A 55395-nucleotide genomic window follows, 5' to 3' on the forward strand; every position below is an offset into this window, starting at 1 on the left:
CGATATGACCCCGTTCCAGCTTGCCGCGTTCCACGACCTTGTGGCCATTTCCGGCTCGCTGGTTCTGGCGCTGGCGGTCATCCGTGGGCGGTTGCCCTGCGAAGCGGCGTGGGAGCTTTCGCGCATCGACGAAAACTGGCAGATCGAACAATGGGGCGACGACGAAGAGGCGGCTCTTCTGACCGCCGTGCGCCACACCGATTTCCTGCAAGCGGGCCGATTCTACGCATTGTGCGGGTGACAATCCTGCTTATTTTCTGCGCAGCCCTTGCGCCTCTTGCCTTGCGACATAGCTAAATGCCTGTCTGGCAAGCAGTTTCACCTGTTTGCAGGCTTGGGCTTGACCTTTCAAACCGCTTTCGGGGAAACTGTGCGGTACCGATGAGGGTCTTTCCCAACGGGAACCTCCCCCCTGCCACGGCGGGGGATAGAAAAAACGCCGTCCTATAGAAGGGGCGGTTCAACTCAGGAAGAGGTAAGAATGAAAAAATCCGTATTCCTCGGTGTCGTCGCTGCGACCGCGATGACCGCAGGCTTCGCTTCGGCTTCGACCCTTGATGACGTCAAGGCGCGTGGCGAGCTGCTCTGCGGGTCGAACACCGGGCTGACCGGCTTCGGCGCACCCGATGCAAACGGCAACTGGGTCGGTTTCGACGTGTCGCTGTGCCGCGCTGTCGCCGCCGCCGTTCTGGGCGATCCGGCCAAGGTCAAATTCGTTCCGACCACGGGCGAGACGCGTTTCACCGCGCTTGCCTCGGGCGAAGTCGACCTGCTGGTCCGCAACTCGACCTGGACCTTCAGCCGCGACAATGACCTCAAGCTCGATTTCGTCGCCGTCAACTACTACGACGGTCAGGGCTTCATGGTCAAAAAGGACCTCGGCGTTTCGTCGGCCAAGGAACTCGACGGTGCCACCGTCTGCATCCAGACCGGTACCACGACCGAACTGAACCTTGCCGACTTCTTCAAGTTCAACAACATCAGCTACACCCCCGTCACCGTGCAGGACGACTCGGAAGCGCAGCGCCAGTATCTGGCCGGTGCTTGCGACGCCTACACCACCGACGCTTCGGGTCTGGCTGCCTCGCGCGCGACGATGGCCGATCCGGAAAACCACATCATCCTTCCGGAAATCATCTCGAAAGAGCCGCTTGGTCCGGTTGTGCGCCACGGTGACAACCAGTGGGGCGATATCGTCCGCTGGACCTATTTCGCGCTGCTGATCGCCGAAGAAAAAGGCATCACCAAAGCGAACATCGAAGAAGTCGCGGCTTCCTCGACCGACCCCGAAGTGCGCCGCCTGCTGGGCGTCGAGGGTGACTCGGGCGTGATGATGGGCCTCGACAACAACTGGGCCAAGAACGCCATCGCCGCCAACGGCAACTATGGCGAAATCTTCGAAGCCAACATCGGCGCTTCGACCCCGATCGGTCTGGCCCGCGGCCTGAACGCGCTGTGGACCCAAGGCGGCCTGCAGTACGCGCCGCCGCTGCGCTGATCTGAAACGGGGGCGCGTGGGAAACCGCGCGCCCTTTTTCCACCCACCTAAATGACATTCGGCCCCGCAGTCAGCCTGCGGCATAACCGGCGGAAAGCCGGAGCATGGGCCGGAAACAGGGGAATATGACGATGGCGATGGCCTCCGAGGCGCCGAAAGATGGCTTTCGGCTTTCCATGCTCATTTACGATACGCGCTTCCGGTCTTTCACCATTCAGGTGATCGTGCTGCTTCTGGTGCTGCTGGGCATTGGCTGGCTGGTTGACAATACGATTGCGAACCTTGCCGCCAAGGACAAGGACATCAACTTCGGCTTCCTGTGGAACCGCGCCGGATACGACATCGAGCAGCAGCTCATCCCCTATACCAACGACAGCACCCACGGCCGCGCCGCGATCATCGGGTTGTTGAACACGCTTGTCGTGGCCTTCTGGGGCTGCATCTTTGCCACCGTCATCGGGGTTTTCGTCGGTGTCCTGCGCCTGTCCAAGAACTGGCTCGTCGGTCGCCTGATGACCGTCTATGTCGAAGCCTTCCGCAACGTGCCGCTGCTGTTGTGGATCATCGTCGTCTTTGTCGTGACCTCGGAAACCGCGCCGCAGCCCAAGGATTTCAAGGTGACCGCCGAAATGGTGCAAACCGGCGCTGAACCGGCCGCGCAAAAGATCCTGTTCAACACCATCGCCATAACCAACCGCGGCTGGAACATTCCCGGCCCGTTGTTCGAGCGCCCGCTGCCGACCGTGCATCTGGGATCGGTGCCGTTGAACCTGACCTTCCTTGCCATCATCGCGGCGGTGGTGGGCTCTTTCGTGGCGAACCGGCGCGTCCTGCGCCATGCCCGACTGGTGCAAGAGGACACCGGCATCCGGCCCGTGACGTGGTGGAAAAGCCTGCTGATCCTGATCGCCCCGATTGTGATCCTGCTGGTTGCTCTGGGCTTCCATCTGGATATTCCCGCCTTTCCCGCCGACGAGAACGGCGTGTCAAAGGGCTTCAACTTCCAGGGTGGCATTCTTGTCCAGCATTCGTTCAGCGCGCTGCTGATTGCCCTGTCCCTTTATACCGGTGCCTTCATCGCCGAGGCCGTTCGCGCGGGTGTCATGGCCATCAGCCGTGGCCAGACCGAGGCGGCCTATGCCCTCGGGCTGCGCCCCGGTCGCACGATGAACCTGATCATCCTGCCGCAGGCGCTGCGGGTCATCATCCCGCCGCTGATCTCGCAATATCTGAACCTGACAAAGAACACCTCGCTTGGCATCGCGGTCAGCTACCTTGATCTGCGCGGTACGCTGGGGGGCATCACGCTGAACCAGACGGGGCGCGAGCTTGAGTGTATGCTCTTGATGATGCTGACTTATCTCATCATCAGCCTTATCATCTCGTCGCTGATGAACGCTTTCAACTCTGCCGTAAAACTGAAGGAGCGTTGAGCATGTCCGACACCCGTGCCGAAACGGCCTTCATCCGGACCGAGATGCTGGCCCCCGAACTTCCGCCCGTTACCGAACGCGGAATCATCAAATGGCTGCGCGAAAACCTCTTCGCGGGGTGGCTGAACAGCGCCTTGACCATCGTCAGCCTTCTGGTCGTGTTCCTTTTGCTGAAATCCGCGCTGCCCTGGTGGCTGAACGGGGTGTGGAACGCAACGTCGCTGGGCGAATGCCGCACCATCGCCGGCCCCGAGGGAGGGGCCTGCTGGGCGGTCATCAAAGCGCGCTGGCACCAGTATATCTTTGGTTTCTACCCGCAGGACGCCTATTGGCGGCCCATCCTTGCCTTTGCGCTGATGTTCGTCGCGCTGGCGCCGGTGCTTTACTACGGGCTGCGCAACGGTGCCAAACTGATCGGGACGGTCGCTGTTCTGACGGTGCTGTCGCTTGCGCTGCTCGACCATGATGTGACGCATGTCGTGTTGATCGCGGTTTTGATGGCAGTGCTTTTCGCCGTTTCATGGATCGCGCCGAAGCGGCTTGTCTATGTCACGCTGCTTTACCCCTTTGTCGCCTTCTGGCTTCTTTGGGGCGGATCGGTCTGGAAGCCGGTCGCCACGCTGCTTGGCTTTGGCGTGATGGTTCTGGTCTACCGGCTGATCCAGCCGCGGCTCGGGGTCATCATGGGAACGGCCATCGGTTTTCTGGCGGCCTGCTTTTACTGGCTGTTCGTGCAAGGCATCATCACCGGAGCCTTGGGCAGCCTGCCACCCGGCCTTGCAGGCGTGAACTCCGACCAGTTCGGCGGGTTCCTTCTTGCCTTTGTCATCGGCGTCACGGCCATCACCTGTTCGTTGCCCATCGGCATCCTGCTGGCCTTGGGGCGGCGGTCGGACATGGTGTTGATCAAGACGCTGTCGGTCGGCTTCATCGAATTCATCCGTGGTGTGCCGCTGATCACGATGCTTTTCACCGCATCGCTGCTCTTGCAGTATTTCCTGCCGCCGCAGACCAATTTCGACCTTATCCTGCGGGTCGTCATTCTGGTGACGCTGTTCGCCGCGGCCTATATCGCCGAGGTGATCCGAGGGGGCCTCGCCGCCCTGCCGCGCGGGCAGTATGAAGCGGCCGATGCGCTGGGGCTGGATTACTGGCAGGCGCAGCGGCTGATCATCATGCCGCAGGCTTTGAAGATTTCCATTCCGGGAATCGTCTCGACCTTCATCGGGCTGTTCAAGGACACCACTCTGGTCAGCTTTGTCGGCCTGCTCGACCCGCTGCGCGGGGTGACCCAGATCGTCCGCGCCGACATCAACTGGAAGGGCATCTACTGGGAGCCCTACATCTTTGTCGGCGTCATCTTCTTTCTCATCTGCTTCGGCATGTCCCGATACTCGATGTATCTGGAACAGAAGCTGAAGACCGACCATCGCTGAGGGATCAAGCACATGGCTGAAGCACAGAAAATGCAGGTTACCGACGAAGTCGCGATCAGCATCAGCAACATGAACAAGTGGTATGGCACCTTTCACGTGCTGCGCGACATCAACATGACGGTGAACCGTGGCGAGCGGATCGTGATCTGCGGCCCGTCAGGTTCCGGCAAATCGACGTTGATCCGCTGCATCAACCGGCTCGAGGAACACCAGCAGGGCCAGATCGTCGTCGATGGCACCGAGCTGACGAGCGATTTGAAGAATATCGACAAGGTACGCTCGGAAGTCGGCATGGTGTTCCAGCACTTCAACCTGTTTCCGCATCTGACGATTCTGGAAAACTGCACCCTCGCGCCGATCTGGGTTCGCAAGATCCCCAAGCGCGAAGCGGAAGAGACGGCGATGCATTTCCTGACCAAGGTTAAGATCCCCGAGCAGGCGAACAAGTATCCCGGCCAGCTTTCGGGCGGGCAGCAACAGCGCGTGGCGATTGCGCGGTCCTTGTGCATGAAGCCCCGGATCATGCTGTTCGACGAGCCGACCTCGGCCCTTGACCCCGAGATGATCAAAGAGGTGCTCGACACCATGATCGCGCTTGCCGAAGAAGGGATGACCATGCTTTGCGTGACGCACGAGATGGGCTTTGCCCAAGCTGTGGCGAACCGCGTGATCTTTATGGATCAGGGCCAGATCGTCGAACAGAACGAGCCGAAAGAGTTCTTCAACAACCCCAAGAGCGACCGGACCAAGTTGTTCCTGTCACAGATCCTCGGGCATTGAGGCCGGTGCGCAAAAGCTGCGCACCCCGTTTCCTGTCAGCCGTTATGCCTGCATAGGGTGCGCAGTTCCTGAGCACCCGCCTATGCTACGATTTCACTCGGAATGATAAAGTCTACCGTGGTCGCCTGACCGAAGGCGGCGTCGTCCCAGATGTCGATCGAGAAGTCGCAGACAAGGGTCGCGCCGGTGGGGTAGCGGGCGAATTCGGGGTTGTTGGGTTCGCGGGCGACAAGGCGGCGGGCGAAGTCGGCGATGCCGGGGTTATGGCCGATCATCATCACCGTGTCAGCGGTGGCATGGCGCAGCACGGCAAGCATCACTTCGGCCCCGGCGTGATAAAGGGCTGGTTTCAAATGCAAAATCGGCGTGCCGGGCAGGGCGGGGGCGATGCCGCTCCATGTTTTGCGGGTGCGAAGGGCGTCCGAGCAAAGCACCTCGTCGGGCACATAGCCGCGCGACGAGAGCCATATGCCAAGGTCGGCGGCGGCGGCCTTGCCGCGTTCGTTGAGCGGGCGGTCATGGTCGGGGGTGAGCGGGTCGTCCCAGCTTGATTTGGCGTGCCGAGTCAGGATCAGACGCTTCATATCGTGGTGCCCCCCTTTTTTGGCGGGATGGTTCAATCCACCCCGTGGAATCGGCGCATGTGGTAGGCCGACTGTTCTGCAAGTCTTGCATAGCCTTGCGAGAGCGGGCAAGCGCGACGGGGGTGGCAACCTTCGTTAAGGCAATCTGAACCCGTGTCGAGATAGGCGTGGCAGGCTGGCACGTCGTAACCAAGGTTAGTTAACGCCCCCACCGGACAGGCCGAAAGGCAGGGTTTTGCCACGCAGCCATCGCAGGGCCTTGCGGCGGGGGGAGCAAGGTCGATGCGGTCGCGCAAGGCAAGCGCGCCGCGAAAGCTGACCATAAGCCCTTGATGTTCATGGACCAGCAGCCGAACGGGGCTTTCCCAGATGCGCCCCGTCCGCAAGGCCCAGCGGTAGAAGGGGTGATAGGGCGGGCCGCCAAAGGGAAAGATCGCGGTCGCGGAATGGGCCGAAGCGATATTAACCAAGACCCGTTCCGACCAGCGGTCGACCGGATCGCGCTGGCCGTCGCGCCATTCGGGCTGGGCCGTCAGATGCGCCCAAAAGCCCGGTTCGGCCGGACCGACCAAGAGCAGGGTTCCCGTGCCGGGAGGGGCTGAATCCTCGGGCTCGGGGTAGAATCCGCCCAATATTTCAAGATGATGGGCGGCGAGGGCCTGCGCCAGTGTCACCGCTTGACGCGGGGTTTGACCCGCGGTTCGGTGCTGCGGATCTGGCTGCCTGCGCCGTGGTCGGTGAACAACTCCATCAGGCAGGCATTGGCGACGCGCCCGTCAAGAATAGTTACCGCGCGCACGCCTTCCTCGAGGGCCAGAAGGGCGGTTTCGGTCTTGGGAATCATGCCACCGCCGATGGTGCCATCTTTTATCATTTCGCGAACTTCTTCGGGGGTGATCGCGGTCATGATCTCGCCCGCGGCGTTCTTCACGCCGGAGACATCGGTGAGCAAAAGCAGGCGGTCGGCCTTGAGCGCGCCCGCGATGGCGCCAGCGGCGGTGTCGCCGTTGACATTGAACGTCTCGTTATCGGCCATGCCGGTTGCCACGGGGGCGACGACGGGGATGATGCCGGCGTTGTAGAGGTCGCGCAGAACCTGCACGTTCATTTCGATGGGGCGGCCCACGAAGCCAAGCTCGGGGTCGTCGGCTTCGCAGACCATCAGGTCGTCGTCCTTGCCCGAAATGCCCACGGCGCGGCCACCGGCATCCATGATCGCCTGCACGATGCGCTTGTTGACAAGGCCCGACAGGATCATTTCGACAACCTGCACAGTGGCCTTGTCGGTCACCCGTTTCCCGCGCACGAAGTTCGACTTTATGCCAAGCTTTTCAAGCATTTCGTTGATCATCGGCCCGCCGCCGTGAACCACGACGGGGTTGACCCCGACCTGCCGCATCAGCACGATGTCGCGGGCGAATTCGGCCATTGCGGCGTCGTCGCCCATGGCGTTGCCGCCGAATTTCACCACCACCACCGCGCCGGAATAGCGTTGCAGGTAGGGCAGGGCTTCGGAGAGCATCTTGGCGGTGAAGGCGGCGTCGGACATGGTGCTCGTCTGCGGTTTCATGGGGGGCCTTTGGTCAGGGCGACTGCGGGTTCTGATTAGACCGATGCGACGGGTCTGCCAAGCGGGTTTGCGGGCTTCGGCGCTTTCCTTTCCCGAGGGTGCGCCCTAGGATTGCATCCAAAGGGGAGTGACGCATGACAGGGCAGAAAACCATAGTCCTTACAGGGGCTTCGCGCGGGATCGGCCATGCCACGGTGAAGCGGTTCTCGGCCGAAGGGTGGCGCGTGCTGACCTGTTCGCGCCAGCCCTTCGATCCGCGCTGCCCCTGGCCGGGGGGCGAGGAGAACCATATCCAGATCGACCTTGCCAGCCCCGACAAGACCATCGCCGCCATCGAGACGATCAAGGCCAAGGTCAATGGCCGGGTCGATGCCTTGGTGAACAATGCCGGCATCTCGCCCAAGGGCGAGGGGGGCAAGCGGTTGAATACATTGGAAACCGACCTGCGGACCTGGGGGCAGGTGTTCCATGTGAACTTCTTTGCCTCGGTCATCCTTGCGCGGGGGCTGAAGGACGAGTTGGCGGCGGCCAAGGGGGCCATCGTCAACGTCACGTCGATTGCGGGGGTGCGGGTGCATCCCTTTGCCGGTGCGGCCTATGCCACGTCAAAGGCGGCGCTGGCGGCTTTGACGCGGGAAATGGCGCATGATTTCGGGCCTTTGGGCGTGCGGGTCAATGCCATTGCCCCCGGCGAGGTGGAAACCGCCATCCTGTCGCCGGGGACAGACAAGATCGTCGAGAAACTTCCCATGCAGAGACTCGGCCAGCCGCGCGAAGTGGCGGATGTGATCTGGTTTTTGTGCTCGGACCAGTCGTCCTATATCTCGGGTGCCGAGATCGAGGTTAACGGCGCGCAGCACGTCTAGGGCGGCGAAAAACATGCAGAGACGATATGCACAGTCTATGCAGACGCGGCCTTTGGCGGATTAGGGATTTCTTCGGAATTTGCGGGCGGCTTCCGGGGCCGCCCGATCCGGGTGCCAAGCCCCGGCGCTGCGGTCAGAGACCGGCTTGCGCCTGATTGCTTTCCTGCTGGATCGTCTCGCCCGTGGTTTCGACGTCACGCCCCAGACCTTGTATCGTCTCGCAGGCGGTCAGGGTCATCAGGGCGGCAAGGGTCAGGGCGAAGCGTAGGGTCATGGCAGTCTCCGGTTGAAAGATATTGACAGCAAACGCGGCGCGGCCCGAGAGGTTCCCGCGGCGGAACAGCGCCGGTGCGGGCAAAGGCCGACATTGCCGCAGGTGCAAAGGGTGCTTTCGGTGTTACGCTGCGTCGCAGCATCGGGGGATTCGCATGGGCGTCGTCGTCACCATCGCGCAGCAGAAGGGCGGGTCGGGCAAGACCACGCTGGCCGCGAACCTTGCGGTTGCCTTTCAGCGGCAGGGTTTGCGGGTGGCGGTGCTTGACACCGATCCGCAGGGATCGCTGGGGCGCTGGTTCATGCTGCGGCGCGAGAGGGGCGCGGCGGGGATCGAGTTTTCGACCGCTTCGGCCTGGGGGGTCAGCTATGAATGCGAAAAGCTGCGGCGGCTGTCGGATGTGGTGATCATCGACACGCCCCCCAAGGTGGATGCCGATTTGCGGCCCGCGCTGCGCGAGGCCGATCTTGTGCTGGTGCCTGTCGCGTCGAGCCATGTGGATCTGTGGGCGCTGGAGGGCGTGCTGGATCTGGTATCGCGCGAGGGGCGGCGGGCGGTGATCGTGCTGAATCAGGCGCGCGCCGGAACGCGGTTGACGGCGGATGTGGCGGCGGCGGCGGGAAGCCATGCGGCCGTGGCCGCTTCGCGTCTGGGGCAGCGGGTGGTCTTTGCCGAAAGCCTTGGGGCAGGGCAGGGCGTGGCCGAGCTGGGCCGCAGCGCCGCGCGCGACGAGGTCGAGGCGCTGGCGGCGGAAGTGCTGGCCCTGCTGGGGTGATTCAGCCGCGCTTTTGCAGGATGAGGACGTAGCCCGCATAGGCGCCCGCGCCGCCGAAGATGATCGCCCAGAACGGGTTGCCCCATGACAGTTCCAGCGCGCCCCATGCCATCGGCAGCAAGGCCGTGGCCCAGCGGACCCAGGCGCGGCGGAACATCGGGTGATCTGGGTCGAGCATCGGTTTCATGGGCGGCCTTTTGTCTGGTTCAGACCGAGATAGGTGTTCGGGGCCGGAACGCAACGGTCATTTGTAGCGCCGCTTGTTGCCGCCGCGCTGGCCCGCGCGGCCTGCGGTCGACCGGCCCGAGGATTTGACCGCGGCTTCGGCGGCCTCTTCCACCACCGATTGGCGGGCGAGCGGGTCATCGGCCACGACGAGTTCCACGGCCTCGAGGCGCTTCACCTCGTCTCGCAGGCGCGCGGCTTCCTCGAATTCGAGGTTTTCGGCGGCCTTGCGCATGGCAAGGCGCAGCGCATCGAGGTGGGCTGCGAGGTTCTGGCCGACCATCGGCTTGTCGAGCTTGGCCGTGACGCGGGACATGTCGGTGTCGCCCTGCCACAGGCCCGAGAGGACGTCTTCGATGTTCTTGCGGATGGTGGTCGGGGTGATGCCGTGCTTGGTGTTGTAGGCGATCTGCTTGTCGCGGCGGCGGTTGGTTTCGGCAATCGCGCGCTCCATCGAGCCTGTGATGCGGTCGGCATACATGATGACGCGGCCTTCGGCGTTGCGGGCGGCGCGGCCGATGGTCTGGATGAGCGAGGTTTCCGAGCGCAGGAAGCCTTCCTTGTCGGCGTCGAGAATGGCGACGAGGCCGCATTCGGGAATGTCGAGACCTTCGCGCAGCAGGTTGATGCCGACGAGGACGTCAAAGGCGCCAAGCCGCAGGTCGCGCAGGATCTCGATGCGTTCGATCGTGTCGATGTCGCTGTGCATGTAGCGGATGCGGATGCCCTGTTCGTGGAAATATTCGGTCAGATCCTCGGCCATGCGTTTGGTGAGCGTGGTCACGAGGACGCGCAGGCCGCGGGCGGCGACGCGGCGGATTTCCTCGAGCAGGTCGTCGACCTGCATGTCGACGGGGCGGATTTCGACCTCGGGGTCGATAAGGCCGGTGGGGCGGATGACCTGTTCGGTAAAGACGCCGCCCGCCTGTTCCAGCTCCCATTTCGCGGGGGTGGCGGAGACGAACACCGATTGCGGGCGCATGGCGTCCCATTCCTCGAATTTGAGGGGGCGGTTGTCCATGCAGGAGGGCAGGCGGAAGCCGTGTTCGGCCAGCGTGAACTTGCGCCGGAAGTCACCCTTGTACATGCCGCCGATCTGCGGGACCGAGACGTGGGATTCGTCGGCAAAGACGATGGCGTTGTCGGGGATGAATTCGAAGAGCGTGGGCGGCGGCTCTCCGGGGGCGCGGCCGGTGAGGTAGCGCGAGTAGTTTTCGATTCCGTTGCAGACGCCGGTGGCTTCCAGCATTTCGAGATCGAATTGCGTGCGCTGTTCAAGGCGCTGGGCTTCGAGCAGCTTGCCTTCGCCGGTGAGCTGTTTCAGGCGGTGGAACAGCTCGTCCTTGATGCCCTTGATCGCCTGCGCCATCGTCGGGCGCGGGGTGACGTAGTGGCTGTTGGCGTAGATGCGGATCTGCTTGAAGCTGTCGGACTTTGCCCCTGTCAGCGGGTCGAATTCGACGATGGATTCGAGTTCGTCCCCGAAGAAGGAAAAGCGCCAGGCGCGGTCTTCGAGGTGGGCGGGCCAGACTTCGAGACTGTCGCCGCGCACGCGGAAGGAGCCGCGCGCGAAGGCGGCGTCGTTGCGGCGGTATTGCTGGGCGACGAGTTCGGCCATCATCTGGCGTTGCTCGTAATGTTGGCCGACGACGAGATCCTGCGTCATGGCCGAATAGGTTTCGACCGAGCCGATGCCGTAGATGCAGGAGACCGAGGCGACGATGATGACATCGTCGCGTTCCAGAAGCGCGCGGGTGGCCGAGTGGCGCATCCGGTCGATCTGTTCGTTGATCTGCGATTCCTTCTCGATATAGGTGTCCGAGCGGGGAACATAGGCTTCGGGCTGGTAGTAGTCGTAGTAGGAAACGAAGTATTCGACCGCGTTGTCGGGGAAGAAGCCCTTGAATTCGCCATATAATTGCGCGGCCAAGGTTTTGTTGGGCGCAAGGATGATGGCCGGGCGCTGGGTTTGTTCGATGATCTTGGCCATCGTGAAGGTCTTGCCCGTTCCGGTCGCGCCCAGAAGCACCTGATCGCGTTCGCCCGCAAGGACGCCTGCCGACAGCTCGGCAATGGCCGTGGGCTGGTCGCCCGCCGGTTCGAAGGGCGAGGCCAGAACGAAGCGGCGGCCGCCTTCCAGTTTCGGGCGGGTCAGCACGTCGGGGCGTTCGGTCAGGGCGTTGGAATTGTTGTGGGGCATCTGATTCCCTCCGGGCCCCTTAATTTGGACCGTTCCTGCCGACCCGCAAGGAGGAACACGGAAACGGCAGTGATGTATTCGTGCAGCGTTTTTGCGGGTCACTCAATTTAAGTAAAATTTTCTGCGAAAACATGCAGCTTGGGGTTGTGCGGCGCTTCGGCGCGTTGCAGAGTGCAAGGGCAAGCAGCAAGCTGCCGGTTGGTCGCACCACACACCCCACCCACACTCCCCGTGGCCAGCCGGCAGTCCTTTCCCCGAGGGACAACCTGCCGCTTGCACTTTTCAACGGTTTTAGACCATAAGACCCTGACATTCAGGAGGCCCGATCCATGCGCGCACGCATCTACCAACCTGCCAAGACCGCCATGCAGTCTGGAACGGCCAAGGCCAAGGGATGGGTGCTGGAATTCGCGCCCGCATCGGAGCGCGAGGTCGATCCGCTGATGGGCTGGACCTCGAGCGATGATACGCAGGCGCAGGTCCGGTTGCGGTTCGACACGCGCGAGGCGGCCGAGGCCTATGCCACGGCGCGCGGGATCGAGGTCGAGGTGACCGAGCCCAAGGCCCGCAAGCCGGTGATCCGTCCGCGCGGATATGGCGAGAATTTCGCCACCGACCGCAAGGGCGCCTGGACGCACTGATGCTGACGATCACGCAGGAAAGCCCGCTCGGGGCCGACCTTGGCCTGCTGTTCCGGCGTCATACGGCCGATATGCATGCCGACACGCCGCCCGAAAGCATCCATATGATGGATGCGGGGCAGCTTCAGTCGCCGCTGATCCGGTTTTTCGTGTTGCGCGACGGCGGGGTGCCGGTGGGCATGGGCGCGTTCAAGCGGATCGATGCGGGCCATGCCGAGATCAAGTCGATGCATGTGCTGGCCGAGAATCGCGGGCGCGGGCTGTCGAAGATGATGCTCGACCATCTGGTTGCCGAGGCGCGGGCCGAGGGGCTGAGACGGCTGAGCCTCGAGACCGGGGTGCAGCCGACATTCGTGGCGGCGCGGGCGCTGTATACTCGGGCGGGATTCGTGGATTGCGAGCCGTTCGAGGGATATTGGGCCGACCCGAACAGCGTTTTCATGACGCTGCATCTGTGAGTGACCGCTTGCGCCGCTTCGGTGCTTGTCGCAAAACAGCAAAACGGTCCCGTAGCTCAGCTGGATAGAGCAGCCGCCTTCTAAGCGGCGGGTCGGGGGTTCGAGTCCTCCCGGGATCGCCAATCCTTCACAAAAGGCCCGAGGCGCGGAAGCGGCTTGCGGAACGGTTGGCCCCGTGGCCCGGCGCATAGGGCAGGGATCTTCCGGATCAGCGGTCAGGAGGGGGACGTTCCCTTCGGGGCCTTAAGGTATGCGGCGGTGGTATAGGGGTTGTGCCCGAGGTTTCCACCCTCGAGAGGACGGTTCGAATCCGTTCCGCCGCTCCAAATCCGTCCGGACGGATTTGCAAATTTCTTTGAAGAAATTTGCGGGGGGCGCGAAAGCGCCCCCCTTTATTTCTGGTCCATCGTCGCGGGTGCGCCGCCTTCGAAGCGGTTGCCGTTGGAATAGTCGCAAGGCGCTTCCTGCATTTGCAGGTGCAGGCCGGTTCCGGTGAAGGGATGGGCGCGGGCGACATCTTCGTCGAATTCGATGCCGAGGCCCGGGGCATCGGGGGGAAGGATGTAGCCGCCCTCCCATTTGATCGAATTCTTGATGAGTTTGAGGTGGAAGGCCCCGCCCGTCTCGATGGTTTCGGCGATGAGCAGGTTGGGGATGGAGGCCGCGAAATGGATGTTCGCCGCCCATTCCACGGGGCCTGCATAAAGGTGGGGGGCCATTTCGGCGTTGAAAATTTCGGCCATGGCGGCGATCTTCTTCGCCTCCCATATGCCGCCCACGCGCCCGAGGGCGGGTTGCAGGATTTTAACCCCGCCGTGGCGCAAAAGCGCGCCGAATTCGTATTTGGTCGTCAGCCGTTCGCCCGTGGCGAGGGGGACGCGGACGGATTTTGCGACCTCGGCGAATTCCAGAAGGTTGTCGGGCGGGATCGGTTCTTCGTACCAGAGCGGGTTGTAGGGTTCGAGTTCGCGCCCCATGCGGATGGCGCCGGGTGTGGTGAATTGCCCGTGCGTGCCGAAGAGGAGGTCGACGCGGTCGCCCACGGCCTCGCGGATCGCCTTGCAGAAGGCGACCGAGCGGGTGATGTCGGACATGGCCGGTTCGTGGCCGCCGCGGATGGTGTAGGGGCCTGCGGGGTCGAATTTGACCGCCGTAAAGCCGAGGTCGGCAAAGCGCAGGGCGGCGCTTGCGGCGGCATCGGGATCGACCCAGAAGTCGGGCGATTCGTTGCCCGGTTCGGGGTAGAGGTAGGTGTAGCTGCGGATGCGGTCATTCATCTTGCCGCCCAGAAGCGCCCAGACGGGGCGGTTGCGGGCTTTGCCAAGGATGTCCCAGCAGGCGATTTCAAGGCCGGAGAAGGCGCCCATCACGGTGGGGTCGGGGCGCTGGGTGAAGCCCGAGGAATAGGCGCGGCGGAACATCCATTCGATGTTCTCGGGCGACTGGCCCAGCATGTGGCGTTCGAACACATCCTCGATCACCGCGATCATCGCCTTTGGCCCGACGGTGGAGGCGTAGCATTCGCCGTAGCCGGTGATGCCGTTGTCGGTGGTGAGTTTGGTGAAGATCCAGTAGCGCCCGCCCCATCCCGGGAAGGGGGGGGCCACGACGAAGATTTCGAGGTCCTTGAGTTTCATGGCGGCACCCTTGGCTGGCGGAGGACGGGGGGCATTGCGCCCCCCGCGCCCCCCGCAGAGTATTTGGCCAAAGGTGAAGCGGGGGAGAGGGAAGGGCGCTGCGGTTTGCGACCCTTGGGTGACGCTTTCAGGCTTTCGGCCGGTTGCCGAGGTGGATGACGAGGGCCAGAACCATCAGCGCCGAGGCCAGCAGGAAGGGCGCGCCGGGGGCGTAGACCGGCGCGGAGGGGGCGGTGAAGGCCGAGAAGATCGAGGTCATCACGAGGGGGGCGGTGATCATGGCGATGGCGTTGAGCGAGGCGAGGACGCCCTGAAGCTCTCCCTGCGCGTCGGCGGGGGCGGAGCGGGAGGCGAGGGCTTGCAAGGCAGGCGTGACCGCCCCGCCCAATGCGGTGACGGGGGTGATGACAAGCGCGGCCGTGCCCGAGGTGACGAGGCCGAGGGCGGCGAGGGTCGTGATGTCGACCCACATGCCGTAATGCGCGGCGCGGTGTTCGCCGAAGCGGCGGATCATCGGGCCGACGAGCAGGGCTTGGCCGATGGCGAAGGAGATGCCGTAGATGGCGAGAGAGATGCCGACCATGCGGCTGTCCCAGCCGAAGCGTGCCTGACCGAAATAGGCCCAGATCGCGGGGTAGACGTTCATCGCGATGCCGAGGATCAGGAAGGTGACCAGCACGCGGCGCAGGCCCGGCAGGCGCGCCACGGCGCGCAGTGCGCCTGCCGGATTGGCGCGGGAGAGGGCGAAGGGGCGGCGCGTGTCGTCGGTCACGGTTTCTGGCAGGACGAAATAGCCAAGCGCGAGGTTGGCGAAGGCGAGGATGGCGGCGGCGAAGAAGGGCGCGTGGAGGGAAAGGGTCGAGAGCAGGCCGCCCATCAGCGGGCCGAGGACGAAGCCCACGCCGAAGCAGGCCCCGATCAGGCCGAAGCGCGCGCCGCGCTGTTCGGGGGGCGTGATGTCGGCGATGAAGGCGGTGGCGGTGGAGTAGGTCGCCGCCGCTATCCCTGCGACGATGCGGCCCAGAAGCAGGAGCCAGATCGTGGGGGCAAGGGCCAGCACGATGTAGTCGAGCCCCATGATCAGCAGCGAGACAAGCAGGATCGGGCGGCGGCCGTAGCGGTCTGACAGCGAGCCGATCACGGGGCCAAACAGAAATTGCATCACCGCGAAAGAGGTGGAGAGGATGCCGCCCCAGATGGCGGCCTGACTTAGATCGCCGTGGGTCACGCTGCGGATCAGGTCGGGCATGACCGGAAAGATCAGGCCGATGCCGATGGCGTCGAGCGTGACGGTGAGCAGGATGAAGATCAGCGGCAGGCGGTTTTGCATTGCGGTGTCCGGCCCGTGGGTCGGGCAGGCCGGAGGCTAGCGCGGAGAGGCGGCGCGCGACAGGGTCGATGCGTGGATTTCCGCGAGCCGTTGCGCCAGTGCTTCGGGGGCGGAAAGAAAGGGGGAATGGCCTGTGGGCAGGTCGGTGAGGGTGCAGCCCCGTGCCATTTCGGTTTGCAGGGCGGGGGGGATGGCGCGGTCGGCTGTCGTGCGGATGTAGTGGCGGGGCGGGGCCTCGGTGGCGCGGGTGGTCGGGGGGAGGGCGGTCGGGGCGAAGGCGTTAGAGGGGAGGGCGTTCGGGGGGAGGGCGGTTTCCTGTGTCGCCAGCGGTTGCGGGGTCAGGCGCGACAGGGCGGCGGCGGCGATGTCGGGCGGGCAGTCGTGGAAGAAGAGGTCGGCTGCGCGGTCGGGGTCGAACGTGAAGGTGAGGCGGTCAGGTGACAGGCGGAAGGCGTGGCGCAGTGGCGGGTCGGGCCATGCGCGGCGCATGTCGGCCAAGCTGCGGTCGGGGGCGGGGACCCATGCGGCGAGGTAGACGAGGGCGGTAATCCTTGACGGGTCGAGCCCGGCGGCGAGGGTGGCGGGAAAGCCTGCGGCGGAATGGGCGACAAGGATGGTGGGGGTGGTGGCCGCCTTCAGGATGGCGCGGGCGGTGGTGAGAAGGGTGACTTGGGCGGCGGGCGTGGGGTCGGCCCCGCAGGCGGGCAGGTCGATGGCGCGGGCGGCGAGACCCCGGGCCGCGAGGGCGGGGATCACGGCGTCCCATGCCCAAGCGCCGTGGCAGGCGCCATGCAGGAGGAGAAGGTCAGGCATGGCCGATGTCCGTCAGGAACTGGCCGATCAGGGCGGCGTATTCGGCGGGCTTCTCGACGGGCGGGATATGGCCCGTGCCGCGCATCAGGGCGAAGCGGTGGCCGGGGATGAGGTCGGCGGTTTCACGAACCAGATCGGGCGGGGTGGAGGCGTCGTTGGCCCCTGCGATGGCAAGGGTGGGCAGGCGCAGGGTGGCGGTGGTCTGGTAGAAGTCGGTGCCTGAGATGGCGGCGGCGCAGCCTGTCCAGCCCTTCGGGTCGGCGTGCAGGAGCAGGGCGCGGAGGCGGGGTTCGGCGGGGTGGGTGGCCCAGGTGCGGCCCAGCCAGCGTTCCAGCGTGGGGGCGGTGATCGCCGCCATCCCGCCCTGTGCCACGGCGTCGATGCGGGGTTGCCATGTCTCGGGGCGGCCGATCTTGGCGGCGGTGTTCGACAGGATCAGCGCGCGGACAAGGTCGAGCCGTTTGACGGCAAGCCCCTGTGCGACAAGGCCGCCGATCGAGAGGCCGAGGAGGGCTGCGTCCCTTAGCCTGAAATGGTCCATCGCGCGTTCGGTGTCACGGATCAGCGCGCCCATCGCATAGGGCGGGGCGGGCGTGTCGGAGCGGCCGTGTCCGCGCAGGTCGAGGCGGAGGATGCGCAAGCTTGGCGGCAGGAGGGGGAGGAGGTCGTCCCAGATGCTGCTGTCGAGGCCGAGGGCATGGAGAAGGACGAGCGGCGCGCCGTTTCCGGGGCCGGAGAGTTCGGCGTGAAGGCGCAGGTCGGGAAGGAAGATCTGGGGCATTGTGCGGCTGTTCTGGCGGTTCGGGGCGGCGGAAGGTGCGGAACGCTCAGGCAGGGAAGCGGTCGAGCGCCGTGCGGAAGATGGCGGGGTCGACGTTGCCGCCGGAGGCGGTGACGATCACGGTATCGGGCAGGTCGGGGGCAAAGAGGGCGGCGGCGAGTGCCACGGCACCGCCCGGTTCCAGCACGATACGCAGATGGGCGAAGGCAAGCGACATGGCCTGAAGGGCCTGATCGTCGGTGACGACGCAGCCGCGCCCCGCGAGGCGGCGCAGGATGGGAAAGGTCAGCGCGCCGGGGGTGGGGGTGAGGATCGCATCGCACAGGCTGCCCGTGGCGGCGGGGTTGGTTTCGCGCGCCCCGCTGGCAAGCGAACGGGCCATGTCGTCGAAGCCTGCGGGTTCGGCGGTATGGAGGCGGAAGCCTGCGTGGGGTTCGAGGGCGAGGGCGATGCCCGACGACAGCCCGCCCCCGCCGCAGCAGGCGATGACGGCGGCTTCGGTGATGCCGAGGGCGCGGGTCTGGGCGGCGATTTCAAGGCCGATGGTGCCCTGGCCCGCGATGACCTGCGGGTCGTCATAGGGTTTTACCAGCGTCAGGCCGCGCCGGGCCGTGAGGGTGGCGCCGAGGGCGTCGCGGTCCTCGGTCGCGCGGTCGTAAAGGATGACTTCGGCCCCGTAGGCGCGGGTGTTGTCGATTTTGACATCGGGCGCGTCGGCGGGCATCAGGATCACGGCGGCGATGCCGTGGCGCTGTGCGGCGAGGGCCACGCCTTGGGCATGGTTGCCGGAGGAGAAGGCCAGCACGCCCCTGCTGCGGGCTTCGGGTGGCAGGGCCGAGATGGCGGACCAGCCGCCCCGGAACTTGAACGAGCCTGTCAGTTGCAGACACTCGGCTTTGACGAAGACGCGGCGGCGGGCGATGGCGTCGAGAAGCGGCGCGTTCAGCAGCGGCGTTTCGCGGGCGTGGCCGTGCAGGCGTCTGGCGGCGGCTTCGATCAGGGCGAGCGAGGTCATGCGGTGCAGGCTTTCAGGAAGGCGTGGATCGCGGCGAGGGATTCGGGTTCGTCGAGGAAGGGGATATGGGCGCGGTCGGGGACCGTGGCGAAGATCATGTCGGGGCGGCGGCGGCGCATTTCGGCGGCGGTTCCGGCAGAGAGAAGGTCGGAGTTCGCGCCGCGGATCAGCGCCAGCGGCAGGCCCGCGCAGGCATCGAAGAGCGGCCAAGCATCGGCGGCGGGGGCGGCAAGGCTGGCGGCGAAGCTGTCGCGCAGGGCGGGGTCATAGGTGATGCGCAGGCCGTCGGGGGTTTGGGTGTAGTGGGTTTCGGCCTCCTGTCTCCAGCGTGACAGGGGGACGCCGGTGAAACCGGGCATCGAGCGGGGATAGGCTTCGGCCAAGGCGGCGTGGGTTTTGGGGGTGGGGTTGCGGCCGATGTAATCCGCGATGCGGGCGAGGCCGTCGCGGTCGATCACGGGGCCGATGTCGTTGAGGCACAGGCCCGTCAGGCGGGGTTTGGCGATGGCCGCGAGGACCATGCCGATCAATCCTCCGCGCGAGGTGCCGAGGATGGCGGCCCGTTCGACGCCGAGATGGTCGAGCAGGGCCATGGCATCCGCAGCCTCGGTCGGGATGGTGTAGGTGGCGGCGCCGGTCCATTCGCTTTGGCCGCGCCCGCGATAGTCCATGCGGATCAGGCGCAGGGGTGGAAGGTGCGGGGCGAGGTAGTCGAAATCGGCCATCGTGCGGGTGAGACCGGGCAAGCACAGAAGCGGCAGGCCGGTGCCCGTGTCGGAATAGGCGAGGCGGGCGCCGTCGGGGGCTGTGAAGAACAGGGTCATTGCAGCAGCCGTGCGAGGTGGGTGAGGTCGGGGACGATATGGGCGGGGCGTTGCGGCAGGCGGTCGACGGGGGCGGCGTCGCGGTTGACCCATGCGGTCCAGAGGCCGAAATGCGCCGCCCCCGCGATGTCCCAGCCGTTGGCCGAGACGAAGAGGGTTTGCGCGGGCTTGGCGCCGAGGCGGGCTTCGACCAGCGCGTAGATGTGGTGGACGGGTTTGTACTGGCGCACCGACTCGACCGAGAGCACCGCGTCGAACCGGTCGGCGATGCCCGCTGCGGTGCAGGCCTGCGCCAGCATGGCGGGTGTGCCGTTCGACAGGATCGCGAGCTTGTAGCCCGAGGCTTTCAGGTTCGACAGCACCTCGGGGGCTTCGGGAAAGGCAAGGAGCGTGTCGAAAAGGCCCAGAAGGCGGGTGCGCAGGGCAGGGTCGGTCAGGTCATGGGCGTCAAGCACCCAGTCGAGCGCATCGGCGGTGACGGTGGCGAAATCGGCATAGTCGCCGATCAGGGTACGCAGCCATGTGTATTCGAGCTGCTTCCTGCGCCAGTCGGCGGCAAGGCGGGGCCATGCGTCGCCCAAGGCCTCTCCCCCCGGTTCGGCAGCGGCGCGGCGGGCCGCCGAAGTGACATCGAACAGCGTGCCATAGGCATCGAAAACGACCGTGGTGATCATCGGATCCCCCCTTGCTGCACGGGCTGACACGGCATCGTGACACAGCAACCCGTCTGCGGGTAGGGGGCGCGACAAAGCCGGTGCTTGCCCGCACGTCTGTGGGTGATAAACCGACGCAGCGCAACGACAGGAAGCGACATGGCCCGTAACGACACGTTGATCGACCGCCCCGCCTCGAAACGGGTGGGGGCCTTGCGCGGGCTGATGCCCTTTCTGCGGCCGTACCGGACGATGTCGGCGCTGGCGGGGCTGGCGCTGGTGGTGACGGCGGGAATGAGCCTTGTGCTGCCGCTGGCGGTGCGGCGGGTGGTGGACGGCTTCAACAAGGATGTCGCCCTGCTTGACCAGTATTTCGGCGCGGCGCTGGTGATTGCCGCGCTGCTCGCGCTGGGCACGGGGGTGCGCTACTACTTTGTCACGCGTTTGGGCGAGCGGGTCGTAGCCGATATCCGCCGCGCGCTGTTCGACCGCGTGATGGGGATGTCGCCCGCCTTTTACGAAAGGCTTCTGACGGGCGAGGTTCTGAGCCGGATCACCACGGATACGACGCTGATCCTGTCGTTGATCGGGTCATCGGTTTCGGTCGCGCTGCGCAATGTGCTGATGCTGGTGGGGGGCTTGGCGCTTCTGATGCTGACCTCGGCCAAGCTGACGGGGCTGGTCTTGCTGATCGTGCCGGCCATCGTGCTGCCGATCGTGTTCCTTGGCCGCCGCCTGCGGGTGCTGAGCCGCGAGAATCAGGACTGGATCGCGGCCTCGTCCGGGTCGGCGTCGGAGGCGCTGTCGGCGGTGCAGACGGTGCAGGCCTTTACGCATGAAGGGCAGACGCGGGCGGCTTTCGCCGAGGTGACCGAGAAGGCCTATGCCTCGGCCCAGACGCGGGTGAAGGTGCGGTCGCTGATGACGGTGATCGTGATTTTCCTGACGTTCACGGGGATTGTCGGGGTCTTGTGGATCGGCGCGCGCGATGTGCGGGCGGGCGCGATGAGCCCGGGCGAGCTGGTGCAATTCGTGATCTATGCCGTGATGGTGGCCGGCGCCGTTGGCGCCCTGTCGGAAATATGGGGCGAGGTGCAGCGGGCGGCAGGGGCGACCGAGCGGCTGGTCGAGATGCTGGGGGCCGAGGATTCGGTGAACGATCCGGCCAGCCCCCGCGCCTTGCCGCGCCCTGTGCGCGGCGAGATCGTGTTCGACGATGTGACCTTTCGCTATCCGGCGCGGCCCGAGGTTTCGGCGCTGAGGGGCGTGTCGCTGGTGGTGCGTCCGGGCGAGACGGTGGCGCTGGTCGGTCCTTCGGGGGCGGGCAAGACCACGATCTTGCAGCTTTTGATGCGCTTTTATGATCCGCAATCGGGGGTGGTGCGGTTCGACGGGATCGACCTGCGCGAGATGGAGCGTGCCGATTTCCGCCGCGCCGTGGCGCTTGTGCCGCAAGACCCCGTGATCTTTGCCGCCAGCGCGCGCGAGAACATCCGCTTCGGCCGCCCCGATGCCACCGATGCCGAGGTGGAGGCCGCGGCAAAGGCGGCGGCGGCGCATGATTTCCTGTCGGCCTTGCCGCAGGGCTATGACACATGGCTGGGCGAGCGCGGGGTGATGCTGTCGGGCGGGCAGAAGCAGCGGGTCGCCATCGCGCGGGCCATTCTGCGCGATGCCAAGGTGCTGCTGCTGGACGAGGCGACGAGTGCGCTTGACGCCGAAAGCGAGCGGGCGGTGCAGGCTGCCGTGGAAAGCCTGTCGGAAGGGCGCACCACGCTTGTCGTGGCGCATCGGCTGGCGACGGTGAAGCGGGCCGACCGGATCGTGGTGTTCGACCACGGGCAGATCGTCGCCACCGGCACGCATGAGGCGCTGGTCGCCGAGGGCGGGCTTTATGCGCGGCTGGCGCGGTTGCAGTTCACCGATGGGCAGGTCTGAAGGCGGGCAGGTCTGAAGGCAGGCAGGTCTGAAGGCGGGCAGGTCCGGGGGCGAGAACGCGGCGGCGCGGGGCGCGCGCCGAGCGCGGCCTTGCGGGGCGCGCGCTTTGCCCCCATCTTTCGGACAGGCACCCGCAGGCACATGCGGGGCCGTCGAAGGGGGGAAGCGCCATGACCACGTTTGCCAATCTGGCGGACCTGAAGGCCATCGAGGCCGAGATGCCTTGGGACAAGCGCGACGTGGCGCGGACGCTGCACAGTTTCTTGCGCCGCGCCCGTGACAGCCACGGGGCGCGGCCCGCGATCAGCTTCCAGATCCTTTCCGATCCAAAGGCCAAGGCCCTGACCCTGACATGGGAGGCGCTGTTCGCCGAGGTGACGCAGGCCGCCAACATGCTGCGGGCGCAGGGTGTCGGGGAAAGCGATGTCGTCGCCTATGTGCTGCCCAACTGTCTGGAAACGGCGGTGGTTCTGCTGGGCGGGGCGGTTGCGGGGATCGTGAACCCGATCAACCCGCTGCTCGAGGCCGAGCAGATCAGCGCGATCCTGCGCGAGACGGGGGCCAAGGTGGTTGTCACCCTGCGCGCCTTTCCCAAGACCGATGTGGCGCAGAAGGTCGCCGAGGCGGTGAAACATGCGCCCAAGGTGCGCGTGGTGCTCGAGGTCGATCTGCTGCGCTATCTGACGCCGCCGAAATCGTGGATCGTGCCGCTGCTGCGGCCCAAGGACGCCGTTTCGCACGCCGCGGTGGTCAGGGGCTTGCGCGACGAGATGGCGCGGCACCGGTCGGACGCGCTTGAATTCACCGAAGGGCGCGAGGATCGGGTGGCCGCTTATTTCCACACCGGCGGCACCACGGGCATGCCCAAGGTGGCGCAACACAAGGTGTCGGGCATGGTCTACAACGGCTGGCTGGGGCAGCGCCTGCTGTTTCGGGAAACCGATGTAGTGATGTGCCCGCTGCCGCTGTTCCATGTGTTCGCGGCCTATCCTGTGTTGATGTCGATGATCGCCTCGGGGGCGCATGTCGTCTTTCCCACGCCTGCGGGTTATCGGGGCGAGGGGGTGATGGACAACCTGTGGAAGCTGGTCGAGCGGTGGCGCTGCACCTATCTTATCACCGTGCCGACGGCGCTGGCCGCGCTGATGCAGCGGCCGATCGATGCCGATATCACCAGTCTGAAAAGCGCGTTCTCGGGGTCTGCGGCGCTGCCGGTAGAACTGTATGCGCGGTTCAAGAAGGCCACGGGGATCGACATCATCGAAGGCTACGGGCTGACGGAATGCACCTGTCTGGTGGCCGTGAACCCGCCCGAGGGCGAGAAGAAGATCGGGTCGGTCGGGCTGCCCTTTCCCTATACGCATCTGCGGATATTGCAAAAGACGGGCGAGGGGTTCCGCGAATGCGGCGTGGACGAGGTGGGCGAGATCTGTGTCGCCAATCCGGGGGTTTACGAAGGCTCGACCTATACCGAGGTGGACAAGAACCGCGACCTCTTCGCCGAGGGGCGGTTTTTGCGGACGGGTGATCTGGGGCGGGTCGATGCGGATGGCTACGTGTTCATCACGGGGCGGGCCAAGGACCTGATCATCCGTGGCGGGCATAACATCGACCCCGCGACCATCGAGGATGCGCTGATGAAGCACGAGGCGGTGGCGATGGTGGGGGCCATCGGCCAGCCCGATGCCCATGCGGGCGAGTTGCCTTGCGCCTATGTCGAACTGGTCAAGGGGCAGGATGTCGGGGCCGAGGCGCTGCTGGCCTTTGCCGCCGCGCATATCGGCGAACGGGCGGCGGTGCCGAAATACATCGAGGTCCTGCCCGACCTGCCCAAGACGGCGGTGGGCAAGGTGTTCAAGCCCGACCTGCGGCGCAAGGCGATTGCGCGGGTCTTTGACGCGGCGCTTGCGGGGGCCGGGCTGCCCGCCCGCGTGGCTGCGGTGACCGAGGACAAGAAACGCGGTCTGGTGGCGCAGATCACCTGTTCCGCCGAGGTGGACGAGGCGCGGCTGCGCGCGGTGCTGGGGACATTCACGGCCGCCTGGGAGCGTGTCTAAAGCTCGACCCAGATGGTGACGGGGCCATCGTTCGTCAGCGAAACCGCCATGTCTGCGGCGAAGATGCCGTTCTGCGTGGGGATGCCCTCGGCCTTCATGCCGTCGGTGAACAGCTCGTAAAGGCGGCGGCCTTCGTCGGGTTTGGCGGCGGTCGAGAAACCGGGGCGGTTGCCGCGCAGGTCGGCGGCGAGGGTGAATTGCGAGACGATGAGGGCGGACCCCCCGATGTCGCGGACCGAGAGGTTCATCTTGCCCTGATCGTCCTTGAATATCCGCATCTTGGCGATTTTCGCGGCCATCTGGCGGGCCTGCGCGTCGGTGTCGCCCTCCATCGCGCAGATCAGGATGAGAAGCCCGGCGCCGATCTCGCCCGTGACCGTGCCGTCGACGGTGACGCGGGCCTGGCTGACGCGCTGGAGGACCGCCCTCACAGTTCGTGGCGCCAGGGCGGGTTCGCGCCGGGGCGTGACACCGTCACCGCAGCGGCGCGGGTGCCGAGGGTGAGGGCCGCATCGAGCGTGGCGTCGGAGACGGTGGCAAGGGCGGCTTTGGTCAGCGCGCCCGCGTCATGCAGGGCGGCAAGCGCGCCTGCGTTGAAGGTATCGCCCGCGCCGACGGTATCGGCCACGGTCACGCGGGTTGCGGCGACGAAGCGGTTCTGCGTGGCCGTGACGGCCCGCGCGCCTGCGGCACCTTCGGTGATGAAGACGATTTTCGGCCCCTTTTCAAGGATCTGGCGGGCAAGGGCCGTCAGGTCGCCAGCGCCTGCCAGCCAATGCAGATCCTCGTCCGACAGTTTCACGATATCGGCCCGCGCGATCATCCGCTCGATGCGGGCGCGGTATGCGGCCTCTTTCCCGGCGATGAAACCGGGGCGGATGTTGGGGTCGATCATGGTGACGCGGGTTGCCGCCTCGCGGGTCTGCAACGCCTCGTAGGTGCTGGCGGCGGGGTCGTTCACAAGGCTGATGCCGCCGAAGAAAAGCGTGGTGATGCCGGCCGGAAGGACGGGAAGCTGGTCTTGCGACAAAAGCCGTCCGGCGGTGTTCTCGTCATAGAAGGCATAGGTCGCCTGACCGTTGACCAGTTTGACGAAGGCAACGGTGGTGGGCCGGTCAGAGCGGGCGCAGTATTGCGTATCGACCTTGGACGCCTCGAGCGTGTCGGTCAGGATCTGGCCGAGCATGTCGTTGGAAATGCCCGAGAAAAATGCCGAAGGCGCACCAAGGCGGCCAAGTGCGATGGCGGTGTTGAACACGGCGCCGCCCGCATAGGGCGAAAAGGCGGGTTCGCCCAGCGTCGTGGTGCGGGGCAGCATGTCGATCAGGGCTTCGCCACAGCTGAGAATCATTTTACGGCTCCTCCGGTTGCGACGACCTTAACGCATCGTGCGATGTTAGCGCAAACAGTCAGCGAAACCACGGCGCGAGATTGGCGCGCACCCGGTCGAGCGGGGTGGCGCCCGTGGTGTCGGGAAGGAAGGTCCGGCCCGTGATCGCCTCGAAGGCGTCGATATAGACCTGCGCGGTTTGCGCGATCATTTCGGCGGGGATTTCGGGGATCGCGTCGACATAGGGGTCGCAGCGGGCGGCGACCCACGAGCGGATCACATCCTTGTCGAACGAGGGCGGGCGGGTGCCATCGGCAAAGGCCTGCGGGTAGCCCGATGCAAGCCAGTAGCGGCTGGAATCGGGGGTGTGGATTTCGTCGGCGATCAGGATGTTGCCATCCGCGTCGGTGCCGAATTCGTATTTGGTATCGACAAGGATCAACCCCCGTTCGGCCGCCATCTTCTGCCCGCGGGCAAAGAGCGCCAGGGCCTTGCCAGACACTTCGTCCCATTGACTTTGCGTCAAAAGCCCTTGGGAAACAATCTCTTCCGCGGTCAGCGGTTCGTCATGGCCGCCGTCGAAGGCCTTGGAGGTGGGGGTGATGATCGGGGCGGGCAGGGCCTGATTGTCGCGCAACCCGTCGGGCAGGACATGGCCGTACATGGCCCGCTGCCCCTGTTTGTACAGCGTCAGGACCGAGGTTCCGGTGGTTCCCGCCAGATAGCCGCGCACGACGATCTCGACGGGAAGGATGGTCAGGCGTTTGCCGATCACCACATTGGAATCGGGATACGAGATGACATGGTTCGGGCAGATGTCGGCCGTGGCTTCGAACCAGAATTTCGCCGTCTGTGTCAGCACCTGGCCCTTGAAGGGAATGGCGGCGAGGATGCGGTCGAAGGCCGAGATGCGGTCCGAGGAAATCAGGATGCGGGTGCCGTCGGGCAGGTCGTAGCAGTCGCGGACCTTGCCGAAATAGGGGTTCGGCAGTTCGGGAATCCGCGCCTCGGTCAGGACTCGGCTCAGGTCGATCATCGGTGTTTCCCTTCATCCGCAGATGGCGCGTGATGCGGCGGGTGGGGGTCCATGTCAAGCGCCGCAAGGGCGAATCCGGCATGCACGGGGGATGCAGACGCGCTGCGCGGCGACTTTACCGCCCGTTAAGGTTAACGCGCGCGGACCTGCCGCTTTCATACTCGGTCAAATATCCTCGGGGGGAGGCGCGGCACGCGCCGTCGGGGGCAGACAGCCCCCCTGCGACCGAAGCCACGGGCGCGCGGTCAGCGGTTCTGGTTCACCGCGTAGAAAATTCCCGCCGCGACAAGGGCCAGCAGCACGGCGAAGGCGATCTTCCATTTCGACCACGGGCGTTCGCCCTGCACCTTGCCGGTCTGCCCGTTCACCACGAAGCGGTAGGCCCGTCCCTGATAGCGATAGGCGGCCATCCAGACCGGCAGCAGGATGTGCTTGAAGGTTTCTTCCGACCAGTCGGTCTCGACCTCGTCGATGCGCTGTTCGTCGCCGCCGATGTCGGCGCGGACGTCCTGACGGATGACGCCTGCCATGACCTCGCGCCCGATGGCATGGCCGTCCGACAGGGGGACGGTGTAGCCCTCGGCGGTGAAACCGGCGAGGTAGTCGGCGTCATAGGGTTCGAGGGCCGACAGATCCCAGGGGGCCAGCGCGTCGGTGTAGTCGCGCGGCAGGCTTTGGCTGGCCAGCACCAGCACATCGTCGAAATCGCGCGCGACGCGGCCGGAGGCGGCCGACCAGCGGGTGTGCTGGACCTGCCGCGTGCGGGTCTTGCCGTCCGAGACATAGGTTTCGGTGGTGTAGTAATGGTCGCCCCGCGCCCCGCGATAGCTGGACCGCGTGTCGGCATCGAAGGTCCAGTAGGGAACATAAAGCCCCGAGAGGGCGCGGCCCTTGCGGGCGTATTCCTGAAGGCCGTTGGGGGCGAACCACAGGCTGCCGAGCCAGCGGGTCATGGCGTCGCGGGCCTGGGCTTCCGACAGGACGAAGGGCAGCACCGCCTGCGGCTTGATCTTGCGCGTCTCGCCTGTCGCGGTGACGACGGGGGTGGCGCAGAAGGGGCAGAGGGTGGCGTGTTCGGCCCCCTTGAATTCGACAAGCGCGCCGCAATTCGGGCAGGGGGTGGACTGCACGGTCTGGGTTTGCGCCTCGGTCAGGTCGTCGGACAGGCCGCGGGCGAGGGGGATTTCGCCCAAGGCGCGGCTGCGGGCCTGCGGGCGGGCAGGGATGGGCTGGACATGCCCGCAATGGTCACAGCGCAACTCGGTCGCGCCCGGCACGAAGCGCAGGTCGGCCCCGCATTGCGCGCAGGGCCAGTGCTGGTCAGCCATAGGTCAGGCTCCGGTCATTCAGGCGGCGGGCGGCGGCGGCGGCGGGGTGGTGCGGAACAGCCGCGCAAGGTCGGTGTCGGCGGCGGCTTTCCAGCCCTCCATCCCCTCGCTCCAGACCATGCTGGCGCGGGTCAGGCTGCCTGCGGCGACCATCGCCGCAAGGTCGGATTCGGCAAAGGGGCCGGTGGTCGCGCCATTTGCCGCGATGTGCCAAAGCGGGCCGGCGGCGGGTGGCGGCGGGGGCGGGGGCGGTGCGGCGGCGGCGGGGCCGGGGGCGGCGCCCCAGGGGCCGGACATGGATTGCGCCATCTTCATCCCCATCGCGGCGCCGATACCGGCAGTCATGGCATCACCGCCCGAACCGCCCTTGCCCATCGCCTCGGCCGCCGAGAACTGCATGTATTTGTTCAGGTCGCCCGCGATGCCGACCGAGGTGCGCTTGTCGAGTGCGGCTTCGACCTCTTCGGGAAGCGAGATGTTCTCGATGTAGAATTCCGGCAGGGTCAGGCCGTAGCCCGCCACGGTCGGGTTGATCGCATCGGCGACGAGTTTGCCAAGGTCGCGGGTGTTGCCTGCCATGTCCAGCACGGGGATGCCCGCCTTGGCGATGGTCTGGCTGAATTCCTGCACGATGACGTTGCGGATCTGGTCCGACACCTCGTCCGCGGTGAATTCGCCGTCGGTGCCGACGATTTCCTTGAGGAAAACGGCAGGGTCCGCGACGCGCATGGAATAGGTGCCAAAGGCGCGCAGGCGGACGGGGCCGAATTCGGGGTCGCGGCACATGATGGGGTTCTTGGTGCCCCATTTCAGGTCGTTGAAGCGGGTGGTCGAGACGAAATAGATTTCCGACTTGAAGGGCGAGTTGAAGCCGTGGTCCCAGTGCTGGAGCGTGGTGAGCAGGGGCAGGTTGTTGGTTTCGAGCTGGTAGAGGCCGGGGCCGAAGGTATCGGCAAGCTGGCCTTCGTGGATGAAGACGGCGGCCTGCCCTTCGCGCACGGTGAGCTTTGCGCCGTATTTGATGGCGTTGCCCTGACGTTCGAAGCGCCAGACCATCGTGTCGCGGGTGTCATCGGTCCAGTCGATGACATCGATGAATTCGCCACGGAGGAAATCGAAGACCATTCCCTGACCCTACCTTATGGAGACCTGCACATTCGCCAGCATAAGCCCTGACACCGTGTAACGCACGTGCGAGATGTGGCGCGGGGCATGAATTTTGCGCGACGGGCTGGCGGCAAATTTCTTGAAAGAAATTTGGCTGCGCCGTCAGCTTTCGCCCCCTGTCAGCCGTGTGGCGAGTTGCTCGACGATGGGGCGGGCCTCGGCCTCGGTCATGCCGGGGCGGAGGGCGGGGTTGTAGAGGATGCGCAGCATCAGTTCGTCCTGCCGGGTGAGAAGGGCGAATTCCTCGTCATCGTTGAAGATCGAGGGGCGGGCCATCGGGCTGTCGTTGGCAAGGCCGAGGCCTTGGGTGATTTCCTCGTGGATGCAGGACAGGCGCAAGAGGTCGGGGTGTTCGGCGCGGATCACGGCATAGGCGCGGGTGTAGCTGGCGCTTGCGCCTTCGGACATGGCGTAGACAAGGCAATAGGTCGAGCGCGGCATCTGGGTGATGCCCGCGACTTCCGAGGGCGAGAGGCCGGGAAGGGCCGCGCGGATTTGCGGGCCGAGGGCCTGACGTTCGTCTTCGGACACCATCTGCACGATGAAGTTGGGGTTGGTGTCAGACAGGCCAATGGGGTGGTTCGTCAGCCGCGACAGGCGCGCGAGGAAAGAGGCGATGCGGGCGGTATCGGCGGCGCGGCGGTCTTGCGGGACGGAAGCGCCAAAGCGCAGGCCGACGCGGACGGGGGCTTCCCATTTGCGCAGGCGGCTGGCGGTGGTGCGCTGGACCGGACCGGACGCGGTGCGGGCGTATTCGTCGTAAAGCGCGATGCGGATGAAGTTTTCGGCAAGCATCCGGTCGGTAAAGGGGCTGTCCGGCCCGCCCCCGTCGGTGCGCATCAGCCCCTGCGACAGCAGTTGCGCCTGCACGCGGGCGTAATGGGCCCGCGCTGCCGCCGAGGCGGGCGTGTCGGTGCCCGTGGCGGGCCCCGCTTCGGGCCGCATTTCGGGGCGTGCCCCCGCGCCCGGCACGGGGCCGACGGCGGGGCTACAGGCGACGAGACCGGCGAGCAGAAGGCCGGTCAGAAGCGGGCGGGTGGTCCGGAGGGTGCGCAGGGGAGCGTTCCTTGTGGGAGGGCCTTGGAAGAGGTCGGTCAGGCAGAGGGGGGCGCGGGTCGCGCGCGGGCGGCGGAAAGCGTGTCGCGCAGATCGGCTTCGAGCTTTTGCAGATCGGTTTCGGCAGCGGCGCGGCGCGTCTTGCCCTCGTCGGCGATTTGCAGGCTTTCCTCGATCGTGGCGATGAGGGTGGCGTTTGCGGCTTTCACCGCCTCGATGTCGAACACGCCGCGCTCCATTTCCTGCCGGACGATGCTGTTGGCCTGTTGCAGGTTATCGGCATTGGCTTTCAGCAGTTCGTTGGTCAGGTCATTGGCGTCGCGCACCGCTTCGGCGGCGTCCTTGCTGCGCTGGATGGTGACGGCCTGCGCCAGCTGGGTTTCCCAAAGCGGGACGGTGTTGACCAGCGTCGAGTTGATCTTGGCCACAAGGCTTTTGTCGTTTTCCTGAACGAGGCGGATCGAGGGCAGCGATTGCATGGTCACCTGCCGCGTCAGCCGCAGGTCATGCACGCGGCGGTCGAGGTCGTCGCGGGCGGCGCGCAGGTCGCGCAATTCCTGCGCGAGTTTCACCTGATCGGCCTCGGCCGCTGCGGAAACCTGCGCTTCCTTGGCGGGGATGGTCGTGCTGTCGGCTTCGGCGATCTTGGCTTCGCCCGCCGCGATGTAAAGGCCAAGCTCGTCGAAGAAGCGCAGGGTCTTGGCATAGAGGATATCGAGGGACTTGATGTCCTTGAGCAGGGCGTGTTCGTGGCCGAGCAGGTTTTCGGTGATGCGGTCGATCTGGCCCTGCACCTCTTCGTAGCGGGCGACGAATTCGGCCACGGGCCTTGCGCGTCCGATCAGCTTTTCCCACCAGCTCTGGTCGCGGCCAAGGTCGAGTTCCGAGGCCGAGAACCCGCGGATCGTCGTGACGATCTCGCGCAGCGAGTCGCCGGCGGGGCCGACGTCCTTGTTGCGGACGCCGGTCAGCATTTCCTGACTGATGACCTGCAACTCGCCCTGCGCGGCAGAGCCGAAGGCGAGGATGGAGCCGGCATCGGCCAAGTCCACCTCGGCCATGCGCTTGCGGATTTCGGCGGCTTGCGGTGCGGAGGCGGTGGCCAGAGGCATCACCTCGGCCACGGGTTCGGGCAGGAGGGCGGCGGTCACGGCCTGAACCTCGGCCAAGGCGGTTGCGGCGGCGGCGCGGATGGATTCGGGCATGGTGAAACCTTTACGACTGGGCCGCCGAAATACGGCGGGCGGGTTGCGGTTTGGCGGGGGTCACCCCTCGCGCTGCAATCTTTCGCGCAGGACGCCGATTTCGACATCGAGGTCGCTGCGGTTGTTGGTAAGTAAACTACGGGTGCGGGACGCGAAATTGGTTTCGAGATCGTCGAGCAGGCCAAGATAATCGGCGCGGGCCGAGGCATCGCGGCTTGCGGCGTAGAAATCGGCGAATTTCACGGTCGCGTCGCGGGCGCCCGACAAATAGACGGACAGGTATTTGCGTGCGGCGGTCAGATCGCCGGGGTCGCCCTCGACGGTGCGGAACAGGGCGCGGGCGGTGGCGGCGAAGCTGTCGACGCGGGCTTCGAGGGCGCTGTCGCGGGCGCGCAGGATGGCGTCGCGCATTTCGGCCAGAGCGCGCTCGGCCTCGTCCACGGCGCGGGCGACGCGGTCGGTCTGGAACCGGTCAAGCCCTGCGGCGCCCTTGTCGCGCATCGGGTCGAGGCCGAAGGCGGCAAGGTGAAGCCCCGCCCCCGCCAGCGCGAAGAGGATCGGGTAGGGCATCGGCTGGCTGAGCGTCGCGCCGAGGGCAAGGCCAGCGCCGGTCAGCAGGGCGGCGAAGAGCTTGCGCGGAATGGCGGGGCGGCGGGCAAGGGTGCGGGCGGCATAGGCGTCTTCGGCGATCAGCCCCTCGCGGGTGAGCCATGCGGCGGCCAGCAGAAGAAGGGTGGCGCCGAGGCCGGAGAAAAGCGCATCGGGGCCGCCACGGAAGGCGGGGATGAGCATGAAGAGACCGGCCACGAAGAAAACGTTGACGCGGCCCCCTGCGGGCGAGGGGCGCTTGCCGTCGAAACGGTGGGGGGCAAGGGGGGGCGGGTCGCCCTGCGGGGTGGGGCTGTATTTGCCGCCGAAGCGCTGGGCCATGCTAGTGCCCCCCCGATCCGGCGACATAGACGACAAGCGCGAGAAGCAGGAAGAAGGCGAGGTTGCGCAGCCCTTTGCCCGACATCGACGCGATCCACTCCTGCCCTGTTCTTGCACCGACTATAGGCGATGGGTCGTGGGCTTGCCAGTGCCGCGGCGGGCTATTCTTGGCGAAAGCCTGCCGCGGATTCGCTTAACGATTGCTGGGCTTGCGGGGGCCGCCCTTGGGTGCGCCCCGTGCGGGGCCGTTCGGGGCCGGACGCGGGCCGCCTGCGGGTTTGGCGGCGGAACGGGGTTTCGCGGAAGGCGCGCCGCGCGGGGTTGATTCGCGCGGGGGTTGCGCGGCGGGCTTTGCGGCGGGCTTTGCGGTCGAGAAGCCGCGCGGCTTGGCGGGGCCGTCGGTGCGTGGCGTCGCATCGGCCTTGGCGGCGGTCGAAAAGCTGCGCGGCCTTGCGGGGGCGGCATCGTCGGGGCGGGGCTTCGGCCCGGCTTTGGCATGGGTGCGGGGGGCGAATTTGTCGCCCGCCTTGGGCGCGGGGCGGGCGCGTTTTGCCGGATCGCTCGACTCGAAGCTGCGGGGTTTGGACGGGGGCTTGCCACCCGCCTTGCCACCCGTCTTGCCACCCAGATTTCCGGCAGGGCGCGGCGCGCGGGGTTCGGGCTTCGGGGCGAAGTCGTCCGATGCCTCGCCCGTCAGGCCGAGCTGGTCGCGCAGGATGCGGGGGCGGATTTCCTCGACCTCGCCGGGCTGGAGTTCGTTCAGGCGGAAGGGGCCGTAGCTGATGCGGATCAGGCGGTTCACGATCAGCCCGATTTCGTTGATGGCGCGGCGGATCTCGCGGTTGCGGCCTTCGCGCAGGCCGATGGTGAGCCAGGCGTTGGCACCCTGATGCCGGTCGAGGACGACCGACATGGGCTGGAATTTCTCGCCCTCGACGGTGATGCCGCGGCGCAGGGGTTCGAGGTCGGGGTCGGTCGGGTTGCCCTTGACGCGGACGCGGTATTTGCGAAGCCAGCCGGTCGATGGCAGTTCGAGACGGCGTTTCAGTTCGCCGTCGTTGGTCAGCAGCAAGAGACCTTCGGAGTTGAGGTCGAGGCGGCCCACGGACATGACGCGGGGCATGTCTTCGGGAAGGTGGTCAAAGACCGTCTCGCGGCCCTTTTCGTCGGAGGCCGAGGTCACCAGCCCCTCGGGCTTGTAATAGAGCCAGAGGCGTGCGGGTTCGGGCTGGCCCACGGCTTCGCCGCGCACGGTGATGCGGTCTTTGGGGCCGACGTTCAGCGCGGGGCTGTCGATGACCTTGCCGTTCACCGCGACCTCGCCTGCGGCGATCATGCGTTCGGCCTCGCGGCGCGAGGCGATGCCGGCGCGCGACAGCACCTTGGCGATGCGGTCGCCTTCGGGGGTCTCGGCCGGTGCGGCGGATCTGGTGGGGGCTTTGGTCATGGTGGCCTCGCAGAGTAAGGGGCGGTGATAGCGGAAAGGGCGGGGGTTGGGAAGGGTTGGGGGATCGGGCTGGCCCCCGCGCGGAAGGTGCTTGCGCGGCGGGTCCTTGCGCGGCGGGCGCGGGCGTTGCAGGAAGGGGCATGGTGTTCCGGAGCTTCATGGATATCGCGCTGGACGAGGCGCGGGCGGCGGCAGCGCGGGGCGAGGTTCCCGTGGGGGCCGTCGTGGTGCGCGCGGGTGTCGTTGTGGCACAGGCGGGCAACCGGACACGCGAGCTGAGCGACCCCACGGCCCATGCCGAGGTGCTGGCGATCCGTGCGGCCTGTCTTGCGGCGGGGTCGGAACGGCTGGGGGGGCATGACCTTTACGTCACGCTCGAACCCTGCCCGATGTGCGCGGCGGCGATTTCGGCGGCACGGATCGGGCGGCTTTACTATGGCGCGGGCGATCCGAAATCGGGCGGGGTGGCGGTGGGGGCGCGGGTGTTCTCGCATCCGCAATGCCACCATGTGCCCGAAGTCTATGACGGTATCGGCGCGGCCGAGGCGGAAGCGCTGCTCAGGACCTTCTTCGCCGGTCGCCGCTGACGCGCCCCGAACTGGCCCCAACTGGCCCCAACCCGCCCGAGGTGCGGAGTGTTGCGCGGATGCGGCTTCCTCTTGCCCGAAATATCCTCGGGGGTGAGCCGCCCCAAGGCGGCGAGGGGGCAGAAGGCCCCCTTTGCCCGCGCCGCAAGGCGCTGTTCGTGTGCCGCGCAAGCGGCGCCGCTTGGCTGGGCTAGAAGCGCGTGGGCAGATAGGGGGCGAGGTCAAGTTCCGGGTCACGGCCCATGACGAGGTCGGCTATGATGCGGGCGGTGATCGGGGCCAGCGTCAGGCCGATATGGCCGTGGCCATAGGCGTGGATCACATCGGACCCGCCGCGCCCGGGGCCGATCACCGGCACGGAATCGGGAACCGAGGGGCGGAAGCCCATCCATTCGCGCGACGGTTCGGGCAGGTCGGGGAAGATGGCCCGCGCGCCTTCGACCAGTTTGGCGATGCGGTGGGGCGAGGGCGGGGCCGTCAGCCCGCCGAGTTCGACCGTGCCCGCCACGCGCAGCCTCCCCTGCATCGGGCAGAGGTAGAACCCGCGCGAGGTGGGGCAGGACGGGCGCGAGAGGCGCGGGGTCTCCATATCCCATTCGACATGGTAGCCGCGTTCGGTGTCGAGCGGCACGCGGTCGCCCGCCTGCGCGGCCAGCGCGCGGGAATGCGCGCCTGCGGCCAGCACGACCTTGCTTGCGTGCAGGTTCAGGTCGGGGCCTGAGACTATGACGCCGTCGATGCGGCGTTCCAGCCGGACGGCGCGGGCGCGGATGAGGCGGGCGCTGGCGGTCACATGGCTGGCAAGCAGGCTGACCATCCGGCCGGGGTCGTTCAGGAACACGGCCTTGGGAAAGAAGGCCGCGCCCCCCTCGACACCGGGCAGGCCCGGTTCCATCTGGCGCAGGGCCTCGGGGCCGATCAGATCGACCGTGATGCCGAGGCTGCGGCGGAAGTCCATGTCGGCCCCGGCGGCGCGGAAGGCGGCCTTTGTTTCGTAAATGTAAAGGCAACCGCGCTTTTGCACGATGTTTCCCCCACCGATCCGTTCGGAAAGGTCAAGCCACGAGGGGCAGGCATCGGCGAGCAGGGCGGCGATGGCGGCGGCGTTGCGGGCGGTGGCGGCGGGCAGGGATTCGCGGGCGAAGCGCATCAGCCACGGCATCAGCGCGGGCAGTGCCGCACGGCGGATCGCCAGCGGCGAGTTGCGGTCGAAGAGCAGCGCGGGCAGGTTCTTCAGCACATCGGGCGAGCCGACGGGCATGACCGCGTAATCGGCAATGGTGCCCGCATTGCCGTAAGAGGCGCCCATGCCGGGATCTTCGGGATCGACCAGTGTGACCTCGCGCCCTTCGGCCAGCAGCCGTTCGGCCACGGCAAGGCCGATGACGCCTGCGCCGATCACGGCGATTTCGGTGCGGATCGATCCGGCCATGTGCAGCCTTTCCAAGGAAAAGCCCGTGGCGGGTTGCCACGGGCGGGGGCGCGCGGGAGGCGCGCCGAAGAGACCTGCCTTACATGCAGCTTTCGAACAGGGCGCGGGTGTTGGCGCGTGTCATCTCGATCGGGTTGCCGCCGCAGGACGGGTCTTCCAGCGCCATGTCGGTCAACGCGTCCAGACGCGCGGCCTCGACCCCCATCGCGGTGAGGTTGGCGGGGATGTTCAGCGTGGTGCGCAGGTTCATCACCGCCTGACGGAAGCCGTCGAACCCGCCCGCGATGCCGATATAGGCGGCGGCCTTTTCAAGCCGCGCCTCGATGGCGGGGCGGTTGAAATCGAGCACCATCGGCATGACCACGGCGTTCGTCGTGCCGTGGTGGGTGTTGTAGACCGCGCCGATCGGGTGGCTGAGCGAGTGGATGGCGCCGAGCCCCTTCTGGAAGGCGACAGCGCCCATCGCGGCCGCGCTCATCATATGGGCGCGGGCTTCGAGGTTGGTGGGGTCGCTGTAGGCGGTGGGCAGGTTCTCGAACACGAGGCGCATGCCTTCGAGCGCGATGCCCTGGCTCATCGGGTGGTAGAAGGGCGAGCAGAAGGCCTCGAGGCAATGGGCCAGCGCGTCCATGCCGGTGCCTGCGGTGATGAACTTGGGCATCCCCACGGTCAGGGCGGGGTCGCAGATGGTGACCACGGGCATGAGCTTGGGGTGGAAGATGATCTTCTTCTTGTGCGTCACCGAATTGGTCAGCACGCCGGCGCGGCCCACTTCCGAGCCGGTGCCCGCCGTTGTCGGCACGGCGATGATCGGCGCGATCTTGGCCGCATCGGCGCGGGTGAACCAGTCGTCGATGTCTTCCAGATCCCAGACCGAGAGGTCTTTGCGCTGGTGGGCCATGAGGGCGATCATCTTGCCAAGATCCAGCGCCGAGCCGCCGCCGAAGCAGATCACCCCGTCATGCCCGCCGGCAAGGTAGACCGCGATGCCCGCGGCCATGTTGCCTTCGTTCGGGTTCGGGTCGACCTCGGAAAACACGGCGCGGCCAAGGCCGGCAGCGGCCAGACCGTCAAGCGCCGCGGCCGTGATCGGCAGCGAGGCAAGGGCCTTGTCGGTCACCAGCAGGGGCTTGGCGATGCCTGCGGCCTTGCACTGTTCGGCCAGTTCGGCAATCCGGCCCACGCCGAACTTGATCGCGGTCGGGTAGGACCAGTTGCGATTGGGGACATTGTGGCTCATGTCAGACCTTCTTCAGATGATAGGATTTCGGACGGGTCACCGAATGGAAGCCGAGATAGGACAGGCTGCCGCCGCGGCCCGTGTCCTTGCACCCCGTCCAGCACAGCGCGGGGTCGAGGTAGTCGGCGCGGTTCATGAACACCGTTCCGGTCTCGATCCGCGCGCCGATGGCGGCGGCGGTGTCGTAATCGTTCGTCCAGATGCTGGCGGTGAGGCCGTAGGGGCTGTCGTTCATCAGGCGGATGGCTTCCTCGTCATCCTTGACCTTCATGATGCCGACGACGGGGCCGAAGGATTCTTCGGTCATCACGCGCATGGAATGGTCGACGTTCACCAGAATCTGCGGGGCGAGATAGGCACCGCCGTCATCGGCGGGGAAGTTGGCGGGGTCGATCAGGGGTTTGGCCCCGGCGGCGATGGCTTCGGCCACCTGACCGCGCACCACGGCGGCGAAGCGTTTGTTCGCCATCGGGCCGAGGGTGGATGACGCATCGAAGGGGTTGCCGAGTTTCAGGGCGTTGACCCATGCCACGGATTTCTCGACGAAGGCGTCGTAAAGGCTTTCGTGGACGTAGATGCGTTCGATCCCGCAGCAGCATTGGCCCGCGTTGAACATGGCGCCGTCCATCAGGGTATCGACCGCGGCGTCGAGGTTGGCATCGGCGCGCACATAGCCGGGGTCTTTTCCGCCGAGTTCGAGGCCGAGGGGCGTGAAGGTCCCCGCCGCCGCCTTTTCGATGGCGATGCCGCCGCCGACCGATCCGGTGAAGTTGACGAAGTTGAAGGCGCGTGCGCCGATCAGCGCTTCGGTGGTGGCGTGGTCGAGGACGACATTCTGGAACACGTCGGCGGGAATGCCTGCGGCGTGGAACGCCTCGGCCAGACGTTCACCGACCAGCATGGTCTGCGAGGCGGCTTTCAGCACGACCGTATTGCCCGCGATCAGCGCGGGGACGAGCGTGTTGATGGTGGTGAGATAGGGGTAGTTCCACGGGGCCACGATGAACACGACCCCCAGCGCCTCGCGCGCGAGGTAGCGGCGGAATGCGCCGCTGTCTTCCACCATCTTCGGGGCAAGGGTTTCGGCGGCGATGCCGGCCATGTAGTCGGTGCGGGCGTTCACGCCGCCGTATTCGCCGCCGAAGCGGGTGGGGCGGCCCATCTGCCAGGCAAGTTCCTCGACCACGACGGCCGACATCTCGTTCAGTTTGGCGACGCCCGCCTTGACGAGGGCGATCCGCTCGTCGAGAGGGCGGGCGGCCCATGCGGGTTGGGCGGCGCGGGCGCGGGCGGCGGCGGCCTTGGCCGCATCCATCGCAAGGGGCATCCGCTCGGCATAGATGCTGCCGTCGACCGGCGAGATCAGTTGTATCGGTTTCATCGCTTCACCTTTGGGCCGCTTGGCCCCGTTTTTCCCATCGGCGCGCAGAGGTGCGCATCCTACAGCTTTCGGGCCATCGGCCCCGTTTCCTGAACGGCGCGCGGCTGCGCACCCCACATCCGGCAAACCCGGGGGGGCGCATGTGCCGCGCACCCCCGCATCGCAAAGACCTTATGCCCGTTCGAGCAGGCGTTGCACTTCGAAATCCGTCACGACGCGGTCGGTCTCGGAAATCTCCCACTGGGCGGCGTGGTGATAGTGGTCGATCACATCGTCACCGAAGGCCGCGCGCAGCATGGGCGAGGCCGTGGCCAGAGCCGCCGCGTCGCGCAGGTTCTTGGGGATTTCGCGGATGCCTTCCGCCGCATACATGTCGCCGCGCATTTCGGGTTCGAGGTCCATCTTCTTCTCGATCCCGTCGAGGCCCGCCGCAAGCAGGGCGGCGCAGCACAGATAGGGGTTCACGTCGCTGCCGGGGATGCGGCATTCGACGCGGATGCCCTTGGTGTGGTCGCCGCAGATGCGGAAGCCGGCGGTGCGGTTGTCGGCGGACCAGACGGCCTTGGTCGGGGCGAACATGCCCACGGTGAAGCGTTTGTAGCTGTTCACATAGGGCGCAAGGAACAGCGTGATGTCGCGGGCATGGGCCAGCTGGCCTGCGAGGTAGTGCTTCATCAGGGCGGACATGCCGTGGGTGTCGGCCTTGTCATAGAAGGCGGGTTTGCCGTCGAGGGTCCAGAGCGACTGGTGGACATGGCTGGAGGATCCGGCGCGGCGGTGGTCGTATTTCGCCATGAAGGTGACAGAGCGGCCCTTGGACCATGCGATCTCTTTCACCGCCGTCTTGATGATGGCGTGGTTGTCCGCAGTGTCGAGCGCGTCTGAGTAGCGGTAGTTGATTTCCTCTTGTCCGGCTTCGGCCTCGCCCTTGGAGTTCTCGACGGGGATGCCCGCGCCGTAGAGGCCGTTGCGGACGGCGCGCATGACCTCTTCTTCCTTGGTGGTCTGGAAGAGCTGGTAATCCTCGTTATAGGCGCTGATCGGTTTCAGCCCGCCGAAGCCCGTGTCGCGGAAGCTTTCGTAGGAGTTCTCGAACAGGTAGAATTCAAGCTCGGTCGCCATCATCGGCTCGAAGCCCATCGCGCGGGCGCGGGCGACCTGTTTCTTGAGGATGGCGCGGGGGGAGTGGGCGACCTCTTGGTGGGTGTGGTGGTCGAGAAGGTCGCACAGCACCATCGCCGTGCCCGCGAGCCACGGCACGAGGCGCAGGGTCGACAGGTCGGGCTTCATCACATAGTCGCCGTAGCCGGTTTGCCAGCTTGACGATTTGTAGCCCTGCACCGTGTTCATCTCCATGTCGACGGTCAGCAGGTAGTCGCAGCAATGCGTCTCTTCGTAGCCGCCGTTGACGAAGAAGGCGGCATGGAAGCGTTTGCCGACAAGGCGGCCCTGCATGTCGACGCCTGCCACCAGCACGGTGTCGATTTCGCCGCGCGCCACGGCTTCTTTCAGCGCGTCCAGATTCATGGTTCCGGGCATTCCGGTCTCTCCGTCGGGTTATGCCCCTGCCTGCCTGGGCGAGGGGTCATTCGATTTCAGGGCGGGGCAAGACGCCCCTTTCACAGCATGGTGGTCGGTCCCTTTCGGGGCGGTCAACTGGCCTTGGCCTGCTTCTGGATCTCGGCAACGCCCACGTTGATCACGGGGGCGAGCTGGTCGGCCATCGCCTGTTCGGCGGCGGCGTCGGCGATGAGGTCGTTGCGGATTTCCAGCATGGCATTGGGAAGGCCGTAGGGCGTGGCCTGCACGCGCAGGGTATGGGTCACATCGTCGGCGGCGGAATAGGGGGCGTTGAGCGCGACGTTCAGGCGGGTGAGGCGCGCGCCCGCGTCGCGGATCGCCACGGCAAGGGCGGGGTCGGCGTCATGGATCACGCCGAATTCCACCGCGCGGGGGCGGCCGAAATAGACCGGGGTGAAGCTGTGGATCGTCACCACCACGGGGCGCAGGCCAAGGGCGATGCGCTGCATCAGCAGCGCGTGCAGACCGTCATGGAAGGGCAGGTAAAGCGCGCGGGTCCGCGCCAGACGCTCGTCGGGAGAGATGGCCGCATTGCCGGGGATGTCATGCACCTCGGATTTCGCGGGCATGGCGCCGGGCATGTCGGGGGCGCGGTTGCAATCGTAGATCAGGCGGCTGACGGGGGCGTGGACCAGAACGGCGTCGAGACGCTGCATCAGCCCGCGCGACAGGCCCAGAGCGCCCGGATCCCAGGCGATATGGGCGGCCCGTTGATCGGGCGTGAGGCCGAGGTCGCCCCAGGGCTTGGGAAAGGCGTTCGAGGCGTGTTCGCACACCAGCACCACGCGCCCTTGGGCGGCGGCATTCTCGATCACAGGCGCGAAAAGCGGCTTGGTCACGGCATCCTATCCGAAATGATATGGGACAAGGCTTGCCTTGCCCAAGCGGACTGTCAAGAATTATTCACGCGTCGCGGCGCTGTTACGATGTTTTCTGTTTGCGGCGCGACGGATTGCGGCCAATCATGCGCGGCAAGGCTTGAGGCGAGGGAAACCCGGATGGATGCCGCTTCGACGATCGAAGAGATGTTGCGCACGGCCTTGCCCGCCCTGACGCGGGCGGAGCGGCAGCTTGCCACCCATATCCTTGGCCATTACCCCGTGGCGGCGCTGGGCTCGATCACGGCGCTGGCAAAGGCGGCGGGGGTTTCGACGCCGACGGTGGTGCGGCTGGTGCAGAAACTGGGCTTCAAGGGCTATCCCGATTGCCAGAACGCGCTGCGGGGCGAGGTCGAGGCGATGCTCGTCTCGCCGCTGGCCAAGCATGACCGCTGGGCGGGTGGCGTGCCGGATACGCATATCCTGAACCGTTTCGCCGATGCGGTGATGGGAAACCTGCAGGCGACACTGGGCCAGATCGACCATGCCGAATTCGATGCGGCGGCGGCGCTGCTGGCCGACCCGTCGCGCCGTGTCTTTGCGGTGGGCGGGCGGATCACCCATGCGCTGGCCGATTACTTCGTGACGCTGCTCAAGGTCGTGCGACCCGATGTGACGCTGCTGTCGGATATGTCGAACGCATGGGCCCCCGCGCTGATCGACATGGAAAAGGGCGATGTGCTGCTGGTGTTCGACATCCGGCGCTACGAAAACTCGGTTTTGCAACTGGTGGAGCTGGCGGTCGAGCAGGGGGCCGAGGTGGTGCTGGTGACCGACCGCTGGGTCAGCCCTGCGGCGACCCATGCCCGCCATACGCTGGCCTGCCATATCGAAGCGCCGAGCGCATGGGACAGCACGGTGTCGATTCTGGTGCTGGTCGAGACGCTGCTTGCGTCGGTTCAGGCCCGGACCTGGGCGGTGACCGAGCCGCGGCTGAAGCGGCTTGAGGCGCTGTATGACCGGTCGCGGTTCTTCCGGCGGCACCGGTAGCGGGATTTGCGTCAGACGCCGCCTTGCGCCGACATCCGCCGCGCGCCCGAGACGCCGTTCATGATGACCGCGACCAGCAGGATCGCGCCGCCGAGGAAGGTGTTGGCGCTGGCGGTTTCGCCAAGGAAGGCCCAGACCCAGAGCGGGGCGAGCATCACCTCGATGTTGGACAGAAGCGCCAGTTCGGCGGCGGGGACGATCCGGCTGCCGAGCGTGTAGAGGACCATGCCGAAGGACAGGGTGCCCGCGCCCATGCCCATCGACCAGAGCGCGTCGCTTGCCGGCACGATCAGGGGTTGGCCCAGCTGGCTTGCGACCAGCGCGCCCGCGAAGATTGAAAAGACGCCGCCCACAAAGACCGAAGGCAGCGTGTCGGAGAGGTTGCGCCAGCGCAGCGAGACGGTAAAGACCGCGAAGCCGAGCGCCGAGAGGAGTGCCGCGACGTTGCCCGCCATCGCGCCGCCCTGAAGCCCCTCGCGCACCATGACGAAGATGCCGACGAGGGCGACGGCAATGGCGGCCCATGTCTCGTTGCGCACCTTCTCGCCAAGGACGGCCCAGCCGATGAGGGCGGTGAGGAAGGGCGAGGCGGCGAAGAGGAACACCGCATTGGCGATGGTGGTGGCCTGTATGGAATAGATCGCGCCGCCGAAAGCCGCGACGAGCCCCGCGCCGCCGATTGCGCCCGCAAGGCCGACGCCACGGATCGCGGCCAGAGGCGAGCCGCCTGCGCGCCATGCCAGAAAGCCCGCCAGCACCGGCAGCATCCCGACCGAGCGCCAGAACAGCACGGCCCATGTTCCGGCTGTGTCGATCTGGCGGAATATCAGCCCCTGAACCGACCACAGCACGCCTGCCGCGACCACCAGAAGCATTCCCTGTCCGTAACGCATCGCCGTTCCTTTGATCCCGCAGACATGGGCGCCAAACATGGGCGCGCGAAGTGTTGCGGCGGTCTGTTCCGTTCCCGACGCCTTTCGGGCGTTTTCAGTAGCCGCGCCGGCGGTCGACCTGATTGAGCAGGGGTTCGCCCGCTTCGGCCCGCCGGATGTTCGCGGCGATGACATGCGAGGACGAGGCGGGGCGCGTGTCGGCGGCGATGTGGGGGGTGACGGTCACGCGGGGGTGGGACCAGTAGGGGTGGTCCTGCGGCAGCGGTTCGACGCGGAACACGTCGAGCGTGGCATGGCCGATGCGGCCTGCATCCAGTGCGGCGAGCAGGGCGTCATCGTCGATGATCGCGCCGCGGCCGGGGTTCAGGATCACGGCCCCCTCGGGCAGAAGCGACAGGCGGGCGGCGTTCAGCAGGTTTTCGGTTTCGGCCGTCTTGGGCAGCAGGGTCACCACGATGGCGGCCCCGCGCAGGGCTTCGGCAAGACCGTCGTCGCCGTGCAGGCAGGGGATGCCCGCGACCGTCTTGGGCGAGCGGCTCCAACCGGTGACCGGAAAGTTCAGCGCCCGCAGCGCGCGCGCGCAGGCGGTGCCGAGTTCGCCCATGCCGAGCATCGCCACGGGGCGTTCGCGGGCAAGGGGCGGGCAGGTCGGATCCCAGAGCCGTGCCGGGTTCACGATGTGGCGGTCCATGCCGAGATGGTGGCGCAGCGTGTGGCCCGTGACCCATTCGACCATGCCTTCGGTCAGGGCGGGGTCGACCATGCGGCAGAGTGGCTGGGTCAGGGTCGCATTGTCCACCACCCGTTCCACCCCTGCCCAAAGCGACAGCACCGCCTTGCAGCGGGTGTAGGGGGTGAAATCCTGCAAGGACGAGGAGGGGGCGTAGACGATGTAATCGACGGTTTCGGGCGCGGCTTCGGTCACCAGGCGCGCCTTCAGCCCTGCCGCGTCGAAGGCGGCGAGAAGGCTCGGGCGGTATTCGTCCCAGAGCGCGGGGGCGGCGGCGAAAAGCACGGTCAGCATGGGTGTTCCCTTTGGTCAGCGTAGCCTGTGCACATAGGCGCTTTGCACAAGGCCGAAGGCGATCAGCAAGACCAGCATGACCGACCCGCCGTAGGAAAGGAAGGGCAGCGGCACGCCGACGACGGGAGCCATGCCCATGACCATCGACATGTTCACCGCGATGTAGAGGAAGAAGTTCGCGCCGATGCCGAGGATCAGCAACTGGCTGAAGCGGTCCTTGTTCTGCATGGCGCTGGTAAAGACGAAGAACAGGATCAGGCCGTAAAGCACGAGAAGCGTCAGGGTGCCGACGAAGCCGAATTCCTCGCCCAGGGTGGTGAAGATGAAGTCGGTGTGTTTCTCGGGCAGGAAATTCAGGCGCGACTGGGTGCCTTGCATGAAACCCTTGCCGCCCCAGCCGCCCGAGCCGAGCGCGATCTTGGCCTGCATGATGTTGTAGCCCGCGCCGAGCGGATCGGCGGAGGGGTCGAGGAAGGTGTCGATGCGGCGGTATTGATAGTCGTGCAGGAATTGCCACGGGGTGCCGCGCGTGGTGAAAACGGCGGTTACCGCGCCTGCGACCAGCGCCAGAACGGCGGCGTAATACCAGATGCTGACCCCCGCCGCGAACATCACCGCCGCCCCGCCCATGAGCAGCATGAGCGAGGTGCCGAGGTTGGGCTGGATCACCACGAGGAAGGTCGGCACCACGATCAGCAGGATCGGGACCAGCACCCAGAGCGGGCGCGAGACCTTTTTCGGGTCGAGCCAGTCGTAATAGGCGGCCAGCATCATCACGAGCGTGACCTTCATCAACTCGGACGGTTGCAGCCGCACGGGGCCGATGTCGATCCAGCGTTGCGCGCCCATGCCGACGGTGCCGAAGAACTCGACCGCGACGAGCAAGAGCAGGGTCACGCCGTAGCACAGCCCCGCAAGGTTGCGCCAAAGCCAGATCGGCACGAAGGCGATGGCGAACATCAGCACCAGACCGACGCCGAAGCGTTTCATCTGCGGTTCGGCCCAAAGCGCCATCTGACCGCCGGCGATGGAATAGAGCACCAGAAAGCCGATGGCCGACACCGCCGAGACCAGCACGACCAGCGCCCAGTTGAGGTGCAGCACCTTGCGCAGGCCCGTGGGGGCGGTCTTGACGCGGTATTCCAGAAAACTCATGCCCTGCCCCCCGTTCAGGCCCGCGTCGTCTGCGGGGTGGTGGTGACGCGCAGTTTTTCCCTGAGCGCGTTCAGGTCGGTTTCGATCCGGCCCCGTTGTGCTGCGGGATAGGCGTCGAGCGGCGGGATGCCGCCGGTGAGGGCGCGCAGCAGGGCGTCGCGGGCGATGGGGGCGGCCACGGTCGAGCCGCCGCCGCCGTGTTCCACGACGGTCGCCACGGCATAGCGCGGCGCGTCGACCGGCGCGAAGCCCACGAAAAGCGCGTGGTCGCGGCGTTCCCAAGGCAGATCGTCGTTCGAGGTGACGCCGCGCGCGCGTTCGGCGGCCGAGATGTTGCGGACCTGGCTTGTCCCCGTCTTGCCCGCCATGAGCATGGTTTCATCGGCGATGCGCGAGGATTTGGCGGTGCCGCGTTCGCTGTTCATCACCGCGTCCATTCCGGCCTGCACGGCGCGCAGGTGGCTTGCGTCGATGTCGAGAAGGGGCGGCGTGGGCATTTCGACGGGCTTGCCGCCGATGGATTTGACAAGCCGCGGCTCGACCGCGCGCCCTGTGGCCACCCGCGCCACCATCACGGCGAGTTGCAGGGGCGAGGCGAGGATGTAGCCCTGACCGATGGAGGCGTTGATCGTGTCGCCGATGCGCCAGTCCTGACCCCAGCGTTCCTGTTTCCATTCCTTGTTGGGCATGATGCCTTCGGTGATGGCCGACATGGGCAGGTCATGGCGCACGCCAAGGCCCATGCGCTTGCCCATCGCGGCGATGGCGTCGATGCCGACCTTTTGGGCCACCTCGTAGTAGAACACGTCGCAGCTTTGTTCGAGCGAGCGGGTCAGGTTCACCGTGCCGTGGCCGCCGTGTTTCCAGCAGTGGAAGCGGCGGTTGCCGAATTCGATGTAGCCGGGGCAATAGTGGGTGGTTTCGGGGGTGATGACGCCCGCTTCGAGTGCGGCGAGGGCGGTGACCACCTTGAAGGTGGACCCCGGAGGATAGGCGCCCTGCACCGATTTGTTGGCGAGCGGGCGGTGGTCGTCCTCCATCAGGGTGGAATAGTCGCGCTGGCTGATGCCGCGCACGAAGAGGTTCGGGTCGAACCCCGGCGCGCTGGTGCAGGCGACGAGTTCGCCGGTGTTCACGTCGATCACCACGCAGGCGGCGGAAAGGTCGCCCAGGCGGACCTGCACGAAATTCTGGATGTCGGCGTCGATGGTAAGCTGGATGTCGGCGCCGGGCGTGCCTTCGGTGCGTTCCAGTTCGCGCATGACGCGGCCGACGGCGTTGACCTCGATGCGCTTGTTGCCGGCCGAGCCGCGCAGGGTGTCTTCCATCCAGCGTTCGACGCCGATCTTGCCGATCTGGAATTTGGGAATTTTCAGCACGGGGTCGGGGTCTGTCAGTTCGGCGAGGTCGCGTTCGCTGACGGGGCCGACGTAGCCCACGACATGGCTGAAATCCTCGACCAGCGGGTAGTGGCGGGACAGACCGACTTCGGGGGTGACGCCGGGCAGGGTGGGGGCGTTGAGCGCGATCTTGGCGAAATCGTCCCATGCCACGCGGTCGGCCACGATGATCGGCACGAAGGGCGAGTTGCGCTCGATGTCCTTGCGGACGCGTTCGAGATCGTCCTGCGTGAGCGGGATGAGATGCGACAGGCGGTTGAGGACGGCTTCGACGTCGCCCGCATCCTCGCGCGTGATGGTGACGCGGTAGTTCTGTTCGTTGCCCGCGACGAGTTTGCCGTTGCGGTCCTGAATCAGCCCGCGTTCCGGCGGGATCAGGCGCATGTTGATGCGGTTCTCTTCGGCCAGAAGGCGGAATTCGTCGGCCTGTTCGACCGAGAGGAAGCGCATGCGTGCGCCGAGGACGGCGAACATGGCGCCGAAGGCCCCGCCCATCAGCAGGGCGCGGCGGTTGACGCGGCGGGCGCTGTCTTCGCTATCGCGGGCGGTGCGTCTCAAAGGCGTCTCCCGTAGGCGTCCACCTCGCCCATCGCGGGCTTGCGCAGGTCGAAGGCGAAGCGCGAGGCGGCAACGACCAGCGGATAGCACATGACCGACCAGAGAGTCTGCAACAGCGCGAAGCCGAGCGCCGGTTGCGGCAGGAAAGCGACCGTGAAGGCAAGGCGATAGGCAAGAAGCAGCCCGAACATCACCGCGCCCACCAGCGCCCATTCGGCGGGAAAGCTGAGTTCGCGGGTCAGCCCGACGCGCGAGCGGATGAATTCGGTGCCGACGATCACCAGCCCCGCCCAGAGGCCCGGCGGGCGCATCAGCAGAAAATCCTCGAGCAGGACCACGGCGCAGATGAGCAGGACGGGCAGGTAGTCGGGCCGCCGCAGCACCCAAGCGAAGATCAGGCAGAGCAGAAGGTCGGGGCCGGGCAGGGTGCCCGCGAGCGAGCCGAGCGGCAGTAGTTTGAGGAACAGAAGCAGCAGCGCCAAGGCGACGAAAAGCCCGCGATACAGCCAGAGCGTGGTGCGCAGCGGGTCAACCATCGCCGGCCTCGCCATCGGGAGAGCCGCCGGTCACATCGCCCGTTCCGGTGCTGGAGGCCGCGCCGTCGACGGCTTCGGCCCCTGTCACGGCGGGTTCGGGGGTGGGCGCGGCGGGCGGCTGGACGGGGGGCTGGGCGATCAGCGCGCCGGGGTCGGTGATCGGGTCAAGCTCGTGGCTGCGCAGGACGCGCAGGAATTCGAGACGCTCGTAATCGGCGCTGAGGACCACGCGCAGGCGGCGGTCGGTGCCCATGACGACCTGCCCCACCAGAAGCCCCGCCGGCAACATGCCGCCGTCGCCGCTGGTCACCACGCGGTCGCCGGGGCGGACGAGATCGGCGTCCTCGAGGAATTCGAGCGGCGGGATCGAGGTGTTGTCGCCCGAGAGCAGCGCCTTTTGCCCCGAGGGCTGGACCGTGACGGGAACGCGGCTGTTGCTGTCGGTCAGCAGGATCACGCGGCTTGTGCGCGGGCCGACGCCCGAGATGCGGCCCACGAGGCCGATGCCGTCCATCGTGGCCCAGCCGTCGCGGATGCCGTCGCGCGCGCCGACGTTGAGAAGCACCGACTGGCGGAAGGGGCTGCCGCTGTCGGCCAGCACCACGCCTGTCACATGGGTGAGCTTGGGGTCGAGCCGCACCTGATTGAGGTCGAGCAGGCGGGCGTTCTTCTGTTCGAGCTGGAGGGCCGCTTCCTTCCACGCCTTCATCTGCTGAAGCTCGCGCCGCAGTTCCTGGTTCTGTTCGTAGAGGCTGGCGTAGCTCTGGAATTCCTCGACCATGTCGGTGGCCTTGGCGACGGGAAGCAGTGCCCAGTCGAAGGAGGGCAGGACCGCATCGACAAGCGCCGCGCGGAAGCGTTCCACGCGGGGGCTGTCGATGCGCCACAAAAGGAACAGGCCCATCAGAACCAGCACCAGCAACGCCACAAACAGGCGCCGCAGGGGGCGGGCGAAATCTTCGGGTCCATTGCGCGACTTTGCCACGGCTGCCTCTGTCGTCCGATGCCGGGCCCCGTTCAGGGACGGATGTTAGCTGTCGTAGTCGATGACGTGACGGAGTTGCTTTTCATATTCAAGCGCCTTGCCGGTGCCGAGGGCCACGCAGTTGAGCGATTCATTCGCCACGCTGATGGAAAGCCCCGTCTGTTCGCGCAGCGCAAGGTCGAGGTCGCCCAGAAGCGCGCCGCCGCCCGTGAGCATCACGCCACGGTCGACGATATCGGCCGCCAGATCGGGCGGGGTGGCTTCGAGCGCCTGCATCACCGCGTCGCAAATCTGCTGGACGGGTTCGGCAAGGGCCTCGGCCACCTGGGCCTGGTTGATCTCGGTTTCCTTGGGCACGCCGTTGAGAAGGTCGCGGCCGCGGATCGTCATGCTGGCGCCGCGCCCGTCGTCGGGCATGCGCGCCGTGCCGATGGAGGTCTTGATGCGTTCGGCGGTGGATTCACCGATCAGCAGGTTCTGGTGGCGGCGCAGGTAGGAAATGATCGCCTCGTCCATGCGGTCGCCGCCGACGCGGACCGAGCGGGCATAGACGATGTCGCCCAAGGACAGGACCGCGACTTCGGTGGTGCCGCCGCCGATGTCGACGACCATGTTGCCCGTGGGGTCGGTGATGGGCATGCCCGCACCGATGGCCGCGGCGATGGGTTCGGCGATGAGGCCCGCGCGGCGGGCGCCTGCCGAAAGCACCGACTGGCGGATCGCCCGCTTTTCAACCGGCGTCGCGCCATGCGGCACGCAGACGATGATCTTCGGTTTGGAAAAGGTCGTGCGCTTGTGGACCTTGCGGATGAAATGCTTGATCATCTCTTCGGCGCTGTCGAAATCGGCGATCACGCCGTCACGCATGGGGCGGATCGCCTCGATCGTGCCGGGGGTGCGGCCAAGCATCAGCTTGGCATCCTCGCCGACGGCGAGCACCTGCTTCTTGCCGTCCTTGACGTGATAGGCCACCACCGAGGGTTCGTTCAGCACGATCCCCTTGCCCCGGATGTAAACCAGCGTATTTGCCGTGCCGAGGTCGATTGCCATATCCGACGAGAAGAGGCTCGAGAGTATAGACATACGGGGTGTGTCCCTGTTTCACGCATAAGATGTGTGCCTGCGACTCGGACGGGTCCAAGGCGGGTCAGTCCATATAAAGAGACCTGCGCGAATGCGAAAGCCCCGCGCCAAGCGGCCCGCGCAATTCCCCGTGACAGCCTTGGGTTGTGCATTATCCTGCAATTCCGGCCCGAATGCGGGGTCAATTTCCGGCAGGTTTTCCATTTTCAAACCTTTGGTCGGGAAAGCGTGCCGGGCGGGGGGCGCTGTCGGCGTGAAAGGGGGGCGGGATCGGCCCTTTCCCCCGCGCGGGAAGGGTCGTATTGGGGGCGATGCTTCCGTGGCCCAAAGGGGTGTGCCTTGCCCGAGTTCCTGCCCGACGTGCCTGCCGACGCCGTGATTGCCGCCCTGATGCGGGGGGCGGGGAACGAGATCGCGTCCGGCAAGTTCGACAGCCCCGAGTCTTCGGCGGCGCTGGCGGCCAATGCCTTTGGCCGGTTTCTTGAGCGGCCCGGCTTGCTGCCGCCCTTGCCCGGCGTGCCGATGGGACGGCCCGAACAGGTCGAGATCGAGGCCGAGATGCGCTTTCCCTGGAAGGGGGGGCGGCACCCGTGGCTCGATGCGGCGGTGACCACGGCGACCTCGTTGGTGGGGATCGAGGCCAAGCGATACGAGCCGTTCCGCCCCGCCAAGGCCACGGTGTTTTCCGAAGCCTATGACAGCCGCGACTGGGGCGAGGGCATGGCGCGCTATGACGCGTTGCGCGGGGCGCTTGCGTCGGGGGCGCTGCGGTTCCGGCATCTGGATGCGGTGCAGCTGGTCAAACACGCCTACGGGCTGCGCAATCAGGCGCAAAAGCGCGGGCGCGGGGCGGTCCTGGTGTATCTGCATGCGGCGCCCGTGGCATGGGCGAACGGCAAGCCGGTCGATCCGGCGGCGATCGGGGCGCATCGGGCCGAGGTGGCGGATTTCGCGGCGCGGGTGAAGGGGGCGGATGTGGTCTTTGCCCCGCTGCGCTGGGCCGATCTGCTGGCGCAATGGGCGGGCGTGCCCGCGCTGGCCCCGCATGCGGCGGCGCTGGCTGTGCGGTTCGGCCCGCTTTAGCCGCGCCCTGTTTTGGGCCGCGCCCCGCTTTGGCCGCATCCCGCTTGCGCCGCAAATGACAAAGGGGCGGCCTGAGCCACCCCTTTGCCGTCGTTGCGGACTTGCGCGGTCTTAGCCCGCGTCGCGGTAGTTCACGGTTTTCACATCGGCATCGGGCGCGGTTTTCTGCCGCCGCACGATCAGCTTGTTCAGCGCGTTGACGTAGGCTTTCACGCTGGCGACGATGGTGTCGGTATCGGCGCTGGAGCCGTTGACGATGCGGCCCTCTTCCTCGAGCCGCACGCTGACGGTGGCCTGCGCGTCGGTGCCTTCGGTCACGGCGGCGACCTGATAGACCTGAAGCCGCGCCTTGTGCGGGAAGAGCATCTTCACGCAGTTGAAGGCCGCATCGACCGGACCGTCGCCCGTGGCGTCGATGTGATGGTCGACCCCGTCGATGGTCAGGACCATGTCGGCCTCTTGCGGGCCATCGGTGCCGCAGATCACGCGCAGCTTCTTGAGGACCAGCGTGTCGTGGGCGTCCATCGTCGCCTCGTCGGCGACCAGAGCGACCAGATCGTCGTCGTAGACCTCTTTCTTGCGGTCGGCCAAGGCCTTGAAGCGCACGAACACGTCGTTGAGCTGGTTGTCGGCCAGATCGTAGCCCAGTTCCTTGAGCTTCGAGCGCAGGGCGGCGCGGCCGGAATGCTTGCCCATCGCGATGTTCTTCTGCGTCAGGCCGATGTCTTCGGGGCGCATGATCTCGAAGGTCTCGACGTTTTTCAGCACGCCATCCTGGTGGATGCCGGATTCGTGCAGGAAGGCGTTCTTGCCGACGATGGCCTTGTTGAACTGCACGGGGAAGCCGGACACCGACGCCACGCGGCGCGACAGGTTCATGATCTTGGTCGTGTCGATGCCGGTGCGATAGGGCAGGATGTCGTTGCGCACCCGCAGGGCCATGACCACCTCTTCCAGCGCGGTGTTGCCGGCGCGTTCGCCCAAGCCGTTGATGGTGCATTCGATCTGGCGCGCCCCGCCCTCGACCGCGGCCAAGGCATTGGCGGTCGCCATGCCGAGGTCGTTATGGCAATGGGTGGCGAAGATGATCGTATCGGCCCCCGGCACGCGTTCGAGCAGCATGCGGATGATCTTGGCGCTTTCCATCGGGTAGGTGTAGCCGACGGTATCGGGGATGTTGATCGTGGTGGCCCCCGCCTTGATGGCGATTTCGACGACGCGGCAGAGGTAGTCGTCTTCGGTCCGCGTGGCGTCCATCGGCGACCATTGCACGTTGTCGCAGAGGTTGCGGGCGTGGGTCACGGTGTCGTGGATGCGCTGGGCCATTTCGTCCATCGTCAGGTTCGGAATGGCGCGGTGCAGCGGCGAGGTGCCGATGAAGGTGTGGATGCGCGGCGAGCGGGCGTGCTTCACCGCCTCCCAGCAGCGGTCGATATCCTTGTAATTGGCGCGGGCGAGGCCGCAGATGGTCGAGTTCTTCGCGCGCTTGGCGATTTCGGACACGGCGGCGAAGTCGCCTTCGGAGGCAATGGGGAAACCGGCTTCGATGATATCGACGCCCATTTCGTCGAGCAGGCCCGCGATTTCGAGCTTTTCCTCGTGCGTCATGGTTGCGCCGGGCGATTGTTCGCCATCGCGCAGGGTGGTGTCGAAAATCAGAACGCGGGGTTGCGAGGTCTTGTCGGTCATGGGATCGGTCCTTTGAATTCTTTTGGCTGTCTTGTCCTTCGGGCGCTTGTCACCTCCGAGCGGTCGCGCCCAAGGGCACGCTCAGAGGCGGCTAAGAAGGAGAAGAAGCGCAGGGCGGGGCAGGGCGCCAGAGGCGCGGCCCCCCCGGTCGCGGCCGAGTGATGCGATATGCAGATCCCGTGTCATGGCGGCGACGATTACCCAAGCGTTGCGCCAAGGCAAGATGGAAAACGCACGCGCGTTGCGCCATGTGGCTTAACCGCCCGTTAACCGTTCGGCCGCAGGATGGCCGCATGCGCGACCTGCCCCTCCCAGTCACCCCAGACCGCTGGATCGTCCAGATCTTCAGCGCCAAATCCGTGGCCGAGGGCGGGATCGTCCGCCGCAAGGTCAGGGATGTGGAGCGCCTTATCGGCCGTCGCCGCTTTCTTTACGAAGCGGAACGCCGGGGCTTCCACGTCGCGGAAAACGCAGGCCAGTTCGTGATCTTCTGCAACCAAGAACCGGTGCGCCTGTTGGTCTGACCGCTGCGCAGGGCAAATTCCTTTGAAGGAATTTGCAAAAGTCTTGGAAGACTTTTGCTTTCCCCCCGTCAGACCAGCCCTTCCTTGCGGAACAGCGCCTTGAGGTCGGTTTCGGGCCGCGCGCCGAAATGGCTGATGACTTCGGCGGCCGCCACGCAGCCCATGCGGCCTGCGGTGTGCAGGTCCTGACCCGTGGCGAGGCCGTAGAGGAAGCCTGCGGCGAACTGGTCGCCCGCGCCCGTGGCATCGACCGGCACGACGCGGCGCACCGGAACGGTTGCGGTTTCCTCGCCACGGACAAGGATCACCTCGTCGCCCGAGCGGGTGCAGACGACCATGCCGGCATCGCGCGCGGCCTGTTCGAGGGCGGTGGACAGGTCGGTCTGGTAGAGCGACGACCATTCGTGTTCGTTGCCGATCACATAGTCGAGGTCTTTGACGAGGCGGCGGAAATCGTCGCGGTGGCGGTCGACGCAGAAGGGGTCGGACAGCGCGATGCCCGCCTTGCCGCCCGCCTGACGGCAAAGCTTCGCGGCGCGTTCGAAGGCCTGTTTGCCCTTGGGCTTGTCGTAGAGATAGCCTTCGAGAAAGAGCAGTGCCGCATCGCCCGCCACGGTGTCGGCCACATCTTCGGGGCCGAGTTCCGAGGAGATGCCGAGGTAGGTGTTCATCGACCGCTCGCCGTCGGGCGAGACGAAGATCATCGAACGCGAGGTGGGCAGCTCTCCGCCCGGGACGGGGGCGTTGGGAAAATCGGTGCCGCCATCGGCCAGCGTCTTGGCGTAGAAGCGGCCCAAGGCATCGTCATGCACGCGCCCGATGAAGGCGGTGCGCAGGCCGAGGTTGCCCAGACCCGCGATGGTGTTCGCCACCGATCCGCCGGGTGCCTGCACACGGTCTTTCATCGCGGCGTAAAGCACCTCGCCCCGCTCGCGCTCGACCAGTTGCATGATGCCTTTCTCGATCCCCATCATCTCGATGAAGTTGTCGTCGGCTTGGGTGAAGACGTCCACGATGGCATTTCCGATGCCGATCACGTCATATTTCTTCATCGGTCTTTTCCTCATACAGACACAGGTCGCGGATCGGGCAGATGCCGCATTTGGGTTTGCGCGCGACGCAGATGTAGCGCCCGTGCAGGATCAGCCAGTGATGCGCGTGCAACTGGAATTCGGCGGGGACATTGTCCTCGATGGCGCGTTCGACGGCGGTTTCGTCCTTGCCCGGAGCAAGCCCCGTGCGGTTGCCGACGCGGAAGATATGGGTATCGACCGCCTGCGCGGGCTGGCGGAACCACATGTTCAGCACGACATTGGCGGTCTTGCGCCCGACGCCGGGCAGCGATTGCAGTGCGGCGCGGCTTGAGGGGACGCAAGAGCCGTAGTCGTCGACAAGGATGCGCGACAGCTTGATGACGTTCTTGGCCTTGTTGCGGAACAGGCCGATGGTCTTGATGTGGTCGGTCAGCCCCTCTTCGCCGAGGGCGAGCATCTTTTCGGGGGTGTCGGCGATCTGGAACAGCGGTCCGGTGGCGCGGTTCACGCCCGCGTCGGTCGCCTGTGCGGAAAGCGCCACGGCGACGAGCAGGGTAAAGGCGTTGGTGTGGTGCAATTCGCCCTTGGGTTCCGGCTCGATGGCCTGAAACCGCGTGAAGGCGTCCTTCATTTCGGCATATGTCAACTGTCGCACCATGCAACGGGGCTTATGCGAGAGCCGCCGGTCGGGCAAGTCTTTGCCGGAGGCGGGACCGGAGGAAGGCGCAGAAATCGGGTCGCGTGGCGGCGGTGCAATGGCCTATGGTCAGCCCCGAGGAGAGCCGCCATGACCGACCAGAGCCCGAGCTACCATTATTCCGTCATTGCCCGCGCGCTGCGCGAGATCGACGCGGGCGGCCCTGCGCTGACGCTTGACGATCTGGCCGCGCGGACGGGGCTGAGCACGGCGCATTTCCAGCGGGTGTTCACCCAATGGGTCGGCGTGTCGCCCAAGCGCTACCAGCAGTATCTGACGCTGGACCATGCCCGCCGGCTGCTGGCCGAGCGGTTCACGGTGCTGGAAACCTCGCTTGCCACGGGGCTGTCGGGGGGCGGGCGGCTGCACGACCTGTTCCTGCGCTGGGAGGCGATGAGTCCGGGGGATTACGCCAAGGGGGGTGCGGGGCTGGTGATCCGCTGGGGGTGGTTCGACACGCCGTTCGGGCGCACCATCGTCATGGGCACCGAGCGGGGCATCTGCGGGATGGGCTTTGCCGCCGAGATGGGCGAGGCCGAGGCCTTCGAGGATTTGCGCCGACGCTGGCCCTTTGCGGATTATGCCGAGGATGCCGCCCTGCTGGCGCCCTGGGTCGCGGCGGCTTTCGGGGCCAGCGGCGGGGAGGTGCCGGTGTTCCTGATCGGGGCGCCCTTCCAGATCAAGGTCTGGGAAGCCTTGCTGCATGTGCCGACCGGCCATGTGACGAGCTATTCGCAGCTTGCCGGAGCCGTGGGCCACCCCAAGGCGGTGCGCGCGGTGGGAACGGCGGTCGGGCGGAACCCGATTTCCTTTCTGATCCCCTGTCACCGTGCCTTGCGCAAATCGGGAGAGCTGGGGGGCTATCACTGGGGCCTGCCGGTCAAGCGCGCCATTCTGGCATGGGAGGCCGCCCGCACCGGAATGTGATGGGCGGAAAGCCGCCAAAAGGCGGGCGGGCCTATCTGCCCGCGCCGGTGACTGGTATACCCTTGCCCGCAAGCCCGATGTTGCGGGCCAGAAAAACAAGACGAGGCCATTCCCATGAGCATGAAGATTTCCCTTTCCCTTTCGGCTGTTGCCCTTTTGGGCCTGACCGCCTGCACCGATCCGAACTACGGGCCGCAATCGGCGGGGTCGGTCGCGACCAATCCGAACGCCAACCGCAATGCGGGCGCCGTGATCGGCGGTTTGCTGGGGGCCGCTGCGGGGGCCAATGCCGACAACGACTCGTTCGCCAAGGCCATTGTCGGCGGTGCCATCGGTGCTGCGGTGGGCGGGGCCATCGGCAACAGCCTTGACCAGCAGGCTGCCGAGCTGCGCGGCATCAACGGCGCGTTCAACGTGACCAACATGGGCGA

54 protein-coding genes and 2 tRNA genes (2 of these 56 cut by a window edge) are annotated in these 55395 nt (G+C 66.3%); 19 read left to right on the top strand and 37 right to left on the bottom strand.

All coding sequences use genetic code 11. The features are described from left to right. The 5 genes from H7F16_RS15835 to H7F16_RS15855 all read left to right on the top strand — a co-directional run. Positions 1–241, top strand: the final stretch of a protein-coding gene (locus tag H7F16_RS15835) for an ATP12 family protein (protein WP_185798608.1). It extends 467 nt beyond the left edge of the window; only the last 241 of its 708 coding nucleotides appear in the window; the start codon falls outside the window, past its left edge; its stop codon occupies positions 239–241. A gap of 240 nt (positions 242–481) precedes the next feature. Continuing rightward, entirely contained in the window at positions 482–1498 is a 1017-nt protein-coding gene (locus H7F16_RS15840; RefSeq protein ID WP_185798609.1) for an amino acid ABC transporter substrate-binding protein, read from the top strand. A gap of 131 nt (positions 1499–1629) precedes the next feature. Then, on the top strand, positions 1630–2931 hold the full coding sequence (locus H7F16_RS15845; protein ID WP_185798610.1) for an amino acid ABC transporter permease: 1302 nt from the start codon (positions 1630–1632) through the stop codon (positions 2929–2931). Between the two features lie 2 nt (positions 2932–2933). Next, on the top strand, positions 2934–4367 hold the full coding sequence (locus H7F16_RS15850) for an amino acid ABC transporter permease (RefSeq protein WP_185798611.1): 1434 nt from the start codon (positions 2934–2936) through the stop codon (positions 4365–4367). A 12-nt stretch (positions 4368–4379) separates the two neighbouring features. After that, entirely contained in the window at positions 4380–5147 is a 768-nt protein-coding gene (locus tag H7F16_RS15855; RefSeq protein ID WP_185798612.1) for an amino acid ABC transporter ATP-binding protein, read from the top strand. Between the two features lie 80 nt (positions 5148–5227). Here the strand turns inward: H7F16_RS15855 and H7F16_RS15860 are convergent, their stop codons facing one another. Genes H7F16_RS15860 through argB form a run of 3 tightly spaced genes read right to left on the bottom strand, consistent with a single transcriptional unit; the run spans position 5228 to position 7280 of the window. Next, positions 5228–5731, bottom strand: coding sequence for a SixA phosphatase family protein (locus tag H7F16_RS15860; protein ID WP_185798613.1), 504 nt, complete (start codon positions 5729–5731; stop codon positions 5228–5230). 32 nt (positions 5732–5763) lie between these two features. Then, positions 5764–6405 carry a ferredoxin gene (locus H7F16_RS15865; protein ID WP_185798614.1) on the bottom strand — a complete coding sequence of 214 codons (642 nt, stop codon included), beginning with the start codon at positions 6403–6405 and terminating at the stop codon, positions 5764–5766. Continuing rightward, positions 6402–7280, bottom strand: a complete 879-nt coding sequence (argB, locus tag H7F16_RS15870) for an acetylglutamate kinase (RefSeq protein WP_185798913.1) — start codon at positions 7278–7280, stop codon at positions 6402–6404. Before argB ends, H7F16_RS15865 begins: the two co-directional genes overlap by 4 nt. 155 nt (positions 7281–7435) lie before the next feature. Here argB and H7F16_RS15875 point away from each other — a divergent pair, with 155 nt between their 5' ends. Further along, the gene (locus tag H7F16_RS15875) at positions 7436–8167 is read left to right on the top strand and encodes an SDR family oxidoreductase (protein ID WP_185798615.1); all 732 of its coding nucleotides are present in this window, start codon (positions 7436–7438) and stop codon (positions 8165–8167) included. Positions 8168–8300: 133 nt separating this feature from the next. On the opposite strand, the gene H7F16_RS15880 is transcribed toward H7F16_RS15875, so the two are convergent. Beyond that, the gene (locus H7F16_RS15880) at positions 8301–8441 is read right to left on the bottom strand and encodes an entericidin A/B family lipoprotein (protein WP_185798616.1); all 141 of its coding nucleotides are present in this window, start codon (positions 8439–8441) and stop codon (positions 8301–8303) included. A 154-nt stretch (positions 8442–8595) separates the two neighbouring features. Here H7F16_RS15880 and parA point away from each other — a divergent pair, with 154 nt between their 5' ends. Next, complete coding sequence (gene parA, locus H7F16_RS15885) at positions 8596–9216, top strand: ParA family partition ATPase (RefSeq protein ID WP_185798617.1); 621 nt, start codon at positions 8596–8598, stop codon at positions 9214–9216. A gap of 1 nt (position 9217) precedes the next feature. Here parA and H7F16_RS15890 read toward each other — a convergent pair whose 3' ends face one another. Next, complete coding sequence (locus H7F16_RS15890) at positions 9218–9403, bottom strand: hypothetical protein (RefSeq protein ID WP_185798618.1); 186 nt, start codon at positions 9401–9403, stop codon at positions 9218–9220. 57 nt (positions 9404–9460) lie between these two features. After that, positions 9461–11641, bottom strand: coding sequence for an excinuclease ABC subunit UvrB (uvrB, locus tag H7F16_RS15895; protein WP_185798619.1), 2181 nt, complete (start codon positions 11639–11641; stop codon positions 9461–9463). A gap of 329 nt (positions 11642–11970) precedes the next feature. On the opposite strand from uvrB, the gene H7F16_RS15900 reads away from it, so the two are divergent. From H7F16_RS15900 to H7F16_RS15915, 4 genes are all read left to right on the top strand, one after another. Next, positions 11971–12282, top strand: a complete 312-nt coding sequence (locus H7F16_RS15900; RefSeq protein ID WP_185798620.1) for an ETC complex I subunit — start codon at positions 11971–11973, stop codon at positions 12280–12282. Next, positions 12282–12740 carry a GNAT family N-acetyltransferase gene (locus H7F16_RS15905; RefSeq protein ID WP_185798621.1) on the top strand — a complete coding sequence of 153 codons (459 nt, stop codon included), beginning with the start codon at positions 12282–12284 and terminating at the stop codon, positions 12738–12740. The genes H7F16_RS15900 and H7F16_RS15905 overlap by 1 nt, the downstream gene beginning before the upstream one ends. Positions 12741–12785: 45 nt before the next feature. After that, positions 12786–12862: transfer RNA gene (locus H7F16_RS15910), tRNA-Arg, on the top strand. Between the two features lie 130 nt (positions 12863–12992). Continuing rightward, a tRNA-Gly gene (locus H7F16_RS15915) sits at positions 12993–13066 on the top strand. Positions 13067–13132: 66 nt separating this feature from the next. Here the strand turns inward: H7F16_RS15915 and H7F16_RS15920 are convergent. From H7F16_RS15920 to H7F16_RS15950, 7 genes are all read right to left on the bottom strand, one after another. Next, positions 13133–14377, bottom strand: a complete 1245-nt coding sequence (locus tag H7F16_RS15920; RefSeq protein ID WP_185798622.1) for a mandelate racemase/muconate lactonizing enzyme family protein — start codon at positions 14375–14377, stop codon at positions 13133–13135. A 127-nt stretch (positions 14378–14504) separates the two neighbouring features. After that, a complete protein-coding gene (locus tag H7F16_RS15925; RefSeq protein WP_185798623.1) occupies positions 14505–15707 on the bottom strand; it encodes a TCR/Tet family MFS transporter in 1203 nt (400 codons plus the stop codon). Between the two features lie 36 nt (positions 15708–15743). Further along, positions 15744–16520, bottom strand: coding sequence for an alpha/beta fold hydrolase (locus H7F16_RS15930; protein WP_185798624.1), 777 nt, complete (start codon positions 16518–16520; stop codon positions 15744–15746). Beyond that, a complete protein-coding gene (gene pcaD, locus H7F16_RS15935; protein WP_185798625.1) occupies positions 16513–17301 on the bottom strand; it encodes a 3-oxoadipate enol-lactonase in 789 nt (262 codons plus the stop codon). Before pcaD ends, H7F16_RS15930 begins: the two co-directional genes overlap by 8 nt. Before the next feature lie 46 nt (positions 17302–17347). Continuing rightward, positions 17348–18316 carry a threonine ammonia-lyase gene (locus H7F16_RS15940; protein ID WP_185798626.1) on the bottom strand — a complete coding sequence of 323 codons (969 nt, stop codon included), beginning with the start codon at positions 18314–18316 and terminating at the stop codon, positions 17348–17350. Further along, the gene (locus tag H7F16_RS15945; RefSeq protein WP_185798627.1) at positions 18313–19140 is read right to left on the bottom strand and encodes an alpha/beta fold hydrolase; all 828 of its coding nucleotides are present in this window, start codon (positions 19138–19140) and stop codon (positions 18313–18315) included. The genes H7F16_RS15940 and H7F16_RS15945 overlap by 4 nt, the downstream gene beginning before the upstream one ends. Further along, entirely contained in the window at positions 19137–19814 is a 678-nt protein-coding gene (locus H7F16_RS15950) for a haloacid dehalogenase type II (protein WP_185798628.1), read from the bottom strand. Before H7F16_RS15950 ends, H7F16_RS15945 begins: the two co-directional genes overlap by 4 nt. 138 nt (positions 19815–19952) lie before the next feature. Between H7F16_RS15950 and H7F16_RS15955 the strand changes: the two genes are divergently transcribed. Beyond that, the gene (locus H7F16_RS15955) at positions 19953–21731 is read left to right on the top strand and encodes an ABC transporter transmembrane domain-containing protein (RefSeq protein WP_185798629.1); all 1779 of its coding nucleotides are present in this window, start codon (positions 19953–19955) and stop codon (positions 21729–21731) included. Positions 21732–21901: 170 nt separating this feature from the next. Further along, complete coding sequence (locus H7F16_RS15960) at positions 21902–23788, top strand: acyl-CoA synthetase (RefSeq protein ID WP_185798630.1); 1887 nt, start codon at positions 21902–21904, stop codon at positions 23786–23788. On the opposite strand, the gene dtd is transcribed toward H7F16_RS15960, so the two are convergent. The 9 genes from dtd to H7F16_RS16005 all read right to left on the bottom strand — a co-directional run bounded on the left by dtd (position 23785) and on the right by H7F16_RS16005 (position 33287). Further along, entirely contained in the window at positions 23785–24219 is a 435-nt protein-coding gene (dtd, locus tag H7F16_RS15965) for a D-aminoacyl-tRNA deacylase (RefSeq protein ID WP_185798631.1), read from the bottom strand. The genes H7F16_RS15960 and dtd overlap by 4 nt on opposite strands. Continuing rightward, a complete protein-coding gene (locus tag H7F16_RS15970; RefSeq protein ID WP_185798632.1) occupies positions 24216–25139 on the bottom strand; it encodes a carbohydrate kinase family protein in 924 nt (307 codons plus the stop codon). Before H7F16_RS15970 ends, dtd begins: the two co-directional genes overlap by 4 nt. A gap of 58 nt (positions 25140–25197) precedes the next feature. Next, positions 25198–26154: a phosphoribosylaminoimidazolesuccinocarboxamide synthase gene (locus H7F16_RS15975; RefSeq protein WP_185798633.1), complete on the bottom strand. Its 957-nt coding sequence runs from the start codon at positions 26152–26154 to the stop codon at positions 25198–25200. Between the two features lie 245 nt (positions 26155–26399). Further along, positions 26400–27482 (bottom strand): TFIIB-type zinc ribbon-containing protein, encoded by a 1083-nt coding sequence (locus H7F16_RS15980; protein ID WP_185798634.1) that lies wholly within the window; start codon positions 27480–27482, stop codon positions 26400–26402. Positions 27483–27500: 18 nt separating this feature from the next. After that, the gene (locus H7F16_RS15985; RefSeq protein ID WP_185798635.1) at positions 27501–28607 is read right to left on the bottom strand and encodes an SPFH domain-containing protein; all 1107 of its coding nucleotides are present in this window, start codon (positions 28605–28607) and stop codon (positions 27501–27503) included. Positions 28608–28751: 144 nt separating this feature from the next. Continuing rightward, complete coding sequence (locus H7F16_RS15990; RefSeq protein WP_185798636.1) at positions 28752–29594, bottom strand: DUF2927 domain-containing protein; 843 nt, start codon at positions 29592–29594, stop codon at positions 28752–28754. A gap of 149 nt (positions 29595–29743) precedes the next feature. Next, complete coding sequence (locus tag H7F16_RS15995) at positions 29744–30910, bottom strand: toxic anion resistance protein (protein WP_185798637.1); 1167 nt, start codon at positions 30908–30910, stop codon at positions 29744–29746. A 60-nt stretch (positions 30911–30970) separates the two neighbouring features. After that, positions 30971–31840 carry a 5-bromo-4-chloroindolyl phosphate hydrolysis family protein gene (locus H7F16_RS16000; RefSeq protein ID WP_185798638.1) on the bottom strand — a complete coding sequence of 290 codons (870 nt, stop codon included), beginning with the start codon at positions 31838–31840 and terminating at the stop codon, positions 30971–30973. A 193-nt stretch (positions 31841–32033) separates the two neighbouring features. Further along, positions 32034–33287 carry a pseudouridine synthase gene (locus tag H7F16_RS16005; RefSeq protein ID WP_185798639.1) on the bottom strand — a complete coding sequence of 418 codons (1254 nt, stop codon included), beginning with the start codon at positions 33285–33287 and terminating at the stop codon, positions 32034–32036. Between the two features lie 140 nt (positions 33288–33427). Between H7F16_RS16005 and H7F16_RS16010 the strand changes: the two genes are divergently transcribed. After that, positions 33428–33874: a nucleoside deaminase gene (locus H7F16_RS16010; protein ID WP_185798640.1), complete on the top strand. Its 447-nt coding sequence runs from the start codon at positions 33428–33430 to the stop codon at positions 33872–33874. A 190-nt stretch (positions 33875–34064) separates the two neighbouring features. On the opposite strand, the gene H7F16_RS16015 is transcribed toward H7F16_RS16010, so the two are convergent. The 5 genes from H7F16_RS16015 to H7F16_RS16035 all read right to left on the bottom strand — a co-directional run bounded on the left by H7F16_RS16015 (position 34065) and on the right by H7F16_RS16035 (position 40347). Next, complete coding sequence (locus tag H7F16_RS16015) at positions 34065–35306, bottom strand: NAD(P)/FAD-dependent oxidoreductase (protein ID WP_185798641.1); 1242 nt, start codon at positions 35304–35306, stop codon at positions 34065–34067. A gap of 79 nt (positions 35307–35385) precedes the next feature. Beyond that, on the bottom strand, positions 35386–36546 hold the full coding sequence (locus H7F16_RS16020; RefSeq protein WP_185798642.1) for an iron-containing alcohol dehydrogenase: 1161 nt from the start codon (positions 36544–36546) through the stop codon (positions 35386–35388). 1 nt (position 36547) lies between these two features. After that, the gene (locus tag H7F16_RS16025) at positions 36548–37927 is read right to left on the bottom strand and encodes an aldehyde dehydrogenase family protein (protein WP_185798643.1); all 1380 of its coding nucleotides are present in this window, start codon (positions 37925–37927) and stop codon (positions 36548–36550) included. 171 nt (positions 37928–38098) lie between these two features. Beyond that, positions 38099–39466: a glutamine synthetase family protein gene (locus H7F16_RS16030; protein ID WP_185798644.1), complete on the bottom strand. Its 1368-nt coding sequence runs from the start codon at positions 39464–39466 to the stop codon at positions 38099–38101. Between the two features lie 113 nt (positions 39467–39579). Further along, complete coding sequence (locus H7F16_RS16035) at positions 39580–40347, bottom strand: N-formylglutamate amidohydrolase (protein ID WP_185798645.1); 768 nt, start codon at positions 40345–40347, stop codon at positions 39580–39582. Between the two features lie 159 nt (positions 40348–40506). Between H7F16_RS16035 and H7F16_RS16040 the strand changes: the two genes are divergently transcribed. Continuing rightward, positions 40507–41376 (top strand): MurR/RpiR family transcriptional regulator, encoded by an 870-nt coding sequence (locus H7F16_RS16040; RefSeq protein ID WP_185798646.1) that lies wholly within the window; start codon positions 40507–40509, stop codon positions 41374–41376. A gap of 11 nt (positions 41377–41387) precedes the next feature. Here H7F16_RS16040 and H7F16_RS16045 read toward each other — a convergent pair whose 3' ends face one another. The 7 genes from H7F16_RS16045 to H7F16_RS16075 all read right to left on the bottom strand — a co-directional run bounded on the left by H7F16_RS16045 (position 41388) and on the right by H7F16_RS16075 (position 49010). Beyond that, the gene (locus H7F16_RS16045; RefSeq protein ID WP_185798647.1) at positions 41388–42269 is read right to left on the bottom strand and encodes a DMT family transporter; all 882 of its coding nucleotides are present in this window, start codon (positions 42267–42269) and stop codon (positions 41388–41390) included. A gap of 94 nt (positions 42270–42363) precedes the next feature. Beyond that, the gene (locus tag H7F16_RS16050) at positions 42364–43293 is read right to left on the bottom strand and encodes a 2-hydroxyacid dehydrogenase (RefSeq protein WP_185798648.1); all 930 of its coding nucleotides are present in this window, start codon (positions 43291–43293) and stop codon (positions 42364–42366) included. Between the two features lie 15 nt (positions 43294–43308). Beyond that, positions 43309–44448, bottom strand: coding sequence for a rod shape-determining protein RodA (gene rodA, locus H7F16_RS16055; protein ID WP_185798649.1), 1140 nt, complete (start codon positions 44446–44448; stop codon positions 43309–43311). A gap of 14 nt (positions 44449–44462) precedes the next feature. After that, positions 44463–46406: a penicillin-binding protein 2 gene (gene mrdA, locus H7F16_RS16060; RefSeq protein WP_185798650.1), complete on the bottom strand. Its 1944-nt coding sequence runs from the start codon at positions 46404–46406 to the stop codon at positions 44463–44465. Continuing rightward, entirely contained in the window at positions 46403–46942 is a 540-nt protein-coding gene (locus tag H7F16_RS16065) for a rod shape-determining protein MreD (protein ID WP_185798651.1), read from the bottom strand. Before H7F16_RS16065 ends, mrdA begins: the two co-directional genes overlap by 4 nt. Beyond that, positions 46935–47927 carry a rod shape-determining protein MreC gene (gene mreC / locus H7F16_RS16070; protein ID WP_185798652.1) on the bottom strand — a complete coding sequence of 331 codons (993 nt, stop codon included), beginning with the start codon at positions 47925–47927 and terminating at the stop codon, positions 46935–46937. The genes H7F16_RS16065 and mreC overlap by 8 nt, the downstream gene beginning before the upstream one ends. 45 nt (positions 47928–47972) lie before the next feature. Beyond that, positions 47973–49010 (bottom strand): rod shape-determining protein, encoded by a 1038-nt coding sequence (locus H7F16_RS16075; RefSeq protein WP_185798653.1) that lies wholly within the window; start codon positions 49008–49010, stop codon positions 47973–47975. Positions 49011–49349: 339 nt separating this feature from the next. Here H7F16_RS16075 and H7F16_RS16080 point away from each other — a divergent pair, with 339 nt between their 5' ends. Next, positions 49350–50093 carry a PGN_0703 family putative restriction endonuclease gene (locus H7F16_RS16080; protein ID WP_185798654.1) on the top strand — a complete coding sequence of 248 codons (744 nt, stop codon included), beginning with the start codon at positions 49350–49352 and terminating at the stop codon, positions 50091–50093. 111 nt (positions 50094–50204) lie between these two features. Here H7F16_RS16080 and H7F16_RS16085 read toward each other — a convergent pair whose 3' ends face one another. Then, positions 50205–51782: a 2-isopropylmalate synthase gene (locus H7F16_RS16085; protein WP_185798655.1), complete on the bottom strand. Its 1578-nt coding sequence runs from the start codon at positions 51780–51782 to the stop codon at positions 50205–50207. Positions 51783–52075: 293 nt separating this feature from the next. On the opposite strand from H7F16_RS16085, the gene H7F16_RS16090 reads away from it, so the two are divergent. Continuing rightward, positions 52076–52306, top strand: a complete 231-nt coding sequence (locus H7F16_RS16090) for an N-(5'-phosphoribosyl)anthranilate isomerase (RefSeq protein WP_185798656.1) — start codon at positions 52076–52078, stop codon at positions 52304–52306. Between the two features lie 68 nt (positions 52307–52374). On the opposite strand, the gene H7F16_RS16095 is transcribed toward H7F16_RS16090, so the two are convergent. Continuing rightward, positions 52375–53358, bottom strand: coding sequence for an adenosine kinase (locus H7F16_RS16095; RefSeq protein WP_185798657.1), 984 nt, complete (start codon positions 53356–53358; stop codon positions 52375–52377). Continuing rightward, a complete protein-coding gene (gene nth, locus H7F16_RS16100; RefSeq protein WP_185798658.1) occupies positions 53345–53998 on the bottom strand; it encodes an endonuclease III in 654 nt (217 codons plus the stop codon). The genes H7F16_RS16095 and nth overlap by 14 nt, the downstream gene beginning before the upstream one ends. A gap of 129 nt (positions 53999–54127) precedes the next feature. On the opposite strand from nth, the gene H7F16_RS16105 reads away from it, so the two are divergent. Together H7F16_RS16105 and H7F16_RS16110 are read left to right on the top strand one after the other, a co-directional pair. After that, positions 54128–54964 carry a methylated-DNA--[protein]-cysteine S-methyltransferase gene (locus H7F16_RS16105; RefSeq protein ID WP_185798659.1) on the top strand — a complete coding sequence of 279 codons (837 nt, stop codon included), beginning with the start codon at positions 54128–54130 and terminating at the stop codon, positions 54962–54964. A 114-nt stretch (positions 54965–55078) separates the two neighbouring features. Beyond that, positions 55079–55395, top strand: partial view of a YiaD family glycine zipper/OmpA-like lipoprotein gene (locus tag H7F16_RS16110; protein ID WP_185798660.1) — the 5' end (the start) only. It continues 352 nt past the right edge of the window; the window shows 317 of its 669 coding nt (coding positions 1–317); the start codon lies at positions 55079–55081; the stop codon falls past the right edge of the window.

The organism is Paragemmobacter straminiformis, from assembly GCF_014243445.1.
GTDB lineage: Bacteria > Pseudomonadota > Alphaproteobacteria > Rhodobacterales > Rhodobacteraceae > Paragemmobacter > Paragemmobacter straminiformis.

Coding starts and splice junctions, on each gene's coding strand:
- H7F16_RS15905 (WP_185798621.1), top strand. CDS start 12,282: ATGCTGACGATCACGCAGGAAAGCCCGCTCGGGGCCGACCTTGGCCTG.
- H7F16_RS15845 (WP_185798610.1), top strand. CDS start 1,630: ATGGCGATGGCCTCCGAGGCGCCGAAAGATGGCTTTCGGCTTTCCATG.
- H7F16_RS15985 (WP_185798635.1), bottom strand. CDS start 28,607: ATGGTCTTCGATTTCCTCCGTGGCGAATTCATCGATGTCATCGACTGG.
- H7F16_RS15950 (WP_185798628.1), bottom strand. CDS start 19,814: ATGATCACCACGGTCGTTTTCGATGCCTATGGCACGCTGTTCGATGTC.
- H7F16_RS16085 (WP_185798655.1), bottom strand. CDS start 51,782: ATGACCGACAAGACCTCGCAACCCCGCGTTCTGATTTTCGACACCACC.
- H7F16_RS15890 (WP_185798618.1), bottom strand. CDS start 9,403: ATGAAACCGATGCTCGACCCAGATCACCCGATGTTCCGCCGCGCCTGG.
- H7F16_RS15900 (WP_185798620.1), top strand. CDS start 11,971: ATGCGCGCACGCATCTACCAACCTGCCAAGACCGCCATGCAGTCTGGA.
- H7F16_RS16095 (WP_185798657.1), bottom strand. CDS start 53,358: ATGAAGAAATATGACGTGATCGGCATCGGAAATGCCATCGTGGACGTC.
- H7F16_RS15855 (WP_185798612.1), top strand. CDS start 4,380: ATGGCTGAAGCACAGAAAATGCAGGTTACCGACGAAGTCGCGATCAGC.
- H7F16_RS15990 (WP_185798636.1), bottom strand. CDS start 29,594: ATGCGGCCCGAAGCGGGGCCCGCCACGGGCACCGACACGCCCGCCTCG.
- H7F16_RS16075 (WP_185798653.1), bottom strand. CDS start 49,010: ATGTCTATACTCTCGAGCCTCTTCTCGTCGGATATGGCAATCGACCTC.
- H7F16_RS15940 (WP_185798626.1), bottom strand. CDS start 18,316: ATGACCTCGCTCGCCCTGATCGAAGCCGCCGCCAGACGCCTGCACGGC.
- H7F16_RS16040 (WP_185798646.1), top strand. CDS start 40,507: ATGGATGCCGCTTCGACGATCGAAGAGATGTTGCGCACGGCCTTGCCC.
- H7F16_RS15850 (WP_185798611.1), top strand. CDS start 2,934: ATGTCCGACACCCGTGCCGAAACGGCCTTCATCCGGACCGAGATGCTG.
- H7F16_RS15875 (WP_185798615.1), top strand. CDS start 7,436: ATGACAGGGCAGAAAACCATAGTCCTTACAGGGGCTTCGCGCGGGATC.
- nth (WP_185798658.1), bottom strand. CDS start 53,998: ATGGTGCGACAGTTGACATATGCCGAAATGAAGGACGCCTTCACGCGG.
- H7F16_RS15970 (WP_185798632.1), bottom strand. CDS start 25,139: ATGATTCTCAGCTGTGGCGAAGCCCTGATCGACATGCTGCCCCGCACC.
- H7F16_RS16045 (WP_185798647.1), bottom strand. CDS start 42,269: ATGCGTTACGGACAGGGAATGCTTCTGGTGGTCGCGGCAGGCGTGCTG.
- H7F16_RS15860 (WP_185798613.1), bottom strand. CDS start 5,731: ATGAAGCGTCTGATCCTGACTCGGCACGCCAAATCAAGCTGGGACGAC.
- H7F16_RS16015 (WP_185798641.1), bottom strand. CDS start 35,306: ATGGCCGGATCGATCCGCACCGAAATCGCCGTGATCGGCGCAGGCGTC.
- rodA (WP_185798649.1), bottom strand. CDS start 44,448: ATGAGTTTTCTGGAATACCGCGTCAAGACCGCCCCCACGGGCCTGCGC.
- H7F16_RS16025 (WP_185798643.1), bottom strand. CDS start 37,927: ATGAAACCGATACAACTGATCTCGCCGGTCGACGGCAGCATCTATGCC.
- H7F16_RS15840 (WP_185798609.1), top strand. CDS start 482: ATGAAAAAATCCGTATTCCTCGGTGTCGTCGCTGCGACCGCGATGACC.
- H7F16_RS16030 (WP_185798644.1), bottom strand. CDS start 39,466: ATGCCCGGAACCATGAATCTGGACGCGCTGAAAGAAGCCGTGGCGCGC.
- pcaD (WP_185798625.1), bottom strand. CDS start 17,301: ATGCCCCAGATCTTCCTTCCCGACCTGCGCCTTCACGCCGAACTCTCC.
- H7F16_RS16010 (WP_185798640.1), top strand. CDS start 33,428: ATGGTGTTCCGGAGCTTCATGGATATCGCGCTGGACGAGGCGCGGGCG.
- H7F16_RS16020 (WP_185798642.1), bottom strand. CDS start 36,546: ATGAGCCACAATGTCCCCAATCGCAACTGGTCCTACCCGACCGCGATC.
- H7F16_RS15995 (WP_185798637.1), bottom strand. CDS start 30,910: ATGCCCGAATCCATCCGCGCCGCCGCCGCAACCGCCTTGGCCGAGGTT.
- H7F16_RS16005 (WP_185798639.1), bottom strand. CDS start 33,287: ATGACCAAAGCCCCCACCAGATCCGCCGCACCGGCCGAGACCCCCGAA.
- parA (WP_185798617.1), top strand. CDS start 8,596: ATGGGCGTCGTCGTCACCATCGCGCAGCAGAAGGGCGGGTCGGGCAAG.
- H7F16_RS15880 (WP_185798616.1), bottom strand. CDS start 8,441: ATGACCCTACGCTTCGCCCTGACCCTTGCCGCCCTGATGACCCTGACC.
- H7F16_RS15955 (WP_185798629.1), top strand. CDS start 19,953: ATGGCCCGTAACGACACGTTGATCGACCGCCCCGCCTCGAAACGGGTG.
- H7F16_RS15980 (WP_185798634.1), bottom strand. CDS start 27,482: ATGGCTGACCAGCACTGGCCCTGCGCGCAATGCGGGGCCGACCTGCGC.
- H7F16_RS16065 (WP_185798651.1), bottom strand. CDS start 46,942: ATGGTTGACCCGCTGCGCACCACGCTCTGGCTGTATCGCGGGCTTTTC.
- H7F16_RS16050 (WP_185798648.1), bottom strand. CDS start 43,293: ATGCTGACCGTGCTTTTCGCCGCCGCCCCCGCGCTCTGGGACGAATAC.
- H7F16_RS16090 (WP_185798656.1), top strand. CDS start 52,076: ATGCGCGACCTGCCCCTCCCAGTCACCCCAGACCGCTGGATCGTCCAG.
- H7F16_RS16105 (WP_185798659.1), top strand. CDS start 54,128: ATGACCGACCAGAGCCCGAGCTACCATTATTCCGTCATTGCCCGCGCG.
- argB (WP_185798913.1), bottom strand. CDS start 7,280: ATGTCCGACGCCGCCTTCACCGCCAAGATGCTCTCCGAAGCCCTGCCC.
- H7F16_RS15945 (WP_185798627.1), bottom strand. CDS start 19,140: ATGACCCTGTTCTTCACAGCCCCCGACGGCGCCCGCCTCGCCTATTCC.
- uvrB (WP_185798619.1), bottom strand. CDS start 11,641: ATGCCCCACAACAATTCCAACGCCCTGACCGAACGCCCCGACGTGCTG.
- H7F16_RS15960 (WP_185798630.1), top strand. CDS start 21,902: ATGACCACGTTTGCCAATCTGGCGGACCTGAAGGCCATCGAGGCCGAG.
- H7F16_RS15920 (WP_185798622.1), bottom strand. CDS start 14,377: ATGAAACTCAAGGACCTCGAAATCTTCGTCGTGGCCCCCCCCTTCCCG.
- H7F16_RS15925 (WP_185798623.1), bottom strand. CDS start 15,707: ATGCAAAACCGCCTGCCGCTGATCTTCATCCTGCTCACCGTCACGCTC.
- H7F16_RS16000 (WP_185798638.1), bottom strand. CDS start 31,840: ATGGCCCAGCGCTTCGGCGGCAAATACAGCCCCACCCCGCAGGGCGAC.
- H7F16_RS15975 (WP_185798633.1), bottom strand. CDS start 26,154: ATGATCGACCTGAGCCGAGTCCTGACCGAGGCGCGGATTCCCGAACTG.
- H7F16_RS15930 (WP_185798624.1), bottom strand. CDS start 16,520: ATGCCTGACCTTCTCCTCCTGCATGGCGCCTGCCACGGCGCTTGGGCA.